This is a genomic window from Rhodococcus sp. ZPP, from assembly GCF_017656075.1.
Lineage (GTDB): Bacteria > Actinomycetota > Actinomycetes > Mycobacteriales > Mycobacteriaceae > Rhodococcus_F > Rhodococcus_F oxybenzonivorans.
In genome coordinates this window covers 4065076-4121464 of sequence record NZ_CP058638.1, presented here as the reverse complement: position 1 = coordinate 4121464, position 56389 = coordinate 4065076, and the positions used below count along the sequence as shown (strand labels likewise).

The following is a 56389-nucleotide window of genomic DNA, read 5'->3' as shown; positions in this document are numbered from 1 at the left end:
CGTTCGCTACTCACCCTGCTGCGCACACGTTTCCCTGTCGCAGTCGAGTACGTGGAGAAGGCTGCCCGGGAAGGCGAACGGGGTGAGGTGGTGCATTCGTGGCTCGGCCGGGCCTGCCCACCGCCCGCATCCGATTTCTGGACACACGGTGACGCCCGTTCGCGTGGGCGGTTCACGCGCAATTTCGTCGTGCAGGCCACCGCCGCCGAATGGGCGCTCTGTGTGCTGGCCGATCTACGACGCCGGCTCGCCGACGATTCCGACAGCGAGCTCGTCTTCTTCCAGCACGACGAGGTGATGGTGCACACCCGGAACCCGGAGACGGCTACCCGGCACGTTCTCGGAGCCGTCGACGTGGCCACCCGCCTGCTCTTCGGGGACACCCGGGTGCGGTTCCCCATGGACGTGGCAGTGCGGGACTGCTACGGCGAGAGTTCTATCGAGTCCTGACCACACCAATTTCCGGTGTCGCCGACGGGCCACGCGTGGTGTACTGGGACCCATTGCTGGTGGGGGCGGCGAAGGAGAACCCATGACCAAGTTGGATTCGACGGGCGCGAGCACAAGCGGTGAGGCGCCGCGCAAATTCCGCTGGCCCGCGTTCACCATCGTGGCCATCGCGATCATCGCCTTCTTCGCGGGGGGATTCGGTGGGTCGTTCCAGGGAAAGCTGACCGAGGTTCAGAAGAACGACAACGCCGCCTACCTGTCGAGTACCGCAGAGTCGACCGTCGTCACCAACGAGTCGTCGAAGTTCCTCACAGTGGAGACGATTCCCGGCTTCGTACTGTTTCACCGCGACTCGGCACTCACCGATCAGGACAAGGCTGCCATCGCGCAGGCCGGCGAGGACATTGCCGCCGTCGAGGGCGTCGATGCGGAGGGGATGTCGCAACCCCAGTACTCCGAGGACGGCACCACGGCGTCGATTTTCGTTCCCCTCGTCGCAAAGGAGAACGGCACTGCCGTCGCCGGTGACGTGCTCGCCACCACGGAACAGGATGTGCTCACCGCAGCCGAGAACGCGGCCGTCGGGCTCGAGGTGCTCCCCGCGGGGCCCGGCGGTCTACTCGTGGCCTTCATCGATGCGTTCGCCGGGCTCGACGGCGCCCTACTCGGTGCCGCCCTGCTCGTCGTCGTCCTGATCCTGCTGGTGGTGTATCGATCCCCGGTGCTGTGGTTCTTCCCGCTGTTCTCGGCGCTACTCGCCCTGGGCCTGGCGTCGATGGTGATCTACTTCCTCGCGAAGGCGGAGGTGCTCACGCTCACCGGTCAGAGCCAAGGCATTCTCTTCGTCCTGGTCATCGGTGCGGGCACCGACTATGCCCTGCTCCTGATCTCTCGGTATCGAGAGGAGCTCCATTTCTATCCCAGCCGGTTCGACGCGATGGCCAAGGCCTGGCGGGAGTCGGCTCCCGCCATCACGGCGTCCGCGGTCACCGTCATCCTGGGCCTGCTGTGCCTGACTTTCTCGGAGCTCAATTCCAACAAGAGCCTCGGTCCCGTTGCTGCCATCGGCATCGCCTGCACGTATCTGGTGATGATGAGCTTCCTGCCGGTGGCTCTGGCCACCGCCGGTCGGTGGGTGTTCTGGCCACGCAAGCCTCGGGTGGACGAGGCAGCGGATCTCACCACGCACGGTCTGTGGGGCAAGATCGCCGCCCAGGTCGGCAGCAAGGACCGGCCGTTCTGGATCGGTACGACAGTGCTGTTGGCCGCACTGTTCCTGGTGGGCATCGGCAGTTTGAAGACGGAGGGGCTGACGTCCTCCGAGAGCTTCACAAACCGCCCGGACGCCGTCGTCGGGCAGGAACTCTACGACTCCAAGTTCGATCCGGGCGCCGGTGCGCCGGCCGTCATCCTGACCAACGCCGCCCAGACGCAGGCGGTCATCGACGCGGTCAGCGCTGTCGACGGGGTATCGAAGGAGCCCGGCGCCGTGTGTCCACAGGTCGACGTGGCGAAGCTGTCCGCACTGGTCAAGGCGAACCCCGAGGCGGTGGCGTCAGCCGCAGCAGGACAGACGGGCTGCCCGCCCGACTTCCTCACCGCAGCGCCGATCGACGGTCGCATGGTGGTCAACGCGACTCTCGCCGACTCGTACGATTCCCCGGAGGCCCTGGCGACCGTGGAGCGACTACGTGAGACGGTGCACGCAATTCCCGGCGCCGACGGCTTGGTCGGTGGAGGCACCGCAACCACCCTCGACGTGCAGACGGCGTCTGTGCACGACCGGAACCTGATCATCCCCATCGTGCTCGTCGTGATCTTCCTGGTGCTGGCCGTGCTCCTGCGCGCACTGCTGGCACCGGTCATCCTCATCGCCACGGTGGTGTTGTCCTTCGCCGCGACTCTGGGCGTGTGCGGATTCTTCTTCACGCACGTGTTCCACTTCGCCAACGCCGATCCGGCGTTCCCGCTGTTCGCCTTCGTGTTCCTCGTGGCACTGGGCATCGACTACAACATCTTCCTGATGACCCGTGTGCGCGAGGAAACCCAGGAGCACGGCACACGGTCGGGCGTGTTGCGCGGACTGGCGGTCACCGGTGGCGTGATCACGTCGGCCGGTGTCGTCCTCGCAGCAACGTTCGCGGTGCTGGGTGTGCTACCTCTGGTGTTCCTCGCCGAGGTCGGTTTCGCGGTGGCCTTCGGCGTGCTCCTCGACACGATCATCGTGCGCAGCATCCTCGTTCCCGCCCTCTCACACGACATCGGCAAGAAGATCTGGTGGCCGTCCGATTTGGCACAGGCAAAGGACTAGGGTGTTGAAAACGAAGGGCTAGAACGCCTCTGCAGTCCAGAGGTGGAAGAGGGCATACGCACGCCACGGCCGCCACGCCTCGGCGAGAGCGGCAGCTTCGCTGCCCTTACCCACGCCGAGTGCCCGCCTGAGAACGAGGTCGTCGGCAGGAAACGCGTCCGGGTCGCCGAGCACTCGCACCGTCAGATAGTCCGCCGTCCACGGTCCGATTCCGGGCAGCGCGAGTACACCGGCCCGGAACTTCGCCGGTTCGGTGTCGGCGTCGAGCCGCAACCCGTCCGCGGCGGCGTGCGCAAGCGCATGCACAGTGCGTGCCCGGGCGCCGGTCAGACCGATCGCGGAACGCAACTCCTCCGGCGATCGATCGGCCAGTACCTCGGGTGCGGGAAACGCACGGAACTCGCCGTGCACCGGTCGCCCGTAGGCAGCGACCAACCGGGCACCGAACGTCCGCGCTGCGGCGAGCGACACCTGCTGGCCCAGCACGGTAAGGACTGCGGTCTCGAAGCCGTCGACGCTGCCCAGCCGGCGGAGTCCCGGCCGCAAGGTCACCAGCGAAGCGAGTTCCGGGTGCCGGACGAGTGCGGCGTCGATAACCAGCGGGTCTGCGTCCAAATCGAGCCAGCGGCGCACGATATCGGTCAACTCCCCGATATCGGCGGAATGTGCCGGGACGATGTGGGTCTCGACATGCCGTTTCTCGGGGCGGACGACAACGGTCACCAGGGCGGGTCCGTGCGCGGCGTTCACCACGCGTGTGTGGGCGCCGGTGTCGGGATCGTGCCGCTCGAGACCGGCGATGGTGTGGGCTCGCAGTGCACTCCACAGCGGAGCGTGGGTGAAGGGGTCGCGGTAGGGCAGGAGAACCCTCACGCTGCGGCTTCCAACGTCAGTAGCAGGGACTTCGCTGCGGCCCCGCCCACGTACTGGCCGAGGCTGCCGTCGCTGCGCACCACTCGGTGGCAAGGCACCACCACTGGCAGAGGGTTTGTCGCGCAGGCGGTTCCGACGGCCCGCACGGCGCGGGGACTGCCCGCAGCGGCCGCGACGGTGGCGTAACTCCACGTCTGGCCGTAGTGGATCTCGGGTAGGTGGGTGAGCACCTCCCGCCGGAAGCCCTTGGCCAGGCGGAAGTCGAGCGGGACGTCGAACGACGTGCGTTCCCCCCGGAAGTACTCCTCGAGTTCGCGGGCCACCGCGTCCAGCCGGGCCGGTGCGCGGAGTATCCGGGGACTGATGTGCTCGGCGAGTCTCTGCAACACGGCATCGTGGCCCTCGCCGGCGAAGGCGACACGCACCAGGCCACGGTCGGTCGCGGCCAGCAGTAGTGAACCGACAGGACTGTCCACGGTCCGGTACGCGACGTCGAGGAGTCCGGCGTCGGCGGCGGCGGCGGTGAGCCGGGTGCGGAGTCGTCGTTCGACCTCGGAATCCGATACCGACAAGGCGTCGATGATGTCCGGAATGGTGTTCATCCTCTTTCTCCACTCACTCTTTCTCCCAGCATCGAGATCGAGCGGGACCTACGCAGGGCCGCAATACCGTCGGCCGCGGCGCGTCTGGCAGCGTCCGGCGAGTTGCCGAGAATCACCGCGATGTCGGCGTAGGGCAATCCTGCCAGGTAGCGGTAGGCCACGGCTGCGCGTTGTTTCATGGGCAAGGCACCCACCGCCTCCCACAATTCGGGGTCGCCGCTTCCGGGCAGCCCGCGGTCGGTGGTCTGCTCGGGAACGTGATCCGTGGGAACGGCCCGGCGTTCCCGGGCCCGAATGTGATCGAGCGCCTTGCGGTGCGCGATGGTCACGAGCCAGGCCTCGACGTTACTTTCAGGCCGCAGATCGGGATACGCGCGCATGGCGGCGAGAAACGTGTCCGACCAGGCGTCTTCGGCGTCGACCGGGCCGACCACCGCCCGGCAGACCCGCAACACCGTGGGGCCGTGCTCGGCCACGATCTGCTCGAACGGAATCAGGCCCATCGGCTCAGCCGGATTCCCGCCCGTTCCGCTTCGCGGGTCAGCAGGAAACGCTTGCGGTCGAGCCCTCCCGCATACCCCGTGAGGCTGCCGTCGGTTCCGACGACCCGGTGGCACGGAACGATGATGCTGATGGGATTCTTGCCGTTCGCCGCGGCCACCGCCCGGATGGCCGTGGGACTCCCGAGCGCCGCCGCCAATTCCCGGTACGTCCACGTCTGCCCGTACGGGATGGTCCGCAGCGTGTCCCATACCCGCTGTTGAAACGGTGTGCCGCGGGCGGCGAGAGACAGCGTGAACTCGGTGCGTCCACCGTCGAAGTACTCGGTGAGTTGTGTCGCGGCAGCCTCGAAACCCCCGTCGCCGCGTTCACCGAAAGTCGCGACATCGGGCTGATGCCGATGTTCGGCCATGTAGATGCCGCTGAGAACCCCGTCCACGCTGACCAGCGTGAGGGGACCGATCGGGGAATCGATGACGGTGTGTGCTGCTCGTTCGGCATTCACGGGAACAATCCTTCCAGGTGTGCTGACCTCTGACAGGTAGACGCCTGGTAACGCCGAAACGTGAGATCACCCCGATGCCCCATTCTCGCGGGGCCGTCGTGAGACGGCCCCGCGAGGGCATCAGGCAGGATGTGGGAATGGCTCTCGCATTCCCCAGCCCCGACGACCTCGTGCGCACCGCCACGGGTATGGCCCGCTGGTCGATGGACACCGCTGGTTTCGCTGCCTCACTCCCCGATCGAGTCGCCGCGCTGCTCGACCGAGTGGAGGTGCTCATCACCCGGATCGAGACAATCAGCGAACGCGCCGAAATGGCCGTCGCCAAGGCGAACGAGGTAGCCGACCGAGCCGCGACCGTGGTCACCTCGAGCACGGAGGTGTCCACCTCGGCTCAGACCCTGATCGGCCTGTACGAGCCGCTCGCAACCAAGGCGGCGCCGATGGCGGCACGGTTCGTCGACGACCTGTCGGAGGACGAGATTCATGCGGCGATCGGGTTGGTGAATCATCTTCCCGAGCTGACACTGCGTATGGAGGGGTTGCTGCCCATCCTCGCCAGCCTCGACACGGTGTCCCCGGAGATTCACCTGCTCCTCGAGGAAGTGCAGGGTGTGCGTCAGGCGATCCAGGGCGTTCCCGGCTTCAGATTCTTCCGTAAGCGCGGCGAAGCGAAAGAGGACGACGAGGTCTGACGTCTACTCAAGCCCGGTACCCGTCCGTTCCCGCGCGCCCGACGACGATCTTGGGCACCACCGCGCGGGACGACAGTCGCAGCAGCGCATCGACCAGTTCGACGATGTCGTTTACCTCGATCATCGACTCCGGCGGAATCTTGTCGTGGGTCCACGCGGACATGTCGGTGTCGACGAACGCGGGAGCCAGGGCGGTAGCGGACACTCCGTTGCCCGACTCCTCCACGTTCAGTGTCTCGACCAGTGACATCAGGGCGGCTTTGGTGGCCCCGTAGACGGCCAGTCCCGCTTCGGCGTAGACGCCGGTGATCGAGGCCAATGCGATGACCTTGGCGCCTTTCGCCGGATTCTCGGTCGCGGCGGTCCGGAGCATCGGCAGCGCCTGTTGCAGCAAGCTGAACGGGGCCCGCAGATTCACATCGACGCTCTTGGTGAAGCGGCGCATCGGAAACTCGCCGATCGGCCCGGCCGTCCCCACACCTGCGTTGAGCACCAACGCATTCAGTGAACCGAAGGTGTCGGCATGCGCGGTTACCACGCGGCCGGCGGAGGCTTCATCGGCGAGGTCGCCGGCCACGACGACCACCTCTTTCGCGCCGGCCGCGCGCAGCTCGGCTGCCACGACCTCGAGACGCTCGGCGTCACGAGCACTGAGGGTCAGCCCGTAGCCCGCTTCGGCGAGGCGGGTGGCGATACCGCGACCGATTCCGCGCGATGCTCCCGTGATCAGTGCAGACCTGCTCATGCGGACTTCCCCTTCAGTGCGCGCAGTCCGGCGTCGACGAGCGCGGGCACCGCCTCACCAGCCTTGTCGAATCCCTCGGCCGCCGTGGCACCCGCGCGGTACCGGTGGTGGATGCCCTGGGCAATGACGGCCAGTTTGAAATTGGCCAATGCCAGGTAGAAGTTCCAATTCTTCAGTTCGCGACCGGACGCCACGGTGTACCGCTGGGCCAGATCGTCGGCGGCCGGCATCCGCGGACTCGTCCACGCCGCAGCTTCACCGAGCACGAGGTCGAAGGCGGGCGCGCGATAGACGCACATCAACGCGACATCGGTGAGAGGGTCGCCGAGAGTCGACAGTTCCCAGTCCACTACCGCCGCAACCTTGGTCACGTCTGCGGCGGACAGGATGGTGTTGTCGATCCGGTAGTCGCCGTGCACGATCGACGACTCCGACCGGTCGGGCACCGATTCCGCGAGAGCGGCGTGCAGACGATCGACGTCGGCCGAATCCTCGGTCTTGACCCTGGCCCACTGGCCCGCCCACAGCTTCACCTGCCGGGCGACGTATCCGTCGGGGCGCCCGAACTCTCCCAGGCCGACGGCCTGATAGTCCACGTTGTGCAGGTCACCGATCACCCGGACCAATTCGTCCACACAGGAGTCGATTTCGTTGTCGGACAGTACATCGAACTCCGACTGGGTGCGGATCACCTGTCCCGTGACGTGTTCGACGACGGTGAAGGGGGCCCCCATCACGCTGTTGTCCTCACACAGCGCCACCGTGGCTGCGACGGGAACGCTCGTGCCCTGCAGCGCCGACGTGACCCGGTATTCGCGGGCCACGTCGTGCGCGGACGGTGTGAGCCCCGCGGTGGGCGGCCTTCGCAGCACCCACCGCGAGGAGTCGTCGAAAATTGTGTAGGTGAGGTTGGACTTTCCGCCGGAGATCAGTTCGGCCCGCAGTTCGCCGTCGAGCGAAACCTGCGACTCCGTCAGGAACTTCTCCAGGGCAACGAGGTCGAGCCCGCGATGCTCGGTCATGCCCCCGCCTCCCGCGCCGCTTTCTTCGCGGCACCGATGACGCGCTTGGCGATCGCCCAGCGATGTACCTCGGACGGGCCGTCGTACACCCGGAACGGACGCACCTCACGGGAGAGCCGTGCGAGCGGCAGATCGCCGGACACACCGAGACCACCACACATCTGGATCGAGCGGTCGACGATCCGGAAGATCGCCTCTGCGGCATAGGTCTTGGCGATGGACGTGGCATTGCTCGCGTGCCCGCCCTGATCGAGTTCCCAGCACGCCTGTGTCAGCAACGCACGAGTAGCGGCAATGTCGATCTCGTTGTCCGCGACCATCTTCTGGACCATGCCCAGATCGCCCAGCTTGCCGCCGAACCCTTCACGCCGAGCGACGTGGGCCACCGCGACATCGTGACCGCGCCGCGCCGCACCGAGCCAGCGCATGACGTGCGTCATCCGGGCCGGGCCGAGCCGCACCTGCGCGTAGGCGAATCCCTCGTCCACCTCACCGAGCACACCGCTGTCGGGTATGAAGAGATCGTCGAAGAACACCTCGCAGTGGCCTCCGATCATCGCCCGGTCGAGCGTGTCGATGTGCCGGCCCACTTTCAGACCGGGCACGTCGGCTGGGGTGAGGAACATGGTGGCGCCGCCGCGATCGCCGGGCTGCCCCGACGTGCGCGCGAAAATGATGAAGAATCCGGCACCGTCGGCACCGGTGATGAAGTACTTGTGCCCGTTGATCTTCCACCCGCCGGGCACCTTCTCGGCCCTCGTGGTCAATGCCGACGGATCGGACCCGGCGCCCGGGGAGGGCTCGGTCATGGCGAAAGCCGACCGCACGTCACCGTGGGCAAGGGGAGCGAGGAACTGCTCCTTCTGCTCCGCACTGGCGATGTGCGCGAGCATGTGGACGTTGCCCTCGTCGGGCGCGCCGATGTTGAGGGCGATCGGGCCGAACAACGAGTAACCGGCTTCCTCGAAGACCGGGGCCCGGTCCGTCATGTTCAACCCGTGTCCGCCGTATTCGACGGGAGCGTGCGGGGCGAAGACACCGGCCTCCTTGGCGGCCTTCTGCAGCTCGACCCGCAGGGTGTCGCCACCTGCCGCGGTGATGTCGCCGCCGTGTTCGTCCTCGACAGGCAGCACCACCTCACGGGTGAACGCCCTGGTCTTCTCGACCAGCGCCGTCACCTCCGGCGCATAGGTCAGATCGATCGCCACCACTACCTCCAGTCAATACGAACACCCGGACCGACCGATCACTCGCTCGGTCGCATTGGAGTCGACGATCCCACAGGAACGTGACGTGGTCAAGACGTCAGTCGACAGCCCCTACCGTGCTACGAGCAATCACCAGATACCGTTCGACGATTTCGTCGGGCGACAACGGCCCGTCCTCGCGGTACCACGTGGCGACCGAGACACACATCGTCACGACAGCACGGCTCGCATCCTCCGGGAAGGGTGTCCGGAACAGGCCGGCTGCGACGCCGTCGCGCACGATGTCGTCGACCAGTTGCTGCTGCTCGTCCCGCAGGGCAATGTAAGCGTGCCTACTGTCCGGCTCCATACTCCGCGTCTCCCGGGACGCCACGAAGGACTGTTCACGCCGATACATGTGAAAACGCAGCAGGGATTCAATCACCGCGTCGAACCGCTCGCCCGGAGTCGGCCCTGCCTCGGCGACGGCCGCGCGACTGCGGTCGAGCAGGTCACGCATCACCGCGTTGGTCAACCCCACGAGCAGTGCCTGCTTCGAGGGGTAGTGATGGTAAAGGCCGGGTACGGACAGTCCGGCACGGGCCGCGATCTCACGAATCGAGGCGCCGTCGTACCCTTTCTCGACGAACGCAGCCAGGGCGGCCGCCAAAACCTTGGACAACCCTTGGTCCGTGTATTCCCGCCACGAACTACCGGCCTCCGTGCCGTTAACCGTCATGGGACATACGGTAGAGCGTCCCCTCAGTAGTCGTCGTCCGAGTACACGATCAGCCCACGCAGGTTCTTCCCGTCGAGCATGTCCCGGTATCCGTCGTTGACCTGCTCGAGGCGATATGTCCGGGTCACCAACTCGTCGAGCTTCAGCGTTCCGTTGCGATAGAGATCGAGGAGAGCGGGGATCTGCGACCTCGGGCCGACGCCGCCGAAGATGGCGCCCTGCAACCGCTTCTGCAGCAAGGTGAGCTCGAAGAGACTGAGGGTCACCTGCGTGTCTGCCGCGCTACCCATTCCCGTCACCACCACTTGGCCGCCCTTGCCGGTGATGCTCATCGCCGGCTGGATCATGTCGCCTTCGATCTCACCGACCGTGATGATCGTGACCTCGGCCATCCGCCCCCAGGTGATCTCGCCGATCGTCGGAGCCGCCTCCTCGACCGATGCGAACACATGGGTGGCACCGAATTCCTTCGCCTTCTGCCGCTTGAACTCCACCGGATCGATGGCGACGACGAAACGCGCGCCGGCACTGGCCGCGCCCTGCACCGAATTGATGCCGACACCACCGACGCCGATGACCACGACGGTGTCACCGACCTGCGTTCCACCGATCTGCGTGGCCGAGCCCCATCCGGTCGAGACGCCGCAGCCGAGGAGCGCCGCCTTGTCGAGAGGGATGTCGTTCTCGATCTTGATGACCGACGCCTCGCTCACCGTCACGTAGGGGGAGAAGGTGCCGAGCAGACACATCTGCAGAACAGGCTCACCGCCCAGGGTGACCCGGAAGGTCTTATCGGCGATCGCCTGCCCGGTGAGGAGACCGGCACCTTCGTCGCAGATGTTCTGCATGCCCTTCGCACAGGAACGGCATCGTCCGCACGCCGGGACGAAGGCGAGGACCACGTGATCCCCTTCGGCAAGATTCGACACTCCCGGGCCCACCTTGGTCACTACGCCTGCGCCCTCGTGGCCGCCCAGGACCGGAAAGAAGGGCAGGGGCGTGGCCCCGGTCCGCAGGTGCTCATCCGAGTGACACAACCCTGATGCCGCCAGACGGATCTGCACCTCCCCCGAAACCGGATCGCCGAGTTCGATTTCCTCGATCTCCCAGGGCTGCCCGATGCCTTTGATGACCGCTGCTTTCGTCTTCACGCCGACTCCTCGAGAAGGAAATATGGCCTGGATCACACCTACGTCGGAGTCTGCCTGAACTGTTCTCGCCGTGCAGCAAAATCAGCCGCGCACGGACGGCCCAAGAAGGAAGGGGGACCCGGCGACGCCCTGCTTCGGTACCGGGAGTTCACTAGAGTTGAGCGAGGTCGCCCAGATCGACAGTCATTTCCGACAGAGAGCCAGGGACCACCCGATGATCCACGTCCGTCATTCCGCGGTAGCCGCCGTCCCCATCGACGTGGCGTTCACGTACATCGACGACTACAGGACAGTCCCCGACTGGATGTTCGGCGTGTCGGAGTTCCATCCCATCGGCGAATTCGATCAGGGATTGGGTTCGACGTTCGATGCGTCGATTCACATCGGCCCGACCACGCTGCGGTCCCGCCTCGAGGTCACCGCATGGGAGAAGGATCGGGTGATCACGTTGGCATCGCTCGACGGCGCGGCCAACTCGTCGACATGGACGTTCGTGGCGCTCGGTCCGGACAAGACCGAACTCGGCGTCGACTTCGCGTACAAGCTCCCCGGAGGTTTGGCCGGCAAGGCCCTCGGGCTCATCGTCGAACCGTTCGTCGAGACGGCCGTGAAGAACACCGAGGCGACCTTGCGGCACAACCTCGAGGAGCTGTACGAGAAACGCGACGCCGACGGCAGCTAGCGGCCCGGCAGGAAAGCGAGCCGACCGACCGTCGTTCCCTCGCCGAGTCGAGCGAGTCCGTCCGCTACCTCGCTGAGTCCGAGGCGTTCACTGATCATCGGCTTGATGTCACCGGCATCGGCCAACCGTGTCAGCTCTGCGTGGCACTCCCTGATCGCCGCGGGATCGTAGGCGTTGTAGAGACCCCAATGCAGTCCGATGATCGAGTAGTTCTTGATCAGCGCATGGTTGAGGCCGGGCGAGGGAATGGTGCCACTGGCGAAACCGATCACGACGATTCGGCCCTCGAACGCGATGCACTTCGTGGACTTGGTGTACGAGTCGCCACCCACCGGATCGAACACGACGTCCGCGCCCCGCCCCCCGGTGAAGTCCTTCACTACGGCGACGAAGTCCTCACTGTGCCGGTCCACGACGAGATCGGCGCCGAGAGCCCGGGTGTACTCGGCCTTCTGCGGGCCGCCCACCACACCGATCACCTTTGCGCCGGCCGCCTTGCCCAACTGCACGGCCGCGCTACCCACTCCACCGGCTGCCGCCTGCACGAGAAGTATCTCGCCCGCCCGCAGCTGTGTCCTGCGGTGGAGCGCGAACCACCCCGTCTGATACCCGATCGACAACGCCGACGCCTCCGCGTCGTCCAAAGTGGCCGGTGCCGGGAAAGCCGTCGCAACCGACATAAGGGCGAGCTCCGCGAAACCGCCATTCGGCAGGCTGGGGATGCCGATCACCCGGTCACCGACCGCGAACTCGGTGACACCCTCGCCGAGCGCCACCACCTCGCCGCACAATTCCACCCCGGGAGTGAAAGGCAGCGGCGGCTTGATCTGGTACTCGCCGCGGCACAACAGCACGTCCGGGAAGTTGGCGGGAGCTGCAAGAACCTTGACCAGCAGCTCCCCGGACTTCGGCTCCAGGTCGGCGACGTCCTCGAAAGTGAGGACCTCCCTGGGTTGTCCTACTTCGTGCACACGCCATGCCTTCATCGATCAGTCCTTCGGTCCGCCGGCGACGTAGACGACCTGCCCGGAGACGAATCCGGCGCCTTCACTCGCGAAGAACGACGCGGTGTGGGCGATGTCCTCGGGCTGACCGACACGAGCGACAGGAATCTGTGACGCCGCGGCCGCTTTGAAATCCTCGAAGCTCATACCGACGCGCTCGGCCGTGGCGGCAGTCATCTCCGTCTCGATGAATCCGGGCGCAATCGCGTTCGCGGTGACGCCGAATTTGCCGAGCTCGAACGCCAGCGTCTTGGTGAAGCCCTGCATGCCTGCCTTGGCGGCCGAGTAGTTGGCCTGGCCGCGGTTGCCGAGCGCCGACGTGCTGGACAGGTTGACGATGCGGCCGAACTTGGCGTCGACCATGTATTTCTGGACGGCACGTGACATCAGGAAGGCTCCACGCAGATGCACGTTCATCACGGCGTCCCAGTCGTCGACCGACATCTTGAACAGCAGGTTGTCGCGGGTGATCCCGGCGTTGTTGATCAGGATCGTCGGTGCGCCCAATTCGGATGCCACGCGCTCGACAGCCGCCGTGACCGAGGCCTCGTCCGCCACATTGGCACCCACGGCGAGGGCCTCGCCGCCGGCCGACGTGATCGCGTCGACCGTCCCGGCACAGGCGGACTCGTCGAGGTCGAGGACGGCGACTGCATGTCCGTCGCTCGCCAGCCGCTGTGCGACGGCGGCGCCGATACCGCGGGCCGATCCGGTGACGATGGCGGTTCTACGGTCCTGGCTCACTTGTTTCCTCCATGGTGGTTGTCGTCGGTTGTCGAACGGTATTTGCGCAGTTCTCGTCTTGCGATGGAAAGTTTGTGCACTTCGTCCGGACCGTCCGCGAGGCGCAGCGTCCGCATATGGGCATACATCATCGCCAACGGGAAGTCGTCGGTGACACCGGCGCCGCCGTGCACCTGGATCGACCGATCGATGATCTTCAGCGCAATATTCGGGGCCGCCACCTTGATCGCCGCGATCTCCGTGCGCGCCTCCTTGTTCCCGACGGTGTCCATCAGGTAGGCCGCCTTCAGCGTCAACAGGCGCACCATCTCGATCTCGATCCGGGCCTCGGCGATCCAGTCCTGAATATTGGCGTTTTCGCTGACCGGTTTCCCGAAAGTCACCCGCGACGACGCCCGCCGGCACATCAACTCGAGCGCCCGCTCGGCCATCCCGATCGCCCGCATGCAGTGGTGAATGCGTCCCGGGCCCAACCGGGCCTGGGCGATCGCGAAACCCTCCCCCTCACCTTTCAGCATGTCCTTGGCCGGAACCCGCACGTCGGCGAAGTCGATTTCCGCGTGCCCCTCCCGGTCCTGATATCCGAACACCGGCAGGCCCCGCATCACCGTGACACCGGGGGCATCGATCGGAACCACCATCATCGACTGCTGCCGGTGCGGCGCCGCCGACGGATCGGTCTTACCCATCACGATCGTTACCTTGCAGTTTCGATGCAAGGCATTGGACGCGAACCACTTCCGGCCGTTGAGCACGTAGTCGTCACCGTCGCGGACCATCGACATCTCGATGTTCGTCGCATCCGAACTCGCCACCGCGGGCTCCGTCATCGCGAACGCGGACGCCATCGTCCCGTCCAGCAACGGCTTCAGGTACTTCTCCTTGTGCTCGTCGGTGCCGAACAGCGTGAGCACTTCCATGTTCCCGGTGTCCGGGGCGTTGCAGTTACACGCCTCGGACGCGAGGTGGCTGCGGCCCATGATCTCTGCCAACGGCGCATACTCGAGGTTCGTCAGGCCCGGCCCCCACTCCGGATGCGGATGAAACAGATTCCACAAACCCCGGCTACGCGCCTCCGCCTTCAACTCCTCGAGGATCGGCGGCTGGAAATGCGGATCACCCGCGTCGCGCATCTGCTCGTCGTACACCCTCTCCGCGGGATACACGTGCGAGTCCATGAACTCCAGTAGATCGGTCTGGTACTTCTTCGCGCGGTCGGATACGTCGAACACAGACATGCGAACTCCTCGTGGAGGTGGGTCAGGAAGTCTGGCCGAGTAGTGCGGCCTGATAGCGGCGCATTCCCCGGATCCATCGGTCGTAGTCGGCGCCCTTGTGTCGATACATCTCCAGCACCTCGGGGTGCGGAAGGATCAGGAACTGCTCCGCTTCGATTGCTGCGAGAGCACATTCGGCCACGTCGGCCGGTTCGAGTACCGCTCCGGCCGTGGTGACTGCGCGTGCAGCCGTGGCCGACAACGCAGCGTCGTCCGTCAACAGCTTGGTGTTGACACCCATCGGGCACAGGCAACTGACGCGCACACCTTGATCGCCGTATGTGACGGACAGCCACTCGGCGAAGCCCACGGCCGCATGTTTGCTCACCGAATAGGGCGCCGAGCCGATCTGCGTCAGGAGTCCGGCCGCCGAGGCCGTACTGACGAAGTATCCTTCGCCGCGCTCAACCCAGCCCGGTACCAGCAGACGCGCGGCCCGAATGTGCGCGCGAACGTTGACGTCCAGCGCGAGGTCCCACACTGCGTCGTCGAATTCGAGGTCGCTGCCTGCCGCCACACCTGCATTGGCGAAGTAGAGGTCGACGGGACCGAATTCGCTTTCCGCTGCCGAGATGAGCGATGCGATCTGCGTCGTGTCCGATGCGTCCGCTCCCACCGCGATAGCTGCACCCGGACTGGCGGCGGTGATCCGATCGACGACGGACTGCGCCGACGCTGCGTCGAGGTCGGATACGACCACGCGGGCGCCTTCCGCGGCCAGCCGCTCCGCCAGAGCACCACCGATTCCGCCTCCACCTCCGGTGACGATGGCAACTTTCTGCGCGATCTGCACGAGATTCCTCCCTCGGGGGACACGCTGATGAGCCCCAGTCTTCCACAGAAGATACCTGAATCCGGTGTCGGATTCAGGTATGCGGACCTGGTGTTGCCGTCACCGAGCCACTGTCTTCAGTCCCGATCGGGAAACCGCAGGCCGTTCGCCCAGATTCGGGTAGTGGTGAACACGACGTCGTCGAATTCGATGGGGGTGCCTCCCGAGCCGTGCTCGTTCGCCACGAAGGCGCTGTAGGCCAGGCGGCTGACCATCCCGGACAGCGCCCGCGACGCCAGCATCGGATCCAGCTTGGTGTCGGCAATTCCGCGCGCCTGTAGTTCGGCGATGCCCCGGGCATTGCGGGCAATGAAGGCGTCGGCACGCTGCCGGCGCAGGTCCGCGAATGCCGGGTCGATATGGGCTACCTGCTCGAGAAGCCCCATCAGCTTGGCATTGCGACGATAAGCCTCGAGGTACGCGCGGTTACTGGCCTCGAGCACCGCGTACGGATCATCGGTGTCCTGCACCCGCTTCATTCCCGGGTGCATCATGTCTTCCTGCGCCGCCTCCAGGACAGCGGCGAACACCTGCTCCTTGTTGTCGAAGTAGGTGTAGAAAGACCCCGTCGAGCACTGAGCTTCCTTGGTGATGTCGGTGAGCCGCGCGTCGAGGTACCCGGACCGCTCGAACACCGTGCGCGCTGCCGCCACCAGAGCCGCACGAGTACGTGCCCCCCGAGGGGTCGCGGGCGGCTCCCGCAGCAGAGCGGTGGCCGCCATCGACGGGGCGGGTTGATCGTCCCAGTCTTCGTGGGCGGTGCGCGTGGTCATTTCCTACTTATACGCCAGCGCACCGACCCCGCCCAATCCGACGGTCAGGTGATCGTGATGCCGCCGTCCACCGCGATCGTCTGTCCCGTGACGTACGCGGCAGCGTCCGACGCCAGCCAGACGACGGTCGCAGCCAGCTCCTGTGGGTCACCGAGCCGGCCGAGCACCAGCCGCGGCCGCATCGATTCGAGGTACCCGTCCTGGTACTGGTCTGTCATCTCCGTCTCGAAAAATCCGGGGGCGATCGCGTTGACGCGGATCCCCTTGCGGGCACCCCACTGCTGCGCGAGGTCTCGGGTCAAACCGATGACCCCGGCCTTGCTCGCGGCGTACGCGGCCTGGGGTAGTCCCGCGGTGGTCAACCCCAGCACGCTCGCAATGTTGACGATGGCACTGCCGGGCTTCATCACCTTGCCGGCCGCCTGAGCCGCCCAATAGGACCCGTTCAGGTTGATGTCGACGACCTGCCGGAACTGCTCGGGGGTTTCCCTCGTCGCGGGCACGGCGGTACCGACGCCTGCGTTGTTGATGAGCACGTCGACTCGACCGAACTGCTCCATGGCCTTGTCGATCATGTTCTCCGCTTGCGCCGGGTCCGCGATGTCCGTCGCCACACTGAGCGGCGTCCTCCCCGCAGCCCGTACCAGCTCCGCAGTCTTCTCGAGACGGTCCGTGCGCCGGGCGGCGAGCACCACATCGGCGCCCGCCTCCGCCGCAGCCTGTGCAAACGCAACCCCGAGACCCGAAGACGCACCGGTCACGACGACCACCCGGTCGGTCAAGCTGAACTTGTCGAGAACGGACATACGAAGCGACTCCTTTGTCGTCGGGCTACGGGGTACGGGGTACGGGCTCAGAGGCCGAGGTCGCGGCCGATCAGTTCCTTCATGATCTCGTTGGAACCGGCCCAGATCTTGGTGACACGCGCATCCATCCACGCGCGAGCGGCGCGGTATTCCGTCATGAAGCCGTATCCCCCATGGAGCTGGACACAGTGGTCGAGGACCTCGTTCTGCACCTGTGCAGTCCACCACTTCGCCTTGGCCGCGTCTACGGCAGTCAGCTCACCGGCGGCATGGGCGGCGACGCAGTTGTCGACGAAAGCCTGGGTCACCTCGACGCGCGTCACCAGATCTGCAAGAAGGAACTTGTTCCACTGCAACGATCCGATGGACTGACCGAACGCCTTGCGCTCCTTGGCGTACTGGATCGTCTCCTCGAGGATCGGCGCTGCGTGCGCAATGTTCGAGACGGCGGCACCGACGCGTTCCTGGGGAAGCATCTCCATCATGTGGATGAAGCCGCGGTCGATCTCGCCGATGATGTTGGTGGTCGGCACCCGAACGTTCTCGAAGAACAGTTCCGCCGTGTCGGCCTCGTGCTGGCCGACCTTGTCGAGCTTGCGGCCGCGCTCGAAGCCCGCCATCCCGGTCTCGACCGCGAACAGGGTGATCCCCTTGGACTTCTTCTCCGGGCTCGTGCGTGCCGCGACGATCACCAGGTCGGCGTTGTAGCCGTTGGTGATGAAGGTCTTGGAACCGTTGATGATCCAGTCGTCACCGTCCTTGACCGCGGTGGTCTTCAGCGCAGCCAGGTCCGAACCGCCGGACGGCTCGGTCATCCCGATTGCGGTGAGCAGCTCGCCGGTGCAGAACTTCGGCAGCCAGCGCTGCTTCTGCTCCTCCGTGGTGAGCTGAACAAGGTAGGGCGCGACGACGTCGGCGTGAATCCCGAAGCTCGACGACACAGCAGCACTCGCACGTGAGAGCTCCTCGGCGAGAACAGCGTTGAACCGGTAGTCGCCGGCTTCGCTTCCGCCGTAGGCCTCGGGTACTTCGAGTCCCAGGAGGCCGTTACGGCCGGCCTCGAGCCAGATTTCGCGGTCGATGAAGCGCTGCTCGATGAGCTTGTCTGCCACCGGCATGATGTTGCGGTTCACGAACTCGCGGGCGGACTCGCGGAACGCCTCGTGATCGGGGCCGTACAGGGTGCGTCGCATGACCAATCCTTCTGGGTTCGAACTTTTCGCTGTGTGGACGCTTCGGGCATGTAAGCGTCTGCTTATTTTCTAAGCGCTTGCTTATAGTGATACTGCGACACGGTATTGTCAACCGCCGCAGAGCCGAGGATGGAGAGAGTCATGAGCGAATCACCGAGTCAGGTGATCAGCCCCTCCAAGGCTGCCGCGCGCATCCGCGCTGCTGCTGTCGACGCCTTCGCCACCAATGGGTACGGCGGAACCACCACCCGCGAGATCGCGGCCCGGCTCGACATGAGCCCGGCAGCCATGTACCCGCACTACCGGTCCAAAGAAGAACTACTCTTCGCCATCAGCTACGAGGGACACACCGCGGCCCTCGACGTCGTGACCGGCGCCGATCTACCGGACGAGCCGCCGTCGACCCGACTGAAGGCGCTGATCGGAGCCTTCGCCAGCTGGCAGGCCACCCATCACGCCCAGGCACGTGTCGTCCAGTACGAACTCAACGCACTCACCCCCGAGCACTATCGCGACGTCGTCAAGCTTCGGCGCGACATCACCCGCATCGTCCGGGCCGTCGTCGATGCCGGTGCCGCCACCGGTGAGTTCACCGTTCCGGACGGCGAAGGCGTCACCCTCGCCCTCATGTCCCTGTGCGTCGACATCTGCCGATGGTTTCCGGCCGGCGCCTATACCGAACCCCACGTAGTAGCCGACCTCTACGCAGACCTTGCCATGCGCATGGTGGGAGTGAACTGACTCTTGCCGTTGCCTCGCCCGGCGAGTAATATCGAACATAGGTTCGATTCGGGGGATTCGACGGTGGGGGCTTTCGGTGGATTCAGCAGCAGTGTCTACATTTCTGGCCGAGTTGCCGGATCTGGGCAGCGATATCGATGATGCTGCGCGAATCGACGTACTCCGCACATTAGAAGAACTGAAGGCCGCATGCGCGGGGGCACAGGCCCGGGTGACGGCCGACCTCGATGCCTCCATTCGCGCGTCTCGCGCCGATCAGGGCGTGCCCAGAAATCAGCAAGGGCGGGGCATCGCCAACCAGGTGGCGTTGGCGCGGCGCGACTCCCCCTTTCGCGGTGGGCGCCATCTCGGAATGGCCACTGCGCTGGTCCACGAGATGCCTCGCACCCTCAGACTGCTCGAGCAGGGAATCCTCAGTGAGTGGCGGGCCACCATCCTCGTCCGCGAAACCGCCTGTCTCACGCGGGAAGATCGCACTGCCCTCGACTTCCTACTCTGTGCCGATTCCTCGACGCTCGACGGACTCGGCGACCAGGCCGTGTGCGCCAAGGTCCGGGCTGCCGCCGCGCGGATCGATGCGGAGGCGGTAGTTCGTCGAGCGCGGAAGGCCGTCTCCGATCGGCGGGTCACCTCACGACCGGCACCCGACACCATGGCGTACGTCAGCGCCCTCCTGCCAGTGGCGCAGGGAGTAGCCGTACATGCCACCCTCGCCCGCGATGCCGACGCGATCCTGGCCGCAGGCGATGCGCGAACCAGGTCGCAGATCATGGCCGACCTCCTGGTCTCCCGCGTCACCGGCAGCGCCGCCGCTGCCGAACGGCCCGTCATCACAGTGAACCTGGTTATCTCCGACCAAGCCCTTCTCGGTGGCGGATGCGAACCCGCTCACGTGCAAGGGTACGGCCCTGTTCCCGCAGCGCTTGCCAGGCAATGGGTTTCGGACGCCGCCAGCGCCGAGTCCGAGTCGGGAGCCTTGTTGCGACGGGTGTATGCCAACCCGCAGTCGGGTGCCTTGACCGCCACGGAGTCGCAGGCACGGTGCTTCCCGACGGGCCTGGCCAGGCTGATCGATCTCCGCGACAAAACATGCCGAACACCATGGTGTGACGCGCCGATACGACACCACGACCACATCCAGTCCCGGCATACCGGAGGCCCCACCACCGCACACAACGGTGCCGGGCTTTGTGCTGCGTGCAACTACGCCAAGCAGGGGGTCGGGTGGAACGCCAGTGCGCACCAGCAACCCGGCAAGGCACACGAAATCGAACTGCGCACGCCCACAGGACACCGATACAGGTCAACGGCACCCCCACTGCCCAGGCCCTTACGAATCCGCGGAACCGAGGTCACCTCACCGGTCGAGCGCCTCATCATCCACTACCTTCACGCGGCCTGAACATCAGCAAGATTTGCAATCCGACCCCAACACACGTGTGCGGTAGCATCACCGCACGCGACCGTGGGGGTCCAGTCGAGCAGGGGGATGGGGAATGAGCAACACACTGCGTCTGGAAGATGACGCGATCGAAAGATGTGTGGGTATCTGCAACGCAATGGTCTCGCAGGTGGACCAGGCGATCAAGAACGCCGACCAGTTGAGGTTTGTTTCGGGCTTCGGAGGATTCGACTCCGCTCAACAGCTTCAGGCTCGCTACGACGAGAAGTTCAACGGTGGAGATGGCTCAGGTTCGGTCCGTGAGCGCCTCAGGGAGTTTCGCGATGTCATCCTCACGATGCGTGACACATTCACAGCGGGGGGTGAAGCGTTCGCCGACACGGATAGCGCGATCAGTCTCGCGCTCGCAGGCATTCGAACTGGAGCCGACCAATGATACGCAAGGCACTCTGCGGAGCCGCGGCCCTCACTGTCCTGCTGGGCGGATGTGGCACCGAATCCGCGAGCGGCGATTCCGATCCGGTCGATATGCCCACTTCAACGATGCGGGTACCCCGGCATGTGGATCAGTCCGACAGGCCTCAGGTCGTCTTTGATCCCTGCCTAGATCTATCCGATGCGACGTTGACCGCAGCCGGGTACGACCCTAAAAGTAAGAAGAACGCCGACTTCACACCTGACTCGTATACCTTCTTGGGCTGTAGCTATGACAGCTTTCGCAAGCCTGAGGGCTTCTACTACGGCATGAACGTTCTCTCGGGCAACATCACCTTCGCCGAGGAAGAAGAGAAGAAGCGTGGCCACGCCGCACCCATCGATATCAATGGCCGAAGTGCGCTACTAATCTTCGACAGTACGGTGACCGATTACTGCGAGTTGAGCATCGAGACCTCATACGGCGTACTAGGTTTCACGCGGAGTATCTTCTCAGATCACCCCGGTGCGACACCCGAATCCGGGTGGTGCACAGGCCTCGAGGACACCGCCCGGATCTTTGAGCCGTTCATCCCGAAGGGGGACTGACCGATGGCGCCGCAGGATCCGCTCGCTTCCCTTTTCGATGTTCTCTTGCCGTCGGGTCCAGGGGCGGAGCACCGCACCAAGCTGCAGCATTCGGCGGATCAGCTTGGGTCGGATGAGATCGATCCCCCGTACATCACCATGATGGAGAGCTTCGAGGGTTGGCAGCACGCGGAGATGTACGCGAAGACGAGGGAGATGGATCCGAGCGTCATTGGCGATCTCGCGCAGGCTTGCCACGCGATCGTCAGCTCTCTGCCTATCGGGTTCGGCTTTGCGCTTCTCAGAAGCACGATTGCCGAGAAGTGGGAGGGCGCAGCCGCCGACGCCGCCCTTGCTGCGACAGAGACCCTCGCGGGCGCGAGCGACAAACTCACCGCGGGCGTGCAGGCAATAGGGGTGAAGCTCGACATTCTGAGCAGCGCCGCGCAGGACGTGAAGAACTCGATTCCGGCACCGACGTCCGACCAACCTCTCAGCCTTCTTCCGTTGACACCAACTGTGGCGGCTACCCAGGAAGAAGCACGGGAAGCGGCGCGCGAAGAAGCTGTACGCAAGCTGCAGAACATTTACGTCCCCAACTATCAGGACGTAGGCACGAACGTGCCGGTGCTTCCTGCGCCGCACTCCCCATCAGGCGCAGCTGCTGACGGTGCGCGAATCCTCGGCGTGGACGGCGCGGGTTCGACGGGTGCGACTGACCGATCTGTGCTGAACGGCGACGGGGGGTTCGCGTCCGGCACCGGCGATTCCCCCGCGAACGGTGATGCCGCGACGGACGGACAACCCAACGCCCATGACCCGGCGGCCACGTCTGCCGCCAGTGCCGAGGGGGCCGGACAGGGCGGAGTTACTGGATCCGGATCAGCAGGTACTGCGGCCCCGACTACCGCCGCGAACAGCCAGAACGCCGGGGCGGCCGGTTCAGGTGTGGGTGGTACCGCAGGTTCCGGCGGTGTCGGCGGCTACGGCGGAGGTTCGCGGTCGAGCAGCTCCGGCGCGGGTAGTGCTGGCAGTGGCGCTGGCGGATCGAGCACCCGCAAGCGCAATGACAAGCGGGACAGCGAATCACAGGGAAGCTCAGTGGTATCGGGAAGCCCGATACCCCCTGGTGGTGCAGCGGCAGGAGCTGGTGCGGCGGCCGCCGCAGCTGCCGCGACACCGGTGAAGCCGAGCATGAGCCGACCCGGAATGGGCATGGGTCCAGGCATGATGGGTGCCCCCGGAAGGGTAGGCGGCAACGGTGATGGTGACACCGAACACCAAACCCCCAGCTACCTGATCAACGTCGACAACGGCAACGAATTGATCGGCAAACTCGATCCCGTAGCCCCACCGGTCATCGGCGCATGAACTGGCAGCTGTCCTCGGCGCAGTTCATGTCTCTCTGGGAGGCAACGAATCTCGATAGAATGCCGTACCCGTTGTTGTATCGTTCGGCCGCTGCGACCGCGGACGGGTACGCCCGCCAACAGCGCGAACTGGAAGAGTGGCGGCTCGCCCTCCGCGAGCCGGAGCTCGACGCCGCGATAGCCGCCCTACGGAACCCCGATATGTCGGTTACCGTCGTCGTCCCCTCCGCCGAAGCCGACTCTGGGGTGCGGCGGAGGGGCAGCATCCGTGGCCGGGTTGCGGTCGTCGCCGAACAGTTGCGAGGTTCTCCCGGGCGCGGAGACATACGACTCGACTTGAACACCGCCACGGACAGCGCAAATCTCGACTGGCTCACTACCCGGTTGCTGCTCGATCTTCCCGACTGCGCACCCGGACGAACCCCCTCGCTGACGGCACACCCCGACGACCTCGATACCGGTGGCCACCGCTCCTCGGTGCTGCAGCATGCTCAGGCTTCGGACGGCGCATTACTGAGGCGACTGGTCACTCGACCACGGAAGGGAATCGGATACATCTGCATCCGGGGACCACGCCGGGAGCTCGACGAGCCGGTGCTCGGTGAACTGACGTGGATCGATGTGGAAGCCGACGGACGATACCTCTACCACCAGGATCACCGCGTCCATCTGCAATCGGCGACCGTTCAGACCGTCCACGAAGAGCTCGGGAAACGTCTGGGCACTGCCCTGGCCGCACCTTCGCCGAGACGGCGCTGAGCGTTACTCTGGTCGCATGGCCGATCGGGACAGGGACGGAACAGGCAAACCCGTCAATGCGCGCCCCCGCGACGAACTCGGCCGCCCGCTGCCGCACGACGCCGAGGGTGTGCCCCGAATCCCGGATGACTTGCGGTTACCACCCGACGAGTCGATCACCGAAGCGCAACGCCTACTGGACCACGGCATGCCCTTCCACGCCCATGAAGTTCTGGAAGGCACGTGGAAGATCGCGCCCGAGGATGAGCGGGAACTGTGGCAAGGACTCGCGCAGCTCGCCGTCGGATTGACGCATCTGATGCGCGGCAACAAGACCGGCGCCCGCTCACTTCTGCGCCAAGGTCACGACCGTATCCGGCATTACGAGGTCGAGGCACCGCACGGCCTCGACATCTCCGGACTGCTGATGTGGTCCGAACACCTCATAGATGAGATCGATCGCGTCGACCCGTTGCCGGCGACGCCCGTCCCCCGATTGCGAATCCCCTGATGCCACTGCTCCCCATGTTCCCGCTGGGATCGGCGATGCTGCCCGGCCAGCAGCTGCCGTTGCACGTCTTCGAACCGCGGTACCAGGAGTTGGTTCGCGACTGCCTCGCCTCACCTGACGGCCCCCGCTTCGGTGTCGTCCTGATCGCCCGCGGCCACGAGGTGGGTGGTGGTGACGTCCGCCATGATGTCGGGACCATCGCCCGCATCGAATCCCATGCCGCTGTCGGCGACGGACGTTACGAGCTGTTCTGCCGGACCGAAGATCGCATCAAGGTGTCGAAGTGGCTGCCCGACAATCCTTATCCGATCGCCGAGGTCGATCTGTGGCCAGACGAGAACACCGGCACACAGACCGCCGACTACGAATTTCCGGCCCTCGTCGAGCGACTCGAGTTCCTGTACGGCCTGTTGCGGCGGCTGGCGGTCGCCACCGACAACGTCCCACCCGAGGTTCCCGTGGTCAGCGGTTTCCGAGGTGACCTGGGGGCGCGGCTCTACGAGCTGGCCACCTACATCCCGATGGGCGACGCCGATCGCCTCGAAATTCTCGCCGCTGCCGGCGCCGACGAACGGACCAGGGTGGTGTCCGAAGCCATCGAGAACGCCATCGAAATGGTGCAGTTTCGGCTGCTGTGATCCACCCCTCCCCGTGGGTGGTCAAGGGTGGTCCGGAGAGCGTGTACAGTAGGAAATGCAACGCGGGGTGGAGCAGCTCGGTAGCTCGCTGGGCTCATAACCCAGAGGTCGCAGGTTCAAATCCTGTCCCCGCTACCACAGAGAACGACCCCGCAGATTTCAATCTCCGGGGTCGTTCTTGCATGCGTACGCTCATGCCGCCCCATCCTCCCGAACTAGAACGTATTCTCGATGGGGAGGCTCAGGAGGTACCGTGCAGCTCGACGACGTGGATCTATACGACCCAGACACGTATGTGAACGGCGTGCCGCACGAGATGTTCGCCGCGCTTCGCCGAGATGCACCGATCTATCGGCATTACGACCACAGCGGCCAGCCGTTCTGGTGCGTCACCCGCCACGCAGACATCGTGGCCGTGAACCGGGACGCCACCACCTACTCGTCCTGGCGAGGCGCCACCTACATCGACGACCTCGACCCCGCAGATCTGGCCGGCCAGCAGTTGATGATGCTGAACATGGATCCGCCCGACCACACGGCGTTGCGCAAAATCGTCAGCAAGGGCTTCACACCGCGGCGGATCGGTGAACTCCACGACATCCTCGCGCGCCGGGCCACCACGATCGTCGATGCGGTGATCGAACGGGGCGAATGCGACTTCGTCGTCGATGTGGCGTCAGAACTTCCGTTGCAGGCCATCGCCGACTTCCTGGGTGTACCGCAGGAGGATCGTAAGCTCATCTTCGACCTGACCAACCAGATGATCGGTTCGAGCGACCCGGAGTTCCACGGTGAGGAAGGTCAGGAGCGCGACGCCGCCGCTCAGATGTTCGCGTACAGCCAGTCGATGTTCGAGGACCGTCAGCAGCATCCGCGCGACGACATCGCGACCGCGTTGATCAAGGCCGATGTCCACGGTGAGAAACTCAGCGAACTCGATTTCAACATGTTCTTCATGCTGCTCGCGGTCGCCGGCAACGAGACCACCCGCAACGCCATCTCGCACACGCAGTTGGCCCTGATGGAACACCCCGACGAGCGCCGGAAGGTGCTCGACGATCCGGCCAAGCTCGACTCCCTCATCGAGGAGGGTCTGCGCTGGGCCACCCCGGTCATGCAGTTCCGGCGCACCGCGACCACCGACACCGTGCTCGGTGGTGTGGAGATCGCCGAGGGTGATCGAGTGGTGATCTGGCACATGTCCGGCAATCGCGACGAAGCGGTATTCGATGACCCCTATGCGTTCGACATCGACCGCTCCCCCAACCACCACGTTGCGTTCGGCGGCGGCGGTCACCACTTCTGTCTCGGCGCCAACCTCGCACGGGCCGAGATGAAGGTGATGCTCGCCGAAATTCTGCGTCGTATGCCCGACATGGAGCAGACCGAGCCCGCCCAGCGACTGCGATCCAACTTCATCAACGGCCTGAAACACCTGCCCGTCCAGTTCACGCCGGCGGCCGCTTCGTGACGGGGCACCGCGAAAACACCGCCCAGCCATAGCCATTCGACGGGCAGGCTGCGGCCTACCGGGTTTTCTGTCAGGCTGAGAGAGTGAACAACGTCGACGCAGTGGTCATCGGATCCGGCCCCAACGGCCTCGTCGCTGCCGCGACTCTGGCGGACGCAGGGTGGGATGTCGCAGTTGTCGAGGCACAGCCCACAGCTGGTGGCGCCGTGCGATCCGCGGAGCTCGTGCCCGGATACTGTTCCGACCTGTTCAGCGCCTTCTATCCGCTGTCTGAGGTCTCCCCTGCGATCCGCGGGCTCGACCTCGAAGCGCACGGGCTGCGGTGGAGTTACGCACCCAAAGCCCTCGGACACGCCCGGTCGGCAGACGACGAGGATGCGCCCGTCATCCATCCGGATCCCGCGGACACCGCCGCGGATCTCGAACGCAGGCAGCCCGGTGACGGTGACGCGTGGATGCAGCTGGTCGAGCAATGGCACGACATCAAGGACCCGTTGATCAACACCTTGTTCAGCCCGTTCCCGCCCGTGCGGGGCCCGGGTCGCCTGCTGCGGCAACTGGGCACCGCGGATACTCTGCGGCTGGCTCGATTCCTCCTGCTTCCTGCCCGGCGGATGGCCCACGAGCTGTTCCGCAGCGAGGCGGCCCGCGTGCTGCTGCTCGGCAACGCGATGCACGCCGACGTTCCGCCCGACTCCGCCGGCAGCGGCGTCATGGGTTACATCCTGACGATGCTCGCCCAGGACCACGGCTACCCCGTGCCGATGGGTGGGGCGGGTGAGCTGGCAGCCGCCATGGTGCGGCGAGGAGAACGCGCCGGCGCGCAGTATCACTACAACGATGCGGTCACCGCCATCGACGTGCGTGCCGGGCGCGCCGTCGGCGTGCGAACGGCGTCGGGTGCACATTTCCTCGCGCGCCGGGCCGTGGTCGCCGATGTCTCGGCACCGGCCCTCTACGGATCGCTGCTCCCGGACGCCGCGGTCTCGTCCCGGCTGCGCGACGATCTACGGCACTTCGAATGGGACACACCGGTAGTCAAGGTGAATTATGCGCTCTCTCACAAGATCCCATGGCGTTCCGCCAGCCTTGCCGGGGCAGGCACCGTCCATCTGGGAGCCGGCGACGACGGACTCGTGCATTGGATGGCCGATCTGACCACCGGAACCGTTCCCGAGACTCCGTTCCTGCTGTTCGGTCAGATGACCACCTCGGATCCGACGAGATCACCCGAGGGCACCGAAAGTGCGTGGGCATACACGCATCTTCCGCGCGGCGTCAGCGACGACGCGTCCGCCGAATTGCTGGCACAGCGGGTGGACGACGTGCTCGAGGCGCACGCGCCCGGGTTCAAGGACATCGTCGTCGGGCGCGTCGTCCAGCGACCCTCCGATTTGGAGGCGTCCAATGCCAACCTCGTCGGGGGCGCCGTGAACGGCGGGACTGCGCAGCTCCACCAGCAGCTGGTGTTTCGGCCAGGACCGGGCAATGCCCGCGCAGAGACGCCGATCAGCGGTCTCTACCTGGGCAGTTCCTCAGCTCACCCAGGCGGTGGCGTCCACGGCGTCTGCGGGCTGAATGCCGCCCATGCCGCGCTGAGTGCGGACGGTCCGCGCGGTTGGCTGCGACGGCGCACCTCGACCAGTGTCATCGACCTCTTGTCGAAGGGCCCGAAAGGGAAACCCTTCGAGAAATGATCCCGCGCGTCCCGTGATTCACGCCTTGCCGAGCCCCCTTACCGTGCGATGATCTGAGTCGTCGTCGAACTGGGACAACGAAGGGGCGTCATGCACCATCGAGAATCATCCTTCGCCGGTGTCGGTGGAGTCCGCATCGCCTACGACGTGTGGCTCCCGGACCGTCGCCCCCGCGGCGTGCTGGTCCTCTGCCACGGATTCGGCGAGCATGCCCGGCGCTACGACCACGTGATCGAGCGGCTCGGCGAACTCGACCTCGCGATTTACACTCCCGACCATCGTGGCCACGGACGATCGGGTGGCAAGCGAGTTCACCTGCGAGATTGGACCGAGTTCACCGACGACCTGCACCAGCTGTTCGGTATTGCATCCACCGACTGGCCCGGCACCGATCGTTTCCTCCTGGGCCACAGCATGGGGGGCGCCATCGCCCTGTCCTACGCGCTCGATCATCAGCAGGACTTGAAGGCTTTGATGCTGTCGGGGCCCGCCGTCGACATCACCAGCGGGACGCCGCGGGTGGTCGTCGAGATCGGCAAGCTCGTGGGCCGTTTCCTCCCCGGGCTGCCGGTGGAGTCACTCGACGCGAAACTCATCTCCCGCAATCCGGCTGTCGTGTCGGCCTACGAGGATGATCCGCTGGTGCATCACGGGAAGGTTCCTGCCGGCATCGCCCGCGGCATGATCGTCACCGCCGAGAAGCTGCCCGAGCGGCTGCCATCGTTGACTGTCCCGCTCCTGCTCCAGCACGGCAAGGAGGACGGACTCGCCAGCGTCCGTGGTACCGAACTGATCGCCGAGTACGCCGGTTCCCCGGATCTGACGGTCGAGATCTACGAAAACCTCTACCACGAGGTGTACAACGAACCTGAGAACGAAGAGGTTCTCGACGACCTGGTGAACTGGTTGCGTCCCCGCGTTCAGAGCTGACCGCGCGCGTCCGCGGCAGGGGTGCACTGCACACCTGTTCGGGGGATGTCAGGATGGGCTGATGAAACGTCACGTCTCCGCCACTCTCGACATCGAGGTCACCGACGCCACCAGTCTCGAGTTCAAGATTGCGGTGGCGCGGAATCCGGCCTCCGAATTGTCGGAGTCGCTGACGTTCACTCTCGACGGCGACCGGATCGATGCACGGGAGATCCTGGCAGAGCACGGTACTCGGGTGCACCTGCTCGAGGTAGCGCCGGGATCACTGCGCGTCGAGTACTCGGCTTCGGTTGCGGGCAAGGGCGATCCGCCTCCGGTCACCGACTACGACATCTCGAAGTATCTGCGGCCCAGTCGATATGCCGAGGCGGACAAGTTCTTCGGATTCACCGGCGGCGAGTTCGATCTATCCAAGCCGAAGGCCGAACTCGTGCAGGACATCACGAACTGGGTCGGGTCACGGTTGCTGTACCAGGGTGGATCGAGTAGATCCACCGACAGCGCGGTAGACACCATGCTTTCCGGCGCTGGGGTATGCCGTGACTTCGCACACCTCACCGTGGCACTTCTGCGCGCCGTCACCATTCCTGCCCGCCTCGTGGCGGTGTACGCACCGGGGTGTAATCCGATGGATTTTCATGCTGTGGTCGAGGCGTTCGTCGACGAGCAATGGCGGGTGGTCGACGCAACGCAACTCGCCCCGCGTGAATCTTTGATGCGGATCGCGACGGGTCGCGACGCCGCCGACACCGCGTTTCTCGACAATCACGGCGGGGCCATCACTCTCGAAAACACGGTTGTCACCGCCGTGGTGGACGGCGAATTCCCCTCCGACGACTACCTCACTCCGACGTCACTCACCTGACGGTCAGGTTGCGTCCGAGAGCTTTTCGTTGAGAACGGCCAACTGAATCTTCTTGGCGTCGGCGTGCACCTGCCGCCCGTGTTCGGTGACGTCCACGAACACGCCCCTCCGATCTGCTTCACACAAGGAACGGGCGACGAGGCCGGCTTTCTCGAGTCTGGCCACGCTGCGGGACAACGCGCTGGGGCTGAGGTACATCTCTGCGGCCAGGTCCTGCATGCGCGGCCGGTCACAGGTGGCATCCATGAGGCGGTCGAGCGTCTCGAAATCACTCATGCTCAAGCTGTGAGCGTGTTGCATCTCACGGTCCAACTCGCAGGCTATGTCGTTGTACCTGCTTGCAAGCAGCCTCCACGTGTCGCGCAGGTCTGCATTCGATCCCATGTCCGCATCCTAGCGCGCGACCGATTTAGATGCAAAGGAATTAAATGCGGACGAAATTAGTGCTTGCGCATTGATTGCATGTGCATCTACATTCCCTTCTGTGACTATCCTCGAGACCACCTCGCCGACCGAGCAGACCTGGACTCCCCGCCTCTGGGGCATCCTCGCCGTGCTGTGCCTCGTAATGTTTCTCGACGGTCTGGACGTGTCGATGGTGGGCGTCGCGCTGCCCTCCATCGGCACTGAACTAGGACTGTCGACTACCTCGCTGCAATGGATTATCAACGGCTACGTCCTGGGATTCGGCGGACTGCTGTTACTTGGTGGCCGCACCGCCGACCTGCTCGGGCGGCGTCGGGTGTTCCTGATCGCCCTCACCGTGTTCGCCGTCGCGTCCCTGGTCGGCGGTCTCGTCGACAACGGCACGCTGCTCATCGCCAGCCGCTTCGTCAAGGGACTGGCCGCGGCGTTCACCGCGCCGACCGCGATGTCGATTCTCACGACGACGTTCAAGGAAGGCCCGGCGCGCAACCGGGCGTTGTCGATCTTCTCGGTGTTCGGAGCAAGCGGCTACTCGTCCGGGCTGATCCTGGGTGGCCTCCTGACCAGCGCCGGCTGGCGTTGGACCTTCCTCATGCCCGTGCCGTTCGCAGTTCTGGCACTGGTGGCCGGCACCATCCTGATTCCGCGCGATCGAGCCGCCGACACCGGTGGGCACGACGTGGTCGGAGCAGCGACACTGGTGTCCGGGATGCTGCTCACCGTGTACACCGTCGTGTCGGCGCCGGCGCGCGGATGGTCGGAACCGCTCACTCTGGGGTCCTTCGCCCTGGCCGCAGCACTTCTCGCATCGTTCTTCGTGGTGGAGCAGCGGGTGGCACACCCACTGGTGCGGCTGAGCATCCTGCGGGTGGGAACGATCGTTCGCGCAAATCTCAGCATCGTCGCACTGTTCGGCTCCTACCTGAGCTTCCAATTCATGATGACCATTTTCCTGCAGTCGGTATTGGGCTGGTCGCCCCTGGAGATGGCCCTGGGCCTGCTCCCCGCCGGCGTGATCGTGGCCTTCGGATCGCCGTTCGTCGGACGGCTCATCGATGCTTTCGGCACGGCGCGCATGATCATCGCCGCGCTGACGTCCCTGAGCCTGGGCTACCTGTGGTTCCTCTTCGCCGGTAGTGACGATCCGAACTACGTTTTCGCCATCCTGCCCAGTGTGATTCTGCTGGGGGTGGGGTTCGCTTTCGGATTCACGTCGATCATGGCCCAGGCCACGTCGGGCGTCGACGACTCCGAGCAGGGCCTGGCGTCGGGACTGGTGCAGACCTCTGCACAGGTGGGTGCCGCACTCGTTCTGGCACTCACGACTGCGCTGGTCACCGCCGGCTCGCATGCCGCGACCAGCATCAGCGGCACCGGCTTCCACCAGTTCCATTCGGGTCTGGTACTCGTCACCGGGGTCGCGCTGGCTGGGCTCCTGGTCACCGTCTCACCGTTGCTTCGCCGAGTAATCAACCCGGCGTAGCTGATTGGAGGCGGCGTTCGACTCAGGCCGAGCGCTGCCTCGACCGCGACAGTGCCCGGGCCGCAAAGTCGGCGGTGAGGTCGATGATTACCCGACTTTCCTTCAGCGCCTTGCCGATCACCGGGAAGGCATGGATCTGGCCACTCCACAAATGCGTCTCGATGTCCTGCCCCGCGCGGTCGAACTTGTCGGTGAGAATCTCCACATCGGGACGCATGAGCTCGTATTCGGCAGCGGTGAGAAAGACCGGCGGGAAAAGTCCCGGGTCGGCATTCACCGGGGATTGCGCGCCGGGAATGTCGTCCGGACCGGCCAGCCATCGGTCCTTGAGCTTGGCCACCTGCGACATCGGCAGATAGGCGTCGCGCTTCATGAACTCGGGATCATGGTCCTCGAGATCGAGATTGAGCAACGGGGAATAGCCGATCACCGCGGCAGGCGGCACGAGATTTCGCAGCGCAGCCACCTCGGCCACCTTCATCGCGAGGTATCCCCCGGCGGAATCTCCGGCGACGATCACCCTCGTCGGATCCTCACACTGCTTCAGAACTTCGGTGTACGCGGTCATCGCGTCGACGAGCGACGTTCCGATTGCCGCCTCCGGGAGCTGGCGATATTCCACCGATACGACCGGCACACCCGTGCGCGCGGCGAGGAGTCCGCACAGGGCGCGGTGGGTAGCGAGCCCGCAGAATACAAAGCCGCCGCCGTGGAAGTAGACGATGGTGGCGCCGTCGAGCGCGCCGGTGGAGCGTCGCGGATGCGTGATCTTCTCGCACGGCACCCCGCCGAGAGTGATCTTCTCGATGTCGAGGCCGTTCGGCTTGGGCAACCGGTCGGTCAACTCGTCGATGACGGCCAGGAGTTGCAGGGCACGGTCCGTGGTCGGCCACACCGTGAACAACGGCTTGATCACGGTCCGGGCGAAGAGAAACGTCAGCCGCGCTCGCCGACTGACGTCCCAGTGCCACACCGTCGATCCGCGTGTCTGCATGCACCCTCCAACCTCGCCCCCGGATTTCGGTTCCGAGTACCCGAAGTTCAGCTCTCCAATCGGCGCTCGAGCTGCGCGATGATGTCGGCGGCCACCTCCGTGGGCGAACCACCCACGTCGACGACGATGGCGTTCTCGTCCGGTTCGATCGGCTCGAGCGTCGAAATCTGCGTGTCGAGGAGCGAAGCCGGCATGAAATGGTCGAGCCGGGTGGTCAGTCGCTGCCCGATCTGTTCTCTCGAGCCGGCGAGATGGACGAACACGACCTGATCGCCGCGCAGCACGTCACGATAGCTGCGCTTGAGGGCCGAGCACGTGATGATTCCCGGGAGACCCTTGTCGGTGTGGTCCTTGATCCAGGCCGCGATCAGGTCGAGCCACGGCCACCGGTCCTCGTCGGTCAACGGCTGCCCGGACGCCATCTTCGCGACATTCGCCGGCGGATGCAGGGCGTCACCCTCCTGCAGGTCCCATCCCATGGCGCCGGCGATAATCCCGGCCACCGTGGACTTCCCCGACCCGGACACACCCATCAGTACCAGTACCGGAATTGCTCTGTCGTTACGCGTCATTGGTCTATCCCTCAGATGAATGCGCTCAGCGCGAGGACACCGGCCAGGCCGGTCACGGAAATGATGCACTCCATCACCGTCCACGTCTTCAGGTTCTGGACCACCGAGACTCCCAGATATTCCTTGACGAGCCAGAAGCCGGCGTCGTTGACGTGGGAAAGGAAAAGTGATCCGGAGCCGATGGCGAGAACCATCAACGACACGTGGGTGGACGTCAGTTCGGCAGCGACCGGGGCGAGAATCCCTGATGCGGTGACAGTCGCGACGGTGGCCGAACCTGTGGCGACGCGGATCAACACCGCGACCAGCCAGGCGAGGAACAGCACCGGAAGAGCGCTGCCCTTGATGGCTTCGGCGATCACATCGGCGATACCCGTGTCGATGAGAACCTGCTTGAATCCGCCGCCCGCTCCGACGATGAGAAGGATTCCCGCGATCGGGGGCAGCGAACTCTCGAGCGACGACGCAATGGCCTTGCGGTCCATACCGCCACCGCGGCCGAGTAGCGCCATCCCGGCGAGCACGGCCAGTCCGAGGGCGACGACCGGGGTTCCGAGGAAGTCGAGCAGGTTCTTGGCGGCGGCCTCCGAATCGGGGGCGATGACGTCGGCGATGGCCTTACCCAGCATCAGGACGACGGGCAGCAGAATGGCGGCGAGGGTCGCCGCGAAACCGGGGCGCTGACGCTCGGCCGCTGCCTCGGCACCCTCGAGGTCCTCGGTGGTGACATAGAGCTCGGGTACCGGCACGTCCACCCAGCGCGCCGCCAGCTTGCTGAACAGCGGGCCGGCCACGATCACGGTGGGAATGGCCACGACCACACCGAGCGCGAGGGTGAGCCCCAGATTGGCGTTGAGGGCCGACACCGCGACGAGCGGTCCGGGGTGCGGTGGGACGAGGCCGTGCATGGCCGACAAACCGGCGAGGGTGGGGATGGCGATGCGCATCAGCGACAGGCCCGACCGTCGAGCTACCAAGATGATCACCGGCATCAGCAGTACGAGGCCGATCTCGAAGAACATCGGTAATCCGATGACCGCGCCGACCAGAGCCATCATCCAGGGCAGTGTGCGTGGCCCGGAACGTCCGACGAGCGTGTCGACCACCCGATCTGCGCCACCGGAGTCGGCAAGCAATTTTCCGAACATTGCGCCGAACCCGATGAGGATGCCGACGCTTCCCATCGTCGCGCCGAAGCCCTCCACGAAGGCGGCCACCGAGTCCGTGGCTCCGAGCCCGGCGGCGATACCGACACCGACGGCACCGATCGCCAACGCGAGAAAGGGATGCAGCTTGAGCCAGGTGATCATCGCGATGATGGCGGCGACGCCGACGACGGCGGCCGTGATCAAGCGCGCGTCATGACCGGCGCTGTCCGCGGCGGCGAGTAGTGAAGCGGTACCCATCTGTTGCTCCCGGGTTATCGGTGGTGGACTCGACCCATGTTCGTGACGCCCGTCACTTTGCCTCATAAATCCTACGATTACAAGATGCGCTGCCATTACGTAGTACTTAGAAGCGAAGATGGGCGTCAATGTGTGTTCAGTGCGGGCGACCATGGGAGCATCGGCGAATGACCAACTCAGACGCCGTCGAGTACCGGCAATTGCACGAGACGGTGCTCGACCGGTTGGGAAGCGACATCGTGGCGGGTGTCGTCGCGCCCGGCACCCGCATCTCGGCCGACGACGTGGTGACGCAGTACTCCGTCTCCCGCACCGTGGTCCGGGAAGTGGTGCGCGTACTCGAATCTCTGGGACTTCTCGCGGTGCGGCGCAGAGTAGGCATCACCGTCCTCGGCGAGGACCACTGGAACTCCCTCGACCCCAGCGTCATTCGATGGAAGCTGGCCGGGCCACAGCGCTTCGAGCAGCTGTCCAGTCTGAGCGAGTTGCGGTCGGGTATCGAGCCTCTCGCGGCCCGTCTCGCAGCAGAGCGCGCCACACCGGAACAGTGTGGCGCGCTCACAGCGGCAGTGATCGGCATGGCGTCCACCGCCCGGGCTGCGGACACCGACGCCTATCTCGGCCACGACTCCGACTTTCATCGGACGTTGCTGGCCGCCTCGGGCAATCCCTTACTGAGGGCGATGTCGCAGATCGTGGTGGAGGTTCTCGAGGGCAGGACCCGGCATTCGCTCATGCCGCACGTCGCCGAAGACGAGGCCATTGCGCTCCACGGCGTCGTCGCTTCGTCCGTTCAGAGGGGCGATGCGGCTGCCGCGGAGGCGGCCATGCGGGCGATCGTCACCGAATCCGCCACCGCGATCGAAGAACTGAAGGACGACGCCGAGCGCTGAGTATCTACACCACCGGATCCGATTGCATGGCTTCGAGTTCGACGCCCTTGGTCTCTTTGACCCAGCGGAGGACGAAGACGAGCGACAACACCGCGCACACGGCGTAGAAGCCGTAGGAGATGCCGAGCGAGAAATCCTTCATCGACGGGAAGCTCACGGTGATCAGCCAGTTCGCCGCCCACTGCGCACCGGCAGCCAGGGACAGAGCCGCCGCCCGGATGCGGTTGGGGAAGGCCTCTCCGAGCAGGACCCAGACCACGGGTCCCCACGACATTCCGAAGGCCACCACGAAGAGGTTGGCGGCGATCAGCGCGATCGGCCCCTGCAGACCTGTGAGCTGGGGAGTTGTCACCCCGTTCACGACGGTGGTGGAAGCGGTGCCGAAGATGACGGCCATGGTCGCCAGTGTCACGGCCATACCGGCCGAGCCGATGATGAGGAGCGGTCGACGGCCCACCCGGTCGATGTACGCGATCGCGATGAGAGTGGTCGCGATGTTGACCACCGCGGTGATGACGGTGATCTGCAGCGAACTGCCCTCGTCGAAACCGACCGCCTGCCACAGCACGCTCGAGTAGTAGAAGATCACGTTGATGCCGACGAACTGTTGAAAGACCGACAGACCGATCCCTATCCACACGATCGGCAGGAGACCGAACGCCGACCCCTTCAGGTCCCTGATGGAGGGTTCGTTCTCGCGAGCAAGAGTGGCACGAATGCTCTCGACTTTGAGGTCGAGACCCTTCTCCCCGAGAAGCACTGCGAGAACGCCGCGGGCCTCACCGAGACGACCCTGGGCGATCAGGTAGCGGGGCGATTCGGGGATGGTCAGCGACAGCAGTCCGTACGCGAGCGCGGGAACGCACATGGCGAGGAACATCCACCGCCAGGCTTCGAGTCCGAACCACAATTCCTCCTGGGACCCGCCGGCGAGGGCGGCCAGCGCGTAGTCGACGAGGAGCGAGACGAAGATGCCGGTGACGATCGCGAGCTGCTGCAGTGAACCCAGGCGTCCCCGCACCCGGGCCGGAGAAATTTCCGCGATGTACGCGGGGGCGATCACCGAGGCCAAGCCGACACCGAGGCCGCCCACGATGCGGAACACCACGAGGACTTCGACATCAGGGGCGAACCCCGTCCCCAGCGCGCTGAGCAGGAACATCACCGCGGCAGCCTGCATCGTGACGAGCCGTCCGTACCGGTCGGCGATGCGGCCGGCCACCATGGCGCCCGCGGCCGCGCCCAGCAGGGCCGAAGCGATGGCGAAGCCGAGCAAGGCCGACTCGACCTGGAACTTGCCTTCGATCGCCGAGACCGCGCCGTTGATCACCGCGCTGTCGTATCCGAACAAGAGGCCGCCCAAGGCAGCGACAGCCGCGATCCGGAAGGGCACAGCTGTGCCCTCCCCGGTGTCGCTGGGCGGCACCTTTGCGCCGGGTGACAGAACGTTTTCGGTCATGGGACTCCTCGGGGAGGAAGGGGGTGTATGCGAGGCCGAGACCCGCCGCGCGGCGAAGGCGCACGCAATAAATGTGGTGTGGACCACAGTAGGCAAGAAAGCCGCGAATCGTCAACCTATGAACATAGAAACCCGAAAATACCGAGTGTGATGTTCGGAAATGAATGCTGTCAGCCAGGCGGGCGGTGCCGGTCAGGAGGGCAGTGCAGAACGCAAGCCCAGCGCGACGGCACCGAGCACCTGGGCCCGGGAGCCCAACTCGGCGACGCGAACCTCGAGCGATCGCACTGCGCTGGGCACGGCGTAACGCGCCAGGACCTCACGAAGGGGACCGAGCAGCAAATCGCCCGCCAGGGCGAGTTCCCCGCCGATGACGAGACGCTCAGGGTTGAGGAGGTTGCAGAGGCTCGCGGCTGCGACGCCGACATGCCTGCCGGTGTCGGCGAGCACCCTGACGCAAGCGGCATCACCGTTCTCGGCCATGGCGACGACGTCGGCGATACTCAGGCCGGTGCCGCGGCTCGGCTCGAGCAGGGCGATGACGACGTGGGAGGCGACGAGCGTCTCGAGGCATCCTCGGTTGCCGCAACGGCATACCTGACCGAACTCGTCGAGAGTAACGTGGCCGATTTCGCCTGCGGTGCCGCCTCTTCCACGGTAGAGCCGGCCGTCGAGGACAAGGCCCGCGCCCACACCGTCGGACAGTTTGATGTATGCGAGATCGGTGGTTCCCCGGCCTGCGCCCCACATGTGCTCGGCCAATACACCGAGGTTGGCATCGTTGTCGACGTGGACGGCGATACCGAGATGATCGGACGCGATGGCGGCGGCGTCGACACCCACCCAGCCGGGGAGGATCGACGGGCCACCGACCTCACCGGTGTCGGTCTCGAGCGGCGCAGGCAGGCCCATGCCGACGGCCAGGACGGACGTGCGGTCGCAGCCGAGACGGTCGAGGGCAGCGTCGAGAAGGGTGCCCGCCTGCACCACGCCTTCTTCGGCGCGATGTCCGGCTGCGAGTTCGACTCTCTCCTCGGCCAGGACATCGTGTGCCATGTCGGCGACTGCGACGGTGAGGTGGCGGTGGCCGAAGTCGATCCCGACCGCGAGCCCCATCTTCCGCGTCAGTCGCACCGCCCGACCGCGCTGGCCGGGGTGGTCGCCGTCAGGCACGGTGACCATTCCGGCCGCGGTCAGTTCCTTGACCATGTTGGAGACGGTGGCGGGAGCCAAACCGGTGCGCCTGGCGATCTCGGCCTGAGTCAGCTCGCCCGACATCTGCAGGGCACGCACCACTCGGTGCTGATTGGCGGACTTCAGCGAAGACTGCGAGCCCGGCCGTCCTGGATCACCGTTTTCCTTGTCTCGCACGACCTCACCGTACCGCGCGCGTTCTCGGCCTAACGAGCGAGTGCTGCCGCCTCACTGGCCAGCGCGCTGATCCGGTCCCAGTCCTTCTGCTTCACGGCGTCGGAGGGAGTGAGCCAGGATCCGCCGACACACCCGACGTTGGGCAGTGCCAGGTAGTCCCGCACATTCGAGGTCGACACCCCGCCGGTGGGGCAGAACCTGGCCGCGGGAACGGGCGAATGGATCGAGCCGAGAAACTTGGCACCCCCGGACGCCTCGGCCGGGAAGAACTTGAGCTCCCGGTAGCCGTGTTCGAGGAGGAACAACACCTCGGACACGGTCGCGGCACCGGGGAGGTGCGGCAAACCGGTGTCGGTCATCGCCTTCAGCAGCGACTCGGTGCTACCCGGCGACACCAGGAACTGGGCACCGGCTTCTGCCGCACGCGCCGCCTGGTCCGGTTCCACAATGGTGCCTGCACCCACGCAAATGTCCGGCACCTCGGTCGCGATCGCCTTGATGGCGTCGAGTGCGCAGGATGTGCGCAGGGTCAGTTCGATCATGGGGATGCCGCCGGCCACCAGCGCACGCGCCACCGGAACGGCATGTGCAACGTCGTCGATCACGACGACAGGGATGACCGGGACACGGTCGAGGAGAGAAGGACTGACAGTCACTGGAATTGCTCCTTAAGCGGGTTGGGGATGAAAGACGCTGGCGCCCTGGGTGGCCGGTCCGACGGCGGCGCGGAGTCCGGCGAAGAGTTCACGCCCCGTGCCGACCCACTCGTCGGCACTGAGCGCACGACCGGTCGCCTGGCGGGCGGCGAGTTCTTCGTCGTCGAGGTGCACGTTCACAGTTCCGGTCACGGCATCGACGGTCAGGAGGTCGCCGTCACGCACACGCGCGAGCGGTCCGTCTGCGGCCGCCTCCGGGGTGAGGTGAATAGCTGCCGGCACCTTGCCCGAGGCGCCGGACATCCGGCCGTCGGTGACTAATGCGACCCTCCGGCCCTGGTCCTGCAGAACACCGAGTACCGGTGTGAGCTTGTGCAATTCGGGCATGCCGTTGGCGCGTGGGCCCTGGTACCGGAGCACGGCCACGAAATCGCCTGTCAGCGTGCCCGCCTCGAACGCGGCGAGGAAGTCGAGCTGGTCGTCGAAGACCCTGGCCGGCGCGGTCACCACGCGGTGGTCCAGGTGAACGGCCGACGTCTTCATCACGCACGAACCCAGATTTCCGGTGAGCATCGTGAGCCCACCGCTGACGTCGAACGGGTCTTCCGGTCCGCGCAACACGCTGGTGTCGAGGCTGATTCGCGTACCCGGCTGCCATTCGACGCCATCACCGGACAGCTTCGGCTCTTCCGTGTAACGGCGGAGTCCGGCGCCGGCAACGGTCTTGACGTTCTCGTGCAGCAGGCCCGCATCGAGCATGGAGGAGACCACGTAGCCGAGGCCGCCGGCGGCGTGGAAGTGGTTCACGTCCGCCGAACCGTTGGGGTAGATGCGGGCGAGCAACGGCACCACCGCGGACAGCTCCGCCAGATCGTCCCAGGTCAGCGTGATGCCCGCGGCCCGGGCGATCGCGACGAGGTGCATGGTGTGGTTGGTCGATCCGCCGGTCGCGAGCAACGCGACGCAGCCGTTGACCACGGCACGCTCGTCCACGACCTCGCCGACCGGCGTGTAGTCGTCGCCCAGCGCGGTGAGCCCGGTGACCCGCTTCCCCGCTTCGGACGTGAGGGCGTCTCGCAGCGGCGTCCCCGGGTTGACGAAGCTCGACCCCGGCAAGTGCAGGCCCATGACCTCCATGAGGAGCTGGTTGGAGTTGGCCGTGCCGAAGAACGTGCAGGTGCCTGCGCCGTGGTAGCTGGCCGCCTCCGCGTCGAGCAGTTCCTCACGTTCGGCCTTGCCCTCCGCGTAGAGCTGGCGAACGCGGGACTTCTCGTTGTTCGGCAGACCGGACGTCATCGGTCCGGCCGGAACGAAAATCGTCGGAAGATGCCCGAATCCCAGTGCGCCGATGAGCATTCCCGGCACGATCTTGTCGCACACACCCAGCATCAGCGCGCCGTCGAACATGTCGTGCGACAGTCCGATCGCCGTCGCCATCGCGATCACGTCACGGCTGAACAACGACAACTGCATGCCGTCGCGGCCCTGGGTGATGCCGTCGCACATCGCGGGAACACCGCCGGCGAACTGGGCGATGCCACCGGCCTCCATGACCGCGGCCTTCAGCTGTCGCGGGAAGTGCTCGAACGGCTGGTGCGCCGACAGCATGTCGTTGTACGACGAGACGATCGCGATGTTGGGCTTGACGAAGCTGCGCAGCGCCTTCTTGTCGGCCGGGCCGGACGCGGCGAAGCCGTGCGCGAGGTTCGCGCAGGCCAGTTTGCCGCGGGCCGGTCCGTGGTCGCCCGCCTGCCGGATCCGGTCCAGGTAAATCGTGCGCTCGGGCCTGCTGCGTTCGATGATCCGCTCGGTGACGGCGGCGAGGACGGGGTGCACGTCGGCAGTCGGTGTGGGTGTTTCGGTCATGCGGGAACTCCTTCGTGCCAGATGCGTCCGTCGCGCTCGATGAGAGTGGTGGCGTCGGTGGGTCCGTTGGTACCCGCCGGATACCGGCGCGGGAGCCGTTCGGAGCGGTTCCAGCCGACAAGGATCTGTTCCACCCATTCCCATGCTGCCTCCACCTCGTCGCGACGCATGAACAGGGTGGGGTTGCCCCGGACGACGTCCATCAGCAACCGCTCGTAGGCATCCGGTGAGGGCCGCTTGAACGTCTCGATGTAGTTGAGGTCCAACGACACCGGCCGCAGGCGGATACCACCGGGGCCGGGTTCCTTGGCCGTCATGTGCAATCGCATGCCCTCGTGGGGCTGGAGCTGGATCACGAGACGGTTGGGTTCGCTGTGGCCTTCACTGCCGGGAAACATCGGGTGCGGGACGGGCTTGAACTGCACCACGATCTCCGAGCATCTGCGGTCCATCCGCTTACCGGTGCGCAGGTAGAACGGCACACCCGCCCACCGCCAGTTCTGGATCTCGGCCTTCACGGCAATGAACGTCTCGGTGCGACTGTGGGGGTTCTCGACCTCGTCTCGGTAACCGGGAACGGCCACACCCTCGGCCAGTCCGGGACCGTACTGTCCTGCGACGGTGCACCGTTCGACATCGTCCGGGCTCATGGGCTTCAGCGCTTGCAGCACCTTCAGCTTTTCGTCGCGCACAGTCTCACGATCGACGTAGGTGGGTGGTTCCATCGCGACGAGGCACAGCAGCTGCAGCAGGTGGTTCTGCAGCATGTCGCGCAGCGCTCCGGCCGACTCGTAGTACCCCCCACGACTCCCGACACCCAGTGATTCCGCGACATTGATCTGCACGTGGTCCACGGACGTGGAATTCCACAACGGCTCGAGAAACGTATTGGCGAAGCGAGTGACCAGGAGGTTCTGCACACTCTCCTTGCCGAGGTAATGATCGATGCGGAAGATCTGCGATTCGTCGAATACGGCGCCGACCGCGTCGTTGACGGCGCGCGCCGAGGCGAGGTCGTGTCCGATCGGTTTCTCGAGTACCGCCCGGGACCGCGCACTCGCAAGGCCGTGCAACTGCAGGTTCTCGCAGATCGGCCCGAACAGTCCCGGTGCGCAGGCTAGATAGAAGACTCGGATGAGCTCCTCCCGCCCCGCGAGACATTCGGTGAGGCCCGTCCAGGTGTCGGGATCGGCGAGGTCGACGCTCACGTACTCGAGCCGACGGAGAAATCGGTCACACGTCTGCGCATCCAGTTGATCATTCGGGACGAACCGCGCGAGTTCCCCACGGACCTTGTCCCGGTAGCCCTCGGTGTCGAGGCCCGCTCGCGAGGCGCCGATCACTCGGGTCTCCGGTGGTAGCTGTCCGTCGCGATCGCGCAGGTAGAGCGCCGGAAGCAGCTTTCGGACGGCGAGGTCGCCTGTTCCGCCGAAGACGACGAAGTCGCAGGGATCCACCGTCTTGGCTGGAAAGACCGTGTTCGCAGGTGGCATGTCATTCTCCCTCTGAAAGCCAATGTGTGGGCCGTCACAGACGAGAGTAGGGCACCTTTGGCTCTCAATCAAGACAGACTTAAGTATTTTCAAGAACAAAGATGCATCGCTTACGTTGTCAGTCGAGCGTCCGGGTTGGTTGAATGGCCGTATGCGGACGACGCCACGATCGACTACTTCCCCGGCGACGGGCGGCGACGTCTTCGCGCTCATCCGCGACGGCCAAGCAACCACCCGAACCGAGATCGGGAATCTCACCGGCCTGTCCCGCACGGCGGTGGCGGCCCGCGTCTCGACACTGCAGGCGTCCGGACTCGTCGTGGAACGAGAAGAAGGCGTCTCGACCGGCGGCCGGCCACCGGTCAAGCTCTCCTTCCATGTTCAGGCAGGGGTGGTGCTGTCCGCCGCGATCGGCCGGAGTCGCACCCAGCTCGCGATCTGCGACCTGGCCGGGGACGTCCTCGTCGTCGAGGACGTCGAGCAGGAAATCGGCACGAGCCCAGCGGAATTGATGCCGGTCATTGCGCAACGTCTGATCTCGCTTCGCGAGAGCCTGGGTGGGACGGCCCGCCGCACCGTGGGAGTCGGAATCAGCCTGCCCGGCACCGTCGACATCGAGCGCGGGTGCAGCCTCAACTCACCGATGATGTCGGGGTGGGACGGAGTGCCGTTGCAACCGTTTCTCGCCGAGGTGACCGATGCGCCCGTCTTCGTCGACAACGACGCCAACGTCATGGTTCTGGCGGAGCGGCGTGGAGAGCGCCGCGACTTCGCCGACATGCTCCTGATCAAGGCATCCACCGGCCTCGGCGCCGGGATCGTGTCCGGAGGAGCCCTTCAGCGGGGCGCTCTCGGCGCTGCCGGTGAAATCGGACATACGAAAACCGCAGCGGCACAAGGTGTGGTGTGCCGCTGCGGCGACGTGGGATGTGTCGAGGCCGTTGCGGGTGGGTGGGCCTTGGTCCGCAACCTTCAGGGACAGGGACGCAACGTCACCCACATCCGCGACGTGATCACGCTGGCGCTCGCGGGCGACGCGGAGGCGCGGCGCATGATCCGGGAGAGCGGGCGTCAGATCGGCGAAGTGTTGTCCGGCGTGGTCAATCTCCTCAACCCGGAGGTCGTCATCGTCGGCGGCGACATGGCACAGGCCTACGACACTTTCGTCGCCGGACTTCGGGAAACCCTGTACGGCAATGCTATTGCCGTGGCCACACAACAGCTACAGATTCTGCCCTGGACGCACGGGGAGCTGTCCGGGGTGGTCGGTAGCGCCACCATGGCACTCGACCACGTCCTCAGCGTGCGGGCCGTCGACCGGCTCCTCGCGCAGCAACGATAAGGCGCTCCACGCCCCGTGAGTAGTTGACGAGTCCCTGGACTCGTTAACCACTCACGGGCGGCGGAGCCGCCTACTTGACGTCGGAACCGTGCCGGGTGAGCGCGGTGATCTCGATGTTCATGTAGGGGAACAGCGGCAGATTCCACAGTATTTCGTGGAGTTCGTCGGCCGAGTCGACGTCGAAAATGCTGATGTTGCTGTACTTTCCGACGATTCGCCAGATCTCCGGCCACTTACCGGAGCGCTGCAGCTCCTGAGAGTAGGCCTTCTCCTTGGCGATGGTCTCGTCCCGGACGTCCGGGTCGAGATCGCGGGGAATGTTGACGTCCATCCGGACGTGAAAGAGTGCCATCGGGTGGTGTTCTCCTCAGTTCCTGGTCCAAGTCTTGACGGCATCCATGTTGAGCTCGACTCCGAGCCCGGGACCTTCGGGCAGATGCACCTTGCCGTCGCCGTACTGCAGTGGTTGCTGCAGCAGTTCTTCGCTGAACAGCAGGGGTCCGAACAGTTCGGAACCGAAGTCGATGCCGGGCTCCGAGCAGGCGAAGTGAATGGACGCCGCTGTGCCGATCGGCCCCTCGATGGACGTGGCTCCGTGGCAGGCGATGCCGGCCGCCTTGGCGATGGCCACCACCTCGCGACTGCGCTTGAGCCCACCGCATTTGGTGGTTTTCACGGCGATGACGTCGGCCGCGCCGCGCCGCGCGACCTCGAGAGCATCGTGCGGCGTCTGGACACTTTCGTCCGCCATCACGGGGACGGGGACGAGCCGGTTGAGTTCGGCGAGGACCTCGAGCTGTTCACCGGGGGTGGGCTGCTCGATCAGTTCGACGCCGCCTTCGACGAGGAGGGGCACGTACTTCAGCGCGGTGAGCCGGTCCCAGCGGGCATTGACATCGATCCGGACGCCGGCCTTGCCCTGCAGTGCCTGGGCGATCCGAACGACCCGGGCAGTGTCGACCTCCGGGTCGAGGGCGCCCATCTTGAGTTTGAAACTGAAGTGCCGCTTCGACTCGACGAGACCGAGGGCCTCCTCGACGATCTCCTCGGCGGGAGCGGCGCCGAGAGCCCAGGTGACCTCGACGCTGTCACGGAAGGCTCCGCCGAGCAGCGTATGCACCGGCACACCGAGGCTGCGCGCCCAGGCGTCGTGCAATGCGACGTCGACGGCGGCCTTCGCGAAACGCGCGTTCGCGACCACCCTTTCGATATCCGACATGATGCCGGTAATTTCGTCGACACCCCGCCCCAGCAGGACCGGGACGATGTAACGCTCGACGATCGCCTGCATCGTCTCCACCGATTCGCCGCCCCACCACGGGCCGCCCGGAACGACACCCTCGCCGTAACCGGTCACGCCGCCCGCGGTGGTGACGGCGACGAGGAGCAGTGGCTGCGCCGTCATCGACGTGGTGGCGAACTTGTGGTGACGCACCAGCGGCACATCGAGGATCGTCGTTTCGACGGAAACGATAGACAGGTCGGTCATCGAATCACTCTCTCTACGGGTGGAACAGCTCACGCGGGGTCGAGCACGAAGTTGTAGGTGACGTAGTTCTTGCCGTCGTCACCGGTCTTCGGGTCGAGAATGAGCTCGGGCTTGGTGGCGGACGCGACGTCGCTGTCGATCCACTCGCCGCCCTTGAAATACAGCTGCGTGGTCACCGACTCCTTCCCGGGAGCCGACACGATGAGATGCAGGTGCGCGGGACGCCACGGGTGACCGTTCTGCGCCTCGATGAACTGACCGGTCGGGCCGTCGGTCGGAATCTTGTAGGGCGCCGGCTGGATCGTGGTGATCTCGTAGCGGCCCTCCTCGTCGGCGATGATCGTGCCGCGCAGGTTCCACTCGGGCAGGTGCGGGGCGAACTGCGAGTAGTAACCGTCGTTGTCGGCGTGCCACAGCTCGACCTTCGCGCCGGCGAGCCCGTTCCCCTCGAGGTCGGTGACCTGGCCGGAGAAGACCAGCGGGGTGATCTTCCTGTCTTCCTCGCGCATGGGCAGGGTGCAGGTGGCGGGCAGTTCCGGCGCACCGGCGATGTAGTACGGGCCCTCGATGCTGCCCTTGGTTCCCTTGCGGGTGCGGGCGAGAACCTCTTCGACGGAGTGCTCGATGAACACGTCGAGGAACAGCGGCCACTCCCCGCCCTCACCGACGTCGATCAGCCACTGCTTGAACACGCGGTACTCGGGGTAGGTGACGCCGTGCTTCAGGATCACGTCGTTGAGCGCGCCGAGGGCGTCCTTGGCGATCGCCGCGAGCCGCTCCGGTGAGGTGTCGGCGCTGACGCGTTCGGACTTGAACTTGTCGGTGGCTGCGGAGCCGGATCCGGCGGCGGTGGGGCTCTCGGTGGTGGTCATCTGTTTCTCCTTGGGCTGGGAGGGAAGCGGATAAGGCTGATTTCGAGTTGTGGGCGACACGGTGGGTGTTCACGCGCCGAGGTCTTGCGTTCTGTACGCTGTGCGTACTATCATCACGCTGTGCGTACATATCTACTGTGCGCGCAGTCACATTGAAATGTCAACCCCAACTTCCGTGCACCCTGACGAAACCGCTGGTGGAGGCCGCAATGCCCGAGAACGATCGCGACTACATCCAGAGCATCGAACGTGGCTTCGCAGTGCTTCTGGCCTTCGATGCGCAGCGCCCCAACCCGACACTGGCCGAACTCGCGACCGAAGCGGGGCTCTCGCGTCCCGCGGTCCGCCGGATCCTGCTCACACTGCAGAAGCTCGGTTACGTCGCCGGCTCGGGAGGCCGGTGGTCACTCACGCCCCGCGTGCTCAGCATCGGGCAGCACTACTCGGAGTCGCACGCCCTCATCGAGGCGGCGATGCCGCGACTGCTCGAGGTGGCGGAGAAGACTCAGGAGTCGGCCTCGCTGGGAGTGCTCGACGGGGCCGACGTGGTCTACGCAGCGCGCGTTCCCGTCCGCCGGATCATGAGCATCAACGTCTCGGTAGGCACCCGCGTCCCCGCGTACGCCACGTCGATGGGGCGCGCACTGCTCGCGTGGGCTCCCGCCGACGTCGTCGAACGCGTGGTCAGCGAGTCGACCTTCGCCAAACTCGGACCCGACACCATCGGCAGCGCCGCAGAGCTCGAACGTGAACTCACCAAGGTTCGTGAGCAAGGATTCGCGTTGACGTCCGAGGAGCTCGAAAAGGGACTCATCTCGCTGGCCGCCCCGGTCCGGGACGCGGCGGGCTCCGTCGTGGGCGTGGTGGCCTGCTCCACCTCCACTGCACGCAATACGCCCGCACAATTCCGGGAACAGGCCGTGCCGTGCGTCCTCGCCGCCGCGGCCGCCCTCAGCTCCGACATGGGGTTCGCGGGCTGACAGCTGCGATCCGGCTACAGCGGGTCGAGCACGAATTCGCAGGACATCTCGTGCGTTGCGCCGGGTGGCGGTACCACCCGCGTCCCGAGCGAGCGGTAACCGCGCGCATGCACGATCACGTTGATGTGACCCACCTCGTTATCGCTGGGGACGCTGGAGAATTCGCACGGCGCGGGCTTGATGGTGGAGATGTCGAAGCGACCCCCGGCGCAGGTGACGACAATGCCGCGCAGGTTGTTGCGCAGAATCTCGACGGAGTACCCGGAATAGCATCCATCGGCGTCCGCGTGCCACACCTCGAGCTCTGCCCCCGACAACGTTTCGCCGTCGCGCGACCGCACCACTCCCGTGATGCGCAGCGGAGTTCCGGGTTCACCGGGGAGTGCCGCGAGGTTTGCCTTCCAGGGCAGCACTCGCTGGGCGGGGAGGTAGAACTCCCGATCGACGTGGTCGAGGCTTGCCCGGTCCACGTGCGGTGCGGACGTGGTCGACGTCGAGGTCATTATCAGATCCGATCACTCTCGTACGCTGTGCGTACGGCGAGAACGCTGTGCGGTCGTTATCGAGTGTGCTTGTAGTCACACGGTTCGTCAACCCGCGGCCCGTTCACATCGGGGACGGGTGGGTCCGGGGCATCCGTGGGATAATTGCCCCGCCATCGGCGGACAACGACGTTTCGCCGCCCCGGTTCGCGCTTTGTGCCGGCCACGTCGCATCCCCGAGGATTACATCGATGAACACCCCTCCCCGCAGCATCACACTCCGCTTCCTCGCGGCCCCCACAGAGGTGGCAACCCTGGGCGGATCGATCCAGGGCGGACGCATCCTCGAGTGGATCGACAAGGCTGCCTACGCGTGCGCGGTCGGCTGGAGTGGCGGCTATTGCGTCACCGCCTACGTGGGAAACATCCGCTTCACCCGATCGATCGAGTCCGGTCACCTGGTGGAAGTCGAGGCAAGGCTGGTGCACACGGGCCGATCGAGCATGCACATCCAGTGCACGGTGTCTTCCGCAGACCCGCGTACCGGTGAGTTCACCGAGGCCAGTAACTGTCTGGTGATTTTCGTGGCCGTCGATGATTCCGGTAAGCCGAAAAACGTCCCGCCGTGGCTGCCTGTCACCGCCGAGGACCACGCCGAAGCCGACGAGGCGATCATGCGGGTCGGGCTCCGCGCCGACATCGAAGAGGCGATGAGCAGACAGGAATACACGGACAAGGGCACGGCACCCGTGTCGGTCATGCGATTCCTCGCAGCCCCCACCGACGTCAACTGGGGTGGCAAAACCCACGGTGGCACGGTGATGCGCTGGATCGACGAGGCCGCCTACCTCTGCGGTACCGCCTGGAGCGGCGGTCCGTGCGTCTCGGTGTACGCCGGTGGGGTCCGGTTCTACCGGCCGATCCAGATCGGTCACGTCGTCGAGGTCGATGCCCGACTGCTCCATACCGGCGCGCAGACCATGCACATCTCGGTGCACGTGCGCTCAGGCGATCCGCGCACGGGCGAGATGAATCTGACCACCCACTGCCTCACCGTGGTCGCCGCGATCGACGAGGAGGGCGCCGTAACCGCAGTGCGGCAATGGATTCCGCAGTCCGACGAGGATCGCGGGCTCGAGGCACACGCCCGGGAACTCATCGCGCTGCGGGCCCGCGCCCGGATCGGTGCCCTGTCGTAGCCAGGCCGAACAGCGACTGACCAGACGACGTCAGCCGCGCAGCACGTCCGACGGCGCCGCCCCGTACTTCTTCCGGAACGCCGCCGCGAACCGGCCGGTGTGGGTGAACCCCCACCGCATCGCGACATCGGACACCGTGGCCGAGGTGTCGGCGCGGAGCAGGTCGGCGTGGACGCGCTCGAGCCGCACGTCGAGCAGGTAGTCGCGGGGGCTCACGCCGACGTACTCCTGGAATCCCTCCTGAAGGCGCCGAACCCCGACGCCCGCGATCTCGGCCATCTCGGCCGCCGTCCACGCCCGCGCGGGGTCGGCGTGGATCTCGTCGATGACGCGCTTGACGATGCGCGGCCGGGTACCGGCACCGGCCGTCTCGTCGTCCGGTATCGCTGCCAGGACCAGTGCCGTGGTGACCGCCCCCGACAGCTGCTCGGCGACGAGGGGGTTGGCGTAGACACCGTCCGAACGCAACATCTGATCGAGGAGTGACCGCACCAACGCCAACCAACTGGCACCGTTCTCGCTGGTCAGATCGAATTGCGGGGGCAGGCGCAGTCCGGGCCGCGCCAGAATCCGCGCCATCTCCCTGTGTAGGTAGTCGCGGTCGACCCGCACCCCGATGATCGAGCAGTCCTTACTCCAGTCGGTGATGAGCGTCGTGGTGTCGGGTGGACAGATGGTCCCCGACCCGGGCGCCGACGACACCTCGGTTTTCCCGGTCACCGACTCCAGGTGTCCCGACAACGGCACGTTCACCGCGTACGCACCCGGGTGATCCGACTGGATCGACACGTCGGCTCCCCATCCGATGCGGGTGATTTTCACCGGGCCCAGCTCCACGGCTTCCGCGACCGTATTGCCGGCGGTCTCTCTGCTCAGCGGAGTCAGGCGGTGCGGGAAGTAGACGTCCGACACCACGTGCGACGCCTCGTCCCAATCATCGGAACGGACGAACCTGGATGTGGTCGACATGGCACAAGTGTGACCGCGGACACCATCGATTGCAATTTCCGCCGTGATCCGAGTCACTGCGCAAAGTGGATCGGCACCTCGCACAGCGGATCGACGCGCGGTGGACCTGGTCGTACCTTCGTGTTCACCGCAACAGCGCCCCGACACGAAGGGAGGCTTCCGATCATGGAACAGCGCGAACTCCGGAACATTTTCGGACAGTTCGCCAGCGGAGTCACTGTCATCACGTGCAGCAACTCCGACGGCGAACCGCACGGAGCCACCGTCACCGCCTTCACCGCCGTCTCCCTCGAGCCACGGCTGTGCCAGGTGACGCTGACCCGTAAGTCGAAGGCGTGCCGCTACCTCAGCAATGCGCCCTTCGCGGTGAACATCCTGGCCGCCGACCAGGTCGACACAGCACTGCATTTCGCCGGCCGGCCGCAGGAGCCGCAGCCGACGTGGACGGACGGCCCCACCGCCCCCGTCCTCTGCGGCTCGGCCGCCACGCTGTCGTGCGTGCCATGGGCCGAGTACGACGGCGGCGACCATCTCATCTTCATCGGCGAGATCGTCGACGCGCAGACCACCGGGAAGGATCCGTTGCTGTTCTACCGCAGCACATTCCACGACCTCGGCGCCCCGTCGGCTTCGGCCGCCTGGAACGGTTCCATGGACGACCCGCACAGTGGCTGGTTCGACGCCACCACCTCGTTCACTCCGTTCCATCTCCACACCGTCTCCTGATACCGATTTCCTGAAGAAAGGCCATCTCGATGACCACCACCGAATCCGCCCCCGACACCGCCGTCGACCGCACCAAGGTCAACGTGGCCGCCGACAGCGAGGTGAATCGCACGAAGAACTTCGCGTCGCGGCCGATGACCGGCGACGAGTACATCGAATCGTTGCGTGACGATCGCGAGATCTGGTTACACGGCGAGCGTGTCGAGGACGTGACCACCCACCCGGCGTTCCGGAACCCCATTCGCATGACTGCCCGTCTCTACGACTCGATGCACACCGGTGAGCACGTCGACAAGGTCACCACCCCCACCGACACCGGCAACGGCGGCGTCACCATGCCGTTTTTCAAGGCGCCGACCTCGTCCGACGACCTCCTGAAGGAGCGCGACGCCATCGCCACCTGGGCGCGGATGACGTACGGCTGGATGGGTCGCAGCCCGGACTACAAGGCGTCCTTCCTCGGAACCCTCCACGCGAACAAGGAGCTGTACTCGCCGTTCCAGGACAACGCCGAACGCTGGTACAAGGAGTCGCAGGAGAAGGTTCTCTACTGGAACCACGCGATCATCAATCCTCCCGTGGACCGGCAGCTGCCGCCGGACGAGGTCGGCGACGTGTTCATGAAGGTGGAGAAGGAAACCGACGCGGGCATCGTCGTCTCCGGCGCCAAGGTCGTGGCCACGGGCTCGGCGATCACCAACTACAACTTCATCGCCCACTACGGTCTGCCGATCAAGAAGAAGGAATTCGCGCTCATCTGCACGGTGCCGATGGACGCACCGGGCGTGAAGCTGATCTGCCGGTCCTCGTTCACCCAGAACGCCGCGGTGATGGGCACCCCGTTCGACTACCCGCTGTCGAGCCGGATGGATGAGAACGACACCATCTTCATCTTCGACAAGGTCCTCGTGCCGTGGGAAAACGTTTTCATGTACGGCGACGTCGACAAGATCAACGGCTTCTTCCCGCAGTCGGGCTTCCTGCCCCGCTTCACTTTTCAGGGCTGTACCCGCCTCGCCGTGAAGCTCGACTTCATCGCCGGCATGCTGATGAAGGCACTCGACGCCACCGGAGCGGGCGGCTTCCGAGGCGTGCAGACCCGCGTCGGTGAAGTGATCGGCTGGCGAAATCTGTTCTGGTCCCTCACCGAATCGATGGCACGCAACCCGGAGCCCTGGATCGGCGACACCGTCATCCCCAAGCTCGAATACGGCCTCACCTACCGCATGTTCATGATCCAGGGCTACCCCCGCATCAAGGAGATCATCGAGCAGGATGTGGCATCCGGGCTGATCTACCTGCCGTCGTCGGCCGCCGACTTCAAGAGTCCCGACGTGCGTCCGTACCTCGACAAGTACGTTCGCGGCTCGGACGGCATGACCGCGGTCGACCGCGTGAAAATCATGAAGGCGCTGTGGGATTCGATCGGCACCGAGTTCGGTGGCCGGCACGAACTCTACGAGCGGAATTACTCCGGCAACCACGAGAACGTCAAGGCGGAACTGCTTTTCGCCGCCGAGAACCGTGGTGACGTCGCCTCCATGAAGGGTCTGGCCGAGCAGTGCCTGGCCGAGTACGACCTCGACGGCTGGACGGTGCCGGACCTCATCGGCAACGACGACGTCTCGTACTTCGGCAACAAGTAACTACACACGCGCAATCCCCGTCAGAAGCGCACGAGCTCTGACGGGGATTTGCCGTACCTGCGACGATATGCCGCGGAGAACCGGCCGGCGTGGGTAAAACCCCACCGGGCAGCGATGTCGGACACCGTGACACCTAGCTCCCGTGCCCTCAGATCGGCGTCGGCGCGCGTCAGGCGGATGTCGAGGAGGCATTCGGACGGGCTGCGCCCGACGTACTCGCGAAACCCTTCCTGCAGCCGGCGAACGCTGGTGCCCGCCAGCTGGGCCATGTCTGCCGCCGTCCACGCCCGGGCCGGGTCGTCGTTCAGCCCGTCGAGTACGCGCTTGACGATGCGGGGACGCGGCGCCGTCCTGCGCACCTCCTGATCCGGTGTGACTGCCAGGACGAAGGCCGCGGTGATGGCGCCGGCGAGCTGCGGTCCCACTACCGGATTGGCGAGCAGGTCGGACGGTTCGCGCAGTTGCGCGGTCAGCGACCTCAACAGTCGGAACCAGCTGTTGCCCGAGGCGTCGGTGAGGTCGATCTGAGAGGGCAGCAGCAACTTCGAGCGCACATCGGTGCCCAGTATGCGATCCGCTTCCCGTTCGAGGTATTCGCTGTCGAACTTGACGCCGAGCACCGAGCAATCCCCGCTCCACCGGCTGATCAGGGTGGGTTCGTTCGCCCGGAACACCGTTGCCTGGCCGGGCCGTGACACCACGTCACCCACCGGGGAGCGCGACTCCAGGGAGCCGGAGAGCGGGATGTTGACCTCGTACGCGCCCGGGTAGTCGCAGGCGATCGACACGTCCGCACCCCAGCCCAGTCTGCCCAGGGTGACCGGCCCGAAATCGACGGTACGCATCGAGAGTTTCAGGGAGCCGTCCGGAGACAGGTCCGTCAACGTGTGCGGGAAGTACGCACCGGCCACCGCCCTCGACGCCGCGTCCCAGTCACGAGTCTCGGTAACCGTCGATGCCATCGCCTACACCTGCCTCGTCCACATGTCGTTCCGACCTCCATTGAAGCTGTGTCGTCCCGCTGAGTCGAGGATAACTGAGATACCAATCACAACTAGTCGCGCACATCGTCCAGCCGTCGCGCGAATCGGCTAGACGCGCCCGAGAGCCGGCACCTACATTCTCCTTCACCCGCCGTTGCAGCGAAAGTTGTTACCGAACAAGGAGAATCCCATGACTGCGACCCTTTCCTGGATCGACGAGATCACCATGACGGAACTCGAACGCAACCCTTACCCCGTGTACGAGCGTTTGCGCGCCGAGGCTCCACTGGCGTACCTCCCGGTCCTCGGCTCCTACGTGGCGACCACTGCGGAGCTGTGCCGAGCCATCGCCACCAGCCCCGACTTCGAGGGAATCATCACCAAGGCCGGCGGCCGCACGTTCGGCCACCCCGCGGTGATCGGGGTCAACGGCGATATCCACCGCGACCTCCGCTCGATGGTCGACCCCGCTCTGCAGCCGTCGGAGGTGGACCGCTGGGTCGATTCACTCGTCCGCCCCATTGCCCGGCGTTACGTGGAGCAGTTCGAGAACGACGGCAAGGCCGACCTGGTGTCGCAGTACTGCGAGCCGGTGAGCGTGCGAGCCCTCGGCGACCTGCTCGGCCTGAACGACGTCAGCTCGGACACGCTACGCGACTGGTTCCGCCGGCTGTCGAACTCCTTCACGAATGCCGGCGTGGACGAGAACGGTGAGTTCACCAATCCGGAGGGCTTCATCCAGGGCGATGACGCGAAGGCCGAGATCCGGGCCATCGTGGACCCCCTGATCGACAACTGGATCGTCAATCCCGATGACAGCGCCATCTCCCACTGGCTGCACGACGGGATGCCCGAGGGACAGGTACGGGAGCGGGACTACATCTATCCCACGCTCTTCGTCTTCCTGCTCGGCGCGATGCAGGAGCCCGGGCACGCAATGGCGTCGACCCTCGTCGGCCTCTTCAGCCGTCCGGAGCAGCTCGAGGCGGTGATCGACGAACCCGCGTTGATTCCGCGCGCCATCTCCGAGGGCATGCGCTGGACTTCCCCGATCTGGTCGGCGACCGCCCGCATCAGCACGAAGGACGTCACAGTCGGCGATGTCTTCCTGCCCGAGGGTTCGGTCGTCCTGATGTCCTACGGCTCGGCCAACCACGACGCCGAGGTCTATGACGCTCCGACTGAGTACGACATGACCCGCCCACCGCTGCCCCATCTGGCGTTCGGCGCCGGACAGCACGCCTGCGCCGGTATCTACTTCGCCAATCACGTGTGCCGCATCGGGCTCGAGGAGCTTTTCGAGGCGATCCCCAACCTCGAACGGGACACCGGCGCCGACGTCGAATTCTGGGGCTGGGGTTTCCGCGGCCCGACAGCACTGCACACCACTTGGGAGGTATGACCATGACCCGCACCGAGACACACACCGTGTCCGTCGGCACCGACACAGTCCAGTGCGGTCCCGATCAAGCCATCCTCGACGCCTTTCTCCGCGGCGGCGTCTGGATGCCCAATTCGTGCAACCAGGGCACCTGCGGGACCTGCAAACTGCGGGTCGTGTCGGGTTCGGTGGATCATCGGAGATCTCCCGACAGCACACTGAGTGCGGCCGAGCGTGACGCCGGGTTCGCGCTGGCCTGCCAGGCTGCTCCCTGCGGTGACACGGTGGTGGAGCGGCTGGACTCGGCACCCGCGGCGACCGTTCATGCCCTGCGGGACCTGGTGGGCACGGTCAGCGGCATCGAGAACATCGCCCGCGACACCCGGCGCTTACTCGTCACTCTCGACAGTCCGCTCGAGTTCTCGGCAGGGCAGTATGTGGAGTTACGGGTGCCGGGCTCAGATCAGGGGCGCCAGTACTCGATGGCGAACTCCCCCAGTGAGTCGAAAGTGCTCGAATTCCACATTCGCCGCCAACCCGGCGGGCTGGCCACCGACAACTGGATCTTCGGACCGTTGAGTGTGGGTGATCGCGTCGACATGGTGGGTCCGCTCGGTGACTTCTGCCTCGACACCGACGACGACGGGCCGATGATCCTGCTCGGCGGCGGAACTGGGCTCGCGCCGCTCAAATCGATAGCAGCCCAAGCGCTCAGGGCTACACCCGACCGCACGGTTCATCTGTATCACGGCGCGCGCGAGGAAGCCGACCTCTACGACGTGGACCTATTCCAGGAGTGGGAACGCGCGTATCCCGGATTCCGCTACCGGCCATGCCTGAGCGACCAGACGTGGCCCGGGCGGACCGGCTACGTCACCGACTCATTCGTCGACGATTTCGACAGCTGTCGCGGCTATTCGGGTTACCTGTGCGGGCCACCCGCCATGGTCGACGCCGGCGTCAAGGCGTTCAAGCGCCGTCGTATGGCTCCGCGGCGGATCTTCCGTGAGAAGTTCACCCCGGCCGTCTGATCGTCGCGCACACCGGGGTTGCCGGCCCCGGTGTGCGCATCGTGAACATGTCCTAGGCAGTACTCGGTAAATGCCTAGTGTGATGCAGCGCACAGGCTGCAAGAGTGGAATCCATTGCCGGACCCGGGCGCCCTCGCAGGGCGCAAGCCCCCGGAGATCTTGGAGGATCCCATGACTGAAACCCTGTACACAGCGCCGTCCGACGACGTGCGCGCCAAGCTGGCCGACGCACTGATCGAAGACCCGGAAACCGGACGCTATCAGGTGCGACGCAGCGTATTCACCGACGAGGACCTGTTCGAACTCGAGATGAAGCACATCTTCGAGGGCAACTGGATCTACCTGGCCCACGAGAGCCAGATCCCGAACGTCGGCGACTACTTCACCACGTACATGGGCCGTCAGCCGATCGTCATCTCCCGGAACAAGGAGGGCGAACTCAACGCCCTGGTGAACGCGTGCAGCCACCGCGGCGCCATGCTCTGCCGGCGGAAGACGGACAACCGGACCACCTTCACCTGCCCGTTCCACGGCTGGACGTTCAACAACTCCGGCAAGCTCCTCAAGGTCAAGGACCCGCGTGAGGCCGGCTACCCGGAACAGTTCAACAAGGACGGTTCCCACGACCTCACCAAGGTCGCGCGGTTCGAGAACTACCGCGGATTCCTGTTCGGCAGCCTGAACCCCGATGTCCCGCCGCTCGAGGAACACCTCGGTGACACCACGAAGATCATCGACATGATCGTCGACCAGTCACCCGAGGGACTCGAGGTGCTGCGCGGTGCATCCACCTACACCTACGACGGCAACTGGAAGCTGCAGACCGAGAACGGCGCCGACGGCTACCACGTGTCCGCCACTCACTGGAACTACGCCGCGACCACCTCGCGTCGCGAGTCGGGCGAATCCACCAACGCCACCAAGGCGATGGACGCCGGCAAGTGGTCGAAGCAGCAGGGCGGGTATTACTCGTTCGACAACGGTCACCTGCTGCTGTGGACCAAGTGGGCCGACCCCGCCAACCGCCCCCTCAACGAGCGTCGCGACGAACTCGTCGCCGATTACGGCGAGGACCGCGCCGACTGGATGATCGGGGTGTCCCGCAACCTGTGCCTGTACCCGAATGTGTACCTGATGGACCAGTTCGGTTCGCAGATCCGGCATTTCCGTCCGATCTCCGTCGACAAGACCGAGGTCACCATCTACTGCATCGCCC

57 protein-coding genes and 1 tRNA gene (2 of these 58 running past the window's edge) are annotated in these 56389 nt (G+C 65.4%); 27 read left to right on the top strand and 31 right to left on the bottom strand.

Annotated features, from left to right (window positions below):
• On the top strand, positions 1-450 hold the 3' end of the coding sequence (locus HYG77_RS19545; RefSeq protein WP_244372952.1) for a bifunctional 3'-5' exonuclease/DNA polymerase. It extends 1095 nt beyond the left edge of the window; the window shows 450 of its 1545 coding nt (coding positions 1096-1545); its start codon lies beyond the left edge, outside the window; it ends in the stop codon at positions 448-450.
• Between the two features lie 82 nt (positions 451-532).
• Positions 533-2761 carry an MMPL family transporter gene (locus HYG77_RS19540; RefSeq protein ID WP_109333742.1) on the top strand — a complete coding sequence of 743 codons (2229 nt, stop codon included), beginning with the start codon at positions 533-535 and terminating at the stop codon, positions 2759-2761.
• An 18-nt stretch (positions 2762-2779) separates the two neighbouring features.
• Here the strand turns inward: HYG77_RS19540 and HYG77_RS19535 are convergent, their stop codons facing one another.
• From HYG77_RS19535 to HYG77_RS19520, 4 genes are read right to left on the bottom strand one after another with little or no spacing between them, the layout of a single operon-like run.
• Complete coding sequence (locus HYG77_RS19535) at positions 2780-3634, bottom strand: DNA-3-methyladenine glycosylase 2 family protein (protein ID WP_208960295.1); 855 nt, start codon at positions 3632-3634, stop codon at positions 2780-2782.
• A complete protein-coding gene (locus HYG77_RS19530; protein WP_208960294.1) occupies positions 3631-4236 on the bottom strand; it encodes a methylated-DNA--[protein]-cysteine S-methyltransferase in 606 nt (201 codons plus the stop codon). Before HYG77_RS19530 ends, HYG77_RS19535 begins: the two co-directional genes overlap by 4 nt.
• Positions 4233-4739, bottom strand: a complete 507-nt coding sequence (locus HYG77_RS19525) for a sigma-70 family RNA polymerase sigma factor (protein WP_109333748.1) — start codon at positions 4737-4739, stop codon at positions 4233-4235. Before HYG77_RS19525 ends, HYG77_RS19530 begins: the two co-directional genes overlap by 4 nt.
• A complete protein-coding gene (locus HYG77_RS19520) occupies positions 4730-5242 on the bottom strand; it encodes a methylated-DNA--[protein]-cysteine S-methyltransferase (RefSeq protein WP_208960293.1) in 513 nt (170 codons plus the stop codon). Before HYG77_RS19520 ends, HYG77_RS19525 begins: the two co-directional genes overlap by 10 nt.
• 137 nt (positions 5243-5379) lie before the next feature.
• Here HYG77_RS19520 and HYG77_RS19515 point away from each other — a divergent pair, with 137 nt between their 5' ends.
• Positions 5380-5934 (top strand): ribulose 1,5-bisphosphate carboxylase large subunit, encoded by a 555-nt coding sequence (locus tag HYG77_RS19515; RefSeq protein WP_109333752.1) that lies wholly within the window; start codon positions 5380-5382, stop codon positions 5932-5934.
• Positions 5935-5941: 7 nt separating this feature from the next.
• Here HYG77_RS19515 and HYG77_RS19510 read toward each other — a convergent pair whose 3' ends face one another.
• From HYG77_RS19510 to HYG77_RS19490, 5 genes are all read right to left on the bottom strand, one after another.
• Entirely contained in the window at positions 5942-6679 is a 738-nt protein-coding gene (locus HYG77_RS19510; RefSeq protein WP_109333754.1) for an SDR family oxidoreductase, read from the bottom strand.
• A complete protein-coding gene (locus HYG77_RS19505; RefSeq protein WP_208960292.1) occupies positions 6676-7701 on the bottom strand; it encodes a phosphotransferase family protein in 1026 nt (341 codons plus the stop codon). The genes HYG77_RS19510 and HYG77_RS19505 overlap by 4 nt, the downstream gene beginning before the upstream one ends.
• Positions 7698-8909, bottom strand: coding sequence for an acyl-CoA dehydrogenase family protein (locus HYG77_RS19500; protein WP_109333756.1), 1212 nt, complete (start codon positions 8907-8909; stop codon positions 7698-7700). The genes HYG77_RS19505 and HYG77_RS19500 overlap by 4 nt, the downstream gene beginning before the upstream one ends.
• Positions 8910-9006: 97 nt before the next feature.
• On the bottom strand, positions 9007-9627 hold the full coding sequence (locus tag HYG77_RS19495) for a TetR/AcrR family transcriptional regulator (RefSeq protein WP_109333758.1): 621 nt from the start codon (positions 9625-9627) through the stop codon (positions 9007-9009).
• Positions 9628-9650: 23 nt separating this feature from the next.
• The gene (locus HYG77_RS19490) at positions 9651-10778 is read right to left on the bottom strand and encodes an NDMA-dependent alcohol dehydrogenase (RefSeq protein ID WP_109333760.1); all 1128 of its coding nucleotides are present in this window, start codon (positions 10776-10778) and stop codon (positions 9651-9653) included.
• A gap of 214 nt (positions 10779-10992) precedes the next feature.
• Between HYG77_RS19490 and HYG77_RS19485 the strand changes: the two genes are divergently transcribed.
• On the top strand, positions 10993-11460 hold the full coding sequence (locus HYG77_RS19485; RefSeq protein ID WP_208960291.1) for an SRPBCC family protein: 468 nt from the start codon (positions 10993-10995) through the stop codon (positions 11458-11460).
• On the opposite strand, the gene HYG77_RS19480 is transcribed toward HYG77_RS19485, so the two are convergent.
• The 7 genes from HYG77_RS19480 to HYG77_RS19450 all read right to left on the bottom strand — a co-directional run bounded on the left by HYG77_RS19480 (position 11457) and on the right by HYG77_RS19450 (position 18089).
• The gene (locus HYG77_RS19480) at positions 11457-12446 is read right to left on the bottom strand and encodes an NADPH:quinone oxidoreductase family protein (RefSeq protein WP_208960290.1); all 990 of its coding nucleotides are present in this window, start codon (positions 12444-12446) and stop codon (positions 11457-11459) included. The two genes, HYG77_RS19485 and HYG77_RS19480, sit on opposite strands and share 4 nt — an antisense overlap.
• A gap of 3 nt (positions 12447-12449) precedes the next feature.
• Positions 12450-13208 (bottom strand): 3-oxoacyl-ACP reductase FabG, encoded by a 759-nt coding sequence (fabG, locus tag HYG77_RS19475; RefSeq protein ID WP_109333766.1) that lies wholly within the window; start codon positions 13206-13208, stop codon positions 12450-12452.
• Entirely contained in the window at positions 13205-14446 is a 1242-nt protein-coding gene (locus HYG77_RS19470) for an acyl-CoA dehydrogenase family protein (RefSeq protein WP_208960289.1), read from the bottom strand. Before HYG77_RS19470 ends, fabG begins: the two co-directional genes overlap by 4 nt.
• Positions 14447-14468: 22 nt before the next feature.
• Positions 14469-15278 carry an SDR family oxidoreductase gene (locus tag HYG77_RS19465; protein WP_208960288.1) on the bottom strand — a complete coding sequence of 270 codons (810 nt, stop codon included), beginning with the start codon at positions 15276-15278 and terminating at the stop codon, positions 14469-14471.
• Between the two features lie 116 nt (positions 15279-15394).
• On the bottom strand, positions 15395-16090 hold the full coding sequence (locus tag HYG77_RS19460; protein ID WP_109333772.1) for a TetR/AcrR family transcriptional regulator: 696 nt from the start codon (positions 16088-16090) through the stop codon (positions 15395-15397).
• A gap of 44 nt (positions 16091-16134) precedes the next feature.
• A complete protein-coding gene (locus HYG77_RS19455; protein ID WP_208960287.1) occupies positions 16135-16896 on the bottom strand; it encodes a glucose 1-dehydrogenase in 762 nt (253 codons plus the stop codon).
• 47 nt (positions 16897-16943) lie between these two features.
• Positions 16944-18089: an acyl-CoA dehydrogenase family protein gene (locus tag HYG77_RS19450; RefSeq protein WP_208960286.1), complete on the bottom strand. Its 1146-nt coding sequence runs from the start codon at positions 18087-18089 to the stop codon at positions 16944-16946.
• 141 nt (positions 18090-18230) lie between these two features.
• Here HYG77_RS19450 and HYG77_RS19445 point away from each other — a divergent pair, with 141 nt between their 5' ends.
• The 13 genes from HYG77_RS19445 to HYG77_RS19385 all read left to right on the top strand — a co-directional run bounded on the left by HYG77_RS19445 (position 18231) and on the right by HYG77_RS19385 (position 29454).
• Complete coding sequence (locus tag HYG77_RS19445; RefSeq protein ID WP_208960285.1) at positions 18231-18830, top strand: TetR/AcrR family transcriptional regulator; 600 nt, start codon at positions 18231-18233, stop codon at positions 18828-18830.
• Between the two features lie 91 nt (positions 18831-18921).
• Positions 18922-20232 carry an HNH endonuclease signature motif containing protein gene (locus tag HYG77_RS19440; RefSeq protein ID WP_244372950.1) on the top strand — a complete coding sequence of 437 codons (1311 nt, stop codon included), beginning with the start codon at positions 18922-18924 and terminating at the stop codon, positions 20230-20232.
• 94 nt (positions 20233-20326) lie between these two features.
• The gene (locus tag HYG77_RS19435) at positions 20327-20668 is read left to right on the top strand and encodes a hypothetical protein (protein WP_109333782.1); all 342 of its coding nucleotides are present in this window, start codon (positions 20327-20329) and stop codon (positions 20666-20668) included.
• Entirely contained in the window at positions 20665-21255 is a 591-nt protein-coding gene (locus HYG77_RS19430; protein ID WP_109333784.1) for a DUF3558 domain-containing protein, read from the top strand. The genes HYG77_RS19435 and HYG77_RS19430 overlap by 4 nt, the downstream gene beginning before the upstream one ends.
• 3 nt (positions 21256-21258) lie before the next feature.
• Complete coding sequence (locus tag HYG77_RS19425; protein ID WP_208960283.1) at positions 21259-22605, top strand: hypothetical protein; 1347 nt, start codon at positions 21259-21261, stop codon at positions 22603-22605.
• Complete coding sequence (locus HYG77_RS19420) at positions 22602-23363, top strand: ESX secretion-associated protein EspG (protein WP_208960282.1); 762 nt, start codon at positions 22602-22604, stop codon at positions 23361-23363. Before HYG77_RS19425 ends, HYG77_RS19420 begins: the two co-directional genes overlap by 4 nt.
• 16 nt (positions 23364-23379) lie before the next feature.
• The gene (locus HYG77_RS19415) at positions 23380-23853 is read left to right on the top strand and encodes a DUF309 domain-containing protein (protein ID WP_109333790.1); all 474 of its coding nucleotides are present in this window, start codon (positions 23380-23382) and stop codon (positions 23851-23853) included.
• Complete coding sequence (locus tag HYG77_RS19410) at positions 23853-24491, top strand: LON peptidase substrate-binding domain-containing protein (protein ID WP_109333791.1); 639 nt, start codon at positions 23853-23855, stop codon at positions 24489-24491. Before HYG77_RS19415 ends, HYG77_RS19410 begins: the two co-directional genes overlap by 1 nt.
• Before the next feature lie 61 nt (positions 24492-24552).
• A tRNA-Met gene (locus HYG77_RS19405) sits at positions 24553-24629 on the top strand.
• A gap of 115 nt (positions 24630-24744) precedes the next feature.
• The gene (locus HYG77_RS19400) at positions 24745-25962 is read left to right on the top strand and encodes a cytochrome P450 (RefSeq protein WP_109333793.1); all 1218 of its coding nucleotides are present in this window, start codon (positions 24745-24747) and stop codon (positions 25960-25962) included.
• A gap of 83 nt (positions 25963-26045) precedes the next feature.
• Entirely contained in the window at positions 26046-27659 is a 1614-nt protein-coding gene (locus tag HYG77_RS19395) for an NAD(P)/FAD-dependent oxidoreductase (protein WP_109333795.1), read from the top strand.
• Positions 27660-27749: 90 nt separating this feature from the next.
• Entirely contained in the window at positions 27750-28589 is an 840-nt protein-coding gene (locus tag HYG77_RS19390) for an alpha/beta hydrolase (protein ID WP_208960281.1), read from the top strand.
• Positions 28590-28650: 61 nt separating this feature from the next.
• On the top strand, positions 28651-29454 hold the full coding sequence (locus HYG77_RS19385; RefSeq protein WP_109333799.1) for a transglutaminase family protein: 804 nt from the start codon (positions 28651-28653) through the stop codon (positions 29452-29454).
• A gap of 3 nt (positions 29455-29457) precedes the next feature.
• Here HYG77_RS19385 and HYG77_RS19380 read toward each other — a convergent pair whose 3' ends face one another.
• Complete coding sequence (locus tag HYG77_RS19380; protein WP_109333801.1) at positions 29458-29838, bottom strand: MarR family transcriptional regulator; 381 nt, start codon at positions 29836-29838, stop codon at positions 29458-29460.
• 100 nt (positions 29839-29938) lie between these two features.
• On the opposite strand from HYG77_RS19380, the gene HYG77_RS19375 reads away from it, so the two are divergent.
• A complete protein-coding gene (locus HYG77_RS19375) occupies positions 29939-31363 on the top strand; it encodes an MFS transporter (RefSeq protein ID WP_109333803.1) in 1425 nt (474 codons plus the stop codon).
• A gap of 22 nt (positions 31364-31385) precedes the next feature.
• On the opposite strand, the gene HYG77_RS19370 is transcribed toward HYG77_RS19375, so the two are convergent.
• The 3 genes from HYG77_RS19370 to HYG77_RS19360 are packed head-to-tail and all read right to left on the bottom strand — an operon-like array spanning position 31386 to position 34335.
• Positions 31386-32357 (bottom strand): alpha/beta hydrolase, encoded by a 972-nt coding sequence (locus HYG77_RS19370; protein ID WP_109333805.1) that lies wholly within the window; start codon positions 32355-32357, stop codon positions 31386-31388.
• A gap of 47 nt (positions 32358-32404) precedes the next feature.
• A complete protein-coding gene (locus HYG77_RS19365) occupies positions 32405-32929 on the bottom strand; it encodes a gluconokinase (protein WP_208960280.1) in 525 nt (174 codons plus the stop codon).
• A gap of 11 nt (positions 32930-32940) precedes the next feature.
• Positions 32941-34335, bottom strand: a complete 1395-nt coding sequence (locus HYG77_RS19360) for a gluconate:H+ symporter (protein WP_208960279.1) — start codon at positions 34333-34335, stop codon at positions 32941-32943.
• A 167-nt stretch (positions 34336-34502) separates the two neighbouring features.
• Here HYG77_RS19360 and HYG77_RS19355 point away from each other — a divergent pair, with 167 nt between their 5' ends.
• Positions 34503-35228 carry an FCD domain-containing protein gene (locus HYG77_RS19355; RefSeq protein WP_109333811.1) on the top strand — a complete coding sequence of 242 codons (726 nt, stop codon included), beginning with the start codon at positions 34503-34505 and terminating at the stop codon, positions 35226-35228.
• Positions 35229-35232: 4 nt separating this feature from the next.
• Here the strand turns inward: HYG77_RS19355 and HYG77_RS19350 are convergent, their stop codons facing one another.
• The 5 genes from HYG77_RS19350 to zwf all read right to left on the bottom strand — a co-directional run bounded on the left by HYG77_RS19350 (position 35233) and on the right by zwf (position 42073).
• A complete protein-coding gene (locus tag HYG77_RS19350) occupies positions 35233-36687 on the bottom strand; it encodes a sugar porter family MFS transporter (protein WP_244372948.1) in 1455 nt (484 codons plus the stop codon).
• 192 nt (positions 36688-36879) lie between these two features.
• Positions 36880-38058 (bottom strand): ROK family transcriptional regulator, encoded by a 1179-nt coding sequence (locus tag HYG77_RS19345; RefSeq protein WP_109333815.1) that lies wholly within the window; start codon positions 38056-38058, stop codon positions 36880-36882.
• 29 nt (positions 38059-38087) lie between these two features.
• Entirely contained in the window at positions 38088-38714 is a 627-nt protein-coding gene (eda, locus tag HYG77_RS19340; protein ID WP_109333816.1) for a bifunctional 4-hydroxy-2-oxoglutarate aldolase/2-dehydro-3-deoxy-phosphogluconate aldolase, read from the bottom strand.
• 12 nt (positions 38715-38726) lie between these two features.
• Positions 38727-40580 (bottom strand): phosphogluconate dehydratase, encoded by a 1854-nt coding sequence (edd, locus tag HYG77_RS19335; protein WP_208960278.1) that lies wholly within the window; start codon positions 40578-40580, stop codon positions 38727-38729.
• A complete protein-coding gene (gene zwf / locus HYG77_RS19330; RefSeq protein WP_109333820.1) occupies positions 40577-42073 on the bottom strand; it encodes a glucose-6-phosphate dehydrogenase in 1497 nt (498 codons plus the stop codon). The genes edd and zwf overlap by 4 nt, the downstream gene beginning before the upstream one ends.
• A 151-nt stretch (positions 42074-42224) precedes the next feature.
• Between zwf and HYG77_RS19325 the strand changes: the two genes are divergently transcribed.
• Positions 42225-43415: an ROK family transcriptional regulator gene (locus HYG77_RS19325; protein WP_109333822.1), complete on the top strand. Its 1191-nt coding sequence runs from the start codon at positions 42225-42227 to the stop codon at positions 43413-43415.
• 70 nt (positions 43416-43485) lie between these two features.
• On the opposite strand, the gene catC is transcribed toward HYG77_RS19325, so the two are convergent.
• The 3 genes from catC to catA are packed head-to-tail and all read right to left on the bottom strand — an operon-like array spanning position 43486 to position 45776.
• Positions 43486-43767 carry a muconolactone Delta-isomerase gene (gene catC / locus HYG77_RS19320; RefSeq protein ID WP_109333824.1) on the bottom strand — a complete coding sequence of 94 codons (282 nt, stop codon included), beginning with the start codon at positions 43765-43767 and terminating at the stop codon, positions 43486-43488.
• Between the two features lie 15 nt (positions 43768-43782).
• Positions 43783-44904 carry a muconate/chloromuconate family cycloisomerase gene (locus tag HYG77_RS19315; protein WP_208960277.1) on the bottom strand — a complete coding sequence of 374 codons (1122 nt, stop codon included), beginning with the start codon at positions 44902-44904 and terminating at the stop codon, positions 43783-43785.
• Positions 44905-44933: 29 nt separating this feature from the next.
• Entirely contained in the window at positions 44934-45776 is an 843-nt protein-coding gene (gene catA / locus HYG77_RS19310; RefSeq protein WP_208960276.1) for a catechol 1,2-dioxygenase, read from the bottom strand.
• A 209-nt stretch (positions 45777-45985) separates the two neighbouring features.
• Here catA and HYG77_RS19305 point away from each other — a divergent pair, with 209 nt between their 5' ends.
• A complete protein-coding gene (locus HYG77_RS19305) occupies positions 45986-46756 on the top strand; it encodes an IclR family transcriptional regulator C-terminal domain-containing protein (RefSeq protein WP_208960275.1) in 771 nt (256 codons plus the stop codon).
• A 14-nt stretch (positions 46757-46770) separates the two neighbouring features.
• Here HYG77_RS19305 and HYG77_RS19300 read toward each other — a convergent pair whose 3' ends face one another.
• Complete coding sequence (locus HYG77_RS19300; protein WP_109333830.1) at positions 46771-47259, bottom strand: intradiol ring-cleavage dioxygenase; 489 nt, start codon at positions 47257-47259, stop codon at positions 46771-46773.
• Between the two features lie 230 nt (positions 47260-47489).
• Between HYG77_RS19300 and HYG77_RS19295 the strand changes: the two genes are divergently transcribed.
• Positions 47490-48437 (top strand): acyl-CoA thioesterase, encoded by a 948-nt coding sequence (locus HYG77_RS19295; protein WP_208960274.1) that lies wholly within the window; start codon positions 47490-47492, stop codon positions 48435-48437.
• Between the two features lie 30 nt (positions 48438-48467).
• Here the strand turns inward: HYG77_RS19295 and HYG77_RS19290 are convergent, their stop codons facing one another.
• Positions 48468-49406, bottom strand: a complete 939-nt coding sequence (locus tag HYG77_RS19290) for an AraC family transcriptional regulator (RefSeq protein ID WP_208960273.1) — start codon at positions 49404-49406, stop codon at positions 48468-48470.
• Positions 49407-49571: 165 nt separating this feature from the next.
• Between HYG77_RS19290 and HYG77_RS19285 the strand changes: the two genes are divergently transcribed.
• Positions 49572-50132 carry a flavin reductase family protein gene (locus HYG77_RS19285; RefSeq protein ID WP_159923621.1) on the top strand — a complete coding sequence of 187 codons (561 nt, stop codon included), beginning with the start codon at positions 49572-49574 and terminating at the stop codon, positions 50130-50132.
• A gap of 29 nt (positions 50133-50161) precedes the next feature.
• Entirely contained in the window at positions 50162-51778 is a 1617-nt protein-coding gene (locus HYG77_RS19280; RefSeq protein ID WP_159923619.1) for a 4-hydroxyphenylacetate 3-hydroxylase N-terminal domain-containing protein, read from the top strand.
• 20 nt (positions 51779-51798) lie between these two features.
• Here the strand turns inward: HYG77_RS19280 and HYG77_RS19275 are convergent, their stop codons facing one another.
• Positions 51799-52740: an AraC family transcriptional regulator gene (locus HYG77_RS19275; protein WP_208960272.1), complete on the bottom strand. Its 942-nt coding sequence runs from the start codon at positions 52738-52740 to the stop codon at positions 51799-51801.
• A gap of 211 nt (positions 52741-52951) precedes the next feature.
• On the opposite strand from HYG77_RS19275, the gene HYG77_RS19270 reads away from it, so the two are divergent.
• The 3 genes from HYG77_RS19270 to benA all read left to right on the top strand — a co-directional run.
• Entirely contained in the window at positions 52952-54163 is a 1212-nt protein-coding gene (locus HYG77_RS19270) for a cytochrome P450 (protein ID WP_208960271.1), read from the top strand.
• A gap of 2 nt (positions 54164-54165) precedes the next feature.
• A complete protein-coding gene (locus tag HYG77_RS19265) occupies positions 54166-55173 on the top strand; it encodes a 2Fe-2S iron-sulfur cluster-binding protein (protein ID WP_208960270.1) in 1008 nt (335 codons plus the stop codon).
• A gap of 171 nt (positions 55174-55344) precedes the next feature.
• Positions 55345-56389: the 5' portion of a benzoate 1,2-dioxygenase large subunit gene (benA, locus tag HYG77_RS19260; protein ID WP_208960269.1), read on the top strand. It continues 338 nt past the right edge of the window; the window shows 1045 of its 1383 coding nt (coding positions 1-1045); it begins with the start codon at positions 55345-55347; its stop codon lies off the right edge, out of view.

Excerpts from the sequence above, each read along its gene's own strand:
- HYG77_RS19425 (WP_208960283.1), top strand. The coding sequence starts at position 21,259 with ATGGCGCCGCAGGATCCGCTCGCTTCCCTTTTCGATGTTCTCTTGCCG.
- HYG77_RS19360 (WP_208960279.1), bottom strand. The coding sequence starts at position 34,335 with ATGGGTACCGCTTCACTACTCGCCGCCGCGGACAGCGCCGGTCATGAC.
- HYG77_RS19390 (WP_208960281.1), top strand. The coding sequence starts at position 27,750 with ATGCACCATCGAGAATCATCCTTCGCCGGTGTCGGTGGAGTCCGCATC.
- zwf (WP_109333820.1), bottom strand. The coding sequence starts at position 42,073 with ATGCCACCTGCGAACACGGTCTTTCCAGCCAAGACGGTGGATCCCTGC.
- HYG77_RS19295 (WP_208960274.1), top strand. The coding sequence starts at position 47,490 with ATGAACACCCCTCCCCGCAGCATCACACTCCGCTTCCTCGCGGCCCCC.
- HYG77_RS19265 (WP_208960270.1), top strand. The coding sequence starts at position 54,166 with ATGACCCGCACCGAGACACACACCGTGTCCGTCGGCACCGACACAGTC.
- HYG77_RS19495 (WP_109333758.1), bottom strand. The coding sequence starts at position 9,627 with ATGACGGTTAACGGCACGGAGGCCGGTAGTTCGTGGCGGGAATACACG.
- HYG77_RS19420 (WP_208960282.1), top strand. The coding sequence starts at position 22,602 with ATGAACTGGCAGCTGTCCTCGGCGCAGTTCATGTCTCTCTGGGAGGCA.
- HYG77_RS19435 (WP_109333782.1), top strand. The coding sequence starts at position 20,327 with ATGAGCAACACACTGCGTCTGGAAGATGACGCGATCGAAAGATGTGTG.
- HYG77_RS19280 (WP_159923619.1), top strand. The coding sequence starts at position 50,162 with ATGACCACCACCGAATCCGCCCCCGACACCGCCGTCGACCGCACCAAG.
- HYG77_RS19325 (WP_109333822.1), top strand. The coding sequence starts at position 42,225 with ATGCGGACGACGCCACGATCGACTACTTCCCCGGCGACGGGCGGCGAC.
- HYG77_RS19470 (WP_208960289.1), bottom strand. The coding sequence starts at position 14,446 with ATGTCTGTGTTCGACGTATCCGACCGCGCGAAGAAGTACCAGACCGAT.
- HYG77_RS19355 (WP_109333811.1), top strand. The coding sequence starts at position 34,503 with ATGACCAACTCAGACGCCGTCGAGTACCGGCAATTGCACGAGACGGTG.
- HYG77_RS19275 (WP_208960272.1), bottom strand. The coding sequence starts at position 52,740 with ATGGCATCGACGGTTACCGAGACTCGTGACTGGGACGCGGCGTCGAGG.
- HYG77_RS19445 (WP_208960285.1), top strand. The coding sequence starts at position 18,231 with ATGAGCGAATCACCGAGTCAGGTGATCAGCCCCTCCAAGGCTGCCGCG.
- HYG77_RS19505 (WP_208960292.1), bottom strand. The coding sequence starts at position 7,701 with ATGACCGAGCATCGCGGGCTCGACCTCGTTGCCCTGGAGAAGTTCCTG.
- HYG77_RS19365 (WP_208960280.1), bottom strand. The coding sequence starts at position 32,929 with ATGACGCGTAACGACAGAGCAATTCCGGTACTGGTACTGATGGGTGTG.
- HYG77_RS19510 (WP_109333754.1), bottom strand. The coding sequence starts at position 6,679 with ATGAGCAGGTCTGCACTGATCACGGGAGCATCGCGCGGAATCGGTCGC.
- HYG77_RS19305 (WP_208960275.1), top strand. The coding sequence starts at position 45,986 with ATGCCCGAGAACGATCGCGACTACATCCAGAGCATCGAACGTGGCTTC.
- HYG77_RS19385 (WP_109333799.1), top strand. The coding sequence starts at position 28,651 with ATGAAACGTCACGTCTCCGCCACTCTCGACATCGAGGTCACCGACGCC.
- catA (WP_208960276.1), bottom strand. The coding sequence starts at position 45,776 with ATGACCACCACCGAGAGCCCCACCGCCGCCGGATCCGGCTCCGCAGCC.
- HYG77_RS19350 (WP_244372948.1), bottom strand. The coding sequence starts at position 36,687 with ATGACCGAAAACGTTCTGTCACCCGGCGCAAAGGTGCCGCCCAGCGAC.
- HYG77_RS19300 (WP_109333830.1), bottom strand. The coding sequence starts at position 47,259 with ATGACCTCGACGTCGACCACGTCCGCACCGCACGTGGACCGGGCAAGC.
- HYG77_RS19415 (WP_109333790.1), top strand. The coding sequence starts at position 23,380 with ATGGCCGATCGGGACAGGGACGGAACAGGCAAACCCGTCAATGCGCGC.
- HYG77_RS19430 (WP_109333784.1), top strand. The coding sequence starts at position 20,665 with ATGATACGCAAGGCACTCTGCGGAGCCGCGGCCCTCACTGTCCTGCTG.
- HYG77_RS19315 (WP_208960277.1), bottom strand. The coding sequence starts at position 44,904 with ATGACCGACCTGTCTATCGTTTCCGTCGAAACGACGATCCTCGATGTG.
- catC (WP_109333824.1), bottom strand. The coding sequence starts at position 43,767 with ATGGCACTCTTTCACGTCCGGATGGACGTCAACATTCCCCGCGATCTC.
- HYG77_RS19480 (WP_208960290.1), bottom strand. The coding sequence starts at position 12,446 with ATGAAGGCATGGCGTGTGCACGAAGTAGGACAACCCAGGGAGGTCCTC.
- HYG77_RS19455 (WP_208960287.1), bottom strand. The coding sequence starts at position 16,896 with ATGTCCGTTCTCGACAAGTTCAGCTTGACCGACCGGGTGGTCGTCGTG.
- HYG77_RS19370 (WP_109333805.1), bottom strand. The coding sequence starts at position 32,357 with ATGCAGACACGCGGATCGACGGTGTGGCACTGGGACGTCAGTCGGCGA.
- HYG77_RS19450 (WP_208960286.1), bottom strand. The coding sequence starts at position 18,089 with ATGCGACGCACCCTGTACGGCCCCGATCACGAGGCGTTCCGCGAGTCC.
- HYG77_RS19270 (WP_208960271.1), top strand. The coding sequence starts at position 52,952 with ATGACTGCGACCCTTTCCTGGATCGACGAGATCACCATGACGGAACTC.
- edd (WP_208960278.1), bottom strand. The coding sequence starts at position 40,580 with ATGACCGAAACACCCACACCGACTGCCGACGTGCACCCCGTCCTCGCC.
- HYG77_RS19410 (WP_109333791.1), top strand. The coding sequence starts at position 23,853 with ATGCCACTGCTCCCCATGTTCCCGCTGGGATCGGCGATGCTGCCCGGC.
- HYG77_RS19540 (WP_109333742.1), top strand. The coding sequence starts at position 533 with ATGACCAAGTTGGATTCGACGGGCGCGAGCACAAGCGGTGAGGCGCCG.
- HYG77_RS19290 (WP_208960273.1), bottom strand. The coding sequence starts at position 49,406 with ATGTCGACCACATCCAGGTTCGTCCGTTCCGATGATTGGGACGAGGCG.
- HYG77_RS19285 (WP_159923621.1), top strand. The coding sequence starts at position 49,572 with ATGGAACAGCGCGAACTCCGGAACATTTTCGGACAGTTCGCCAGCGGA.
- HYG77_RS19460 (WP_109333772.1), bottom strand. The coding sequence starts at position 16,090 with ATGACCACGCGCACCGCCCACGAAGACTGGGACGATCAACCCGCCCCG.
- HYG77_RS19515 (WP_109333752.1), top strand. The coding sequence starts at position 5,380 with ATGGCTCTCGCATTCCCCAGCCCCGACGACCTCGTGCGCACCGCCACG.
- HYG77_RS19485 (WP_208960291.1), top strand. The coding sequence starts at position 10,993 with ATGATCCACGTCCGTCATTCCGCGGTAGCCGCCGTCCCCATCGACGTG.
- HYG77_RS19525 (WP_109333748.1), bottom strand. The coding sequence starts at position 4,739 with ATGGGCCTGATTCCGTTCGAGCAGATCGTGGCCGAGCACGGCCCCACG.
- HYG77_RS19380 (WP_109333801.1), bottom strand. The coding sequence starts at position 29,838 with ATGGGATCGAATGCAGACCTGCGCGACACGTGGAGGCTGCTTGCAAGC.
- HYG77_RS19530 (WP_208960294.1), bottom strand. The coding sequence starts at position 4,236 with ATGAACACCATTCCGGACATCATCGACGCCTTGTCGGTATCGGATTCC.